Source organism: Comamonas sp. A23, from assembly GCF_004522605.1.
GTDB lineage: Bacteria > Pseudomonadota > Gammaproteobacteria > Burkholderiales > Burkholderiaceae_C > Comamonas > Comamonas thiooxydans.
Genome location: NZ_RSDT01000003.1, coordinates 338,992 through 396,096, shown reverse-complemented (window position 1 = coordinate 396,096; position 57,105 = coordinate 338,992). Strand labels below are relative to the sequence as shown.

The window sequence follows — 57,105 nt, the reverse complement described above, 5'->3', positions numbered from 1 at the left end:
AAGTCGCTTCGTCGAAGATCAGGATCGGCGGATTCTTGAGCAGGGTGCGTGCGATGGCCACACGCTGCTTTTCACCGCCCGAGAGCTTGAGGCCGCGCTCACCCACACGCGTGGCATAGCCCTGGGGCGTGCGCTCGATGAAGTCATGGATGCGCGCAGCCTTGGCCGCTGCAACCACCTGCTCCTGCGTGGCGCCCGGCTGGCCATAGGCGATGTTGTAGGCCACCGTGTCGTTGAACAGCACCGTGTCCTGCGGAACAATGCCCACGCAGTGGCGCACGCTGCTCTGGGTCACCGTGCGGATGTCCTGCCCGGCAATGCGCACATGGCCGCCCTGCACGTCATAGAAGCGAAACAGCAGACGCGCCAGCGTGCTCTTGCCCGACCCCGAGGGACCGACCACGGCCACGGTCTTGCCCGCAGGAATGGTGAAGCTCACATCATGCAGTATGGGCCGCGCGCTATCGTAGGCGAACTGCACGTTTTCAAAGCGCACTTCGGGCGGCGGATTGTCGATCTGCAAGGACTGGGCACCGGGCGCATCGGCCACCTCTCGCTCCTTGTCCATGAGCGTGAACATGCGGTTCAGGTCGGTCAGGCTCTGCTTGATCTCGCGGTAGATGACGCCCAGGAAATTCAGCGGGATATAGAGCTGAATCATGAAGGCATTGATCATGACCAGATCGCCCAGCGTCAGCCTGCCGTCGACCACGCCCTGCGTGGCACGCCACAGAATGGCCACCAACGCCGCACCGATGATGAGCTGCTGGCCGCAGTTGAGCATGGACAGCGTGGTCTGGCTCTTGAGCCGCACGCGGCGCAGGTTCTCTAGATTCTCATCGTAGCGCGCAGATTCGAACTGCTCGTTGTTGAAGTACTTGACGGTCTCGTAATTGAGCAAGGAATCAATGGCCTTGGTATGGGCCGCCGACTCCTGGGCATTGGCCTCTTTTCTGAAGCGGGTGCGCCACTCCGTCACTGTGACCGTGAAGCCGATATAGAACACCAGCGCTGCCAGCGTGATCACGGCAAACCAGATGTCGAAACGCACGGCCAGAATGCCCAGCACCAGCGCCATTTCAATCAGTGTGGGCAAGATGGAGTAGAGCGAATACGAGATCAGCGACTCGGTGCTGCGCACACCGCGCTCGATGTCGCGCGTCATGCCTCCGGTCTGGCGCTCCAGATGAAAGCGCAGGCTCAGCGCATGCAGATGCTCGAAGGTCGACAGCGCAATCGAGCGCGATGCCCCTTGCGTGGCCTTGGAAAAGACCAGATCGCGCAGCTCGGTGAACATCGTTGAGGAAAACCGCAGCAATCCATAGGCCGCCAGCAGACCCACGGGGACCACCAGCACGGCCTGGGCCTGCCCGGGCTTGATATCCAGCGCATCGACCAGATGCTTGAGCAAGATGGGCACGCCCACATTGGCCAGCTTGGCGCAGATCATGAACGCCAGCGCCGCCAGCGCATGCCATTTGTAGCGCCAGATATAGGGAAAGAGGCGACGCAGCGTGGCGCCGTCTGACTGGTTTGCCGCTACTGCGGCTTCTTCTGGGGTTGCAGGTAACTGTGAACGCATTGTGGGGCTGTGTCGCCCTGCTGGCAGTCGGAGCCGCGGTAGAGGGCGTCTATTTCTATGACGGGAATCGGGGTACCCGCGAATTCTGCCTGTCCCGTCACTTTTGCGCTCACCCAGACCAGGGTGAAGGGCTGCAGCAACTGCCTGTCATACGGGCCGGCACCGCAGGCCTTGAAGAAGCTTGCCTCGCGTGGCCAGGACAGAAAGCCCTGTTCGCTGAACTCGGCATGCAACAGAACCATGCAATCGCGCTGCTCGCCGACCGCCGCTATGGTGCGCAGCCCGCCAGCCCAGCAGACACGCGCATTCAGCGCACCTGCCTGCAAGGCCTGCCTGGGATTCATTGCAGTGAAAGGTCCGGCCAGCGCTGCCGCGCCGGTCAAGGGTTCCGGATGGCAGGAGGGCTGCACGGCCTGCACAGGCGGCTTGAGCGACCTTGCCGATGTCACATCGTCTCTGCCCGATATTGGGGCTTTTACCGGATGGCTGCTGCAGGCCGCCAGCACGACACTCAGGCATCCACAGATCCACCACAAACACCGTCCCATAGTTACCCCCTACTTACTTGCCCGAACCGTCGCTAGTGGCTTTCTCTCGCCAACATGGTAGAAACCCGATGTTGAGGGACAATTCAATCTTTCCATTCGTGTCACAGATTTCCATGCCTCCCCGTTCGCCCGACCTTCCCAGCGTTGCCCTGCCCGCCGACAAGGAACTGGTCCTCAAAGTCGTGCCCATGCCTGCCGATGTCAATGCCAATGGCGACATCTTCGGTGGCTGGGTCATGGCGCAGGTGGACCTGGCAGGCTCGGTGCTGCCTCAGCGCATCAGCCACACCCGCATGGTGACTGTGGCCGTCAACGAGTTCATCTTCAAGCAGCCCGTGCGCGTGGGCGACATTCTGTCCTTTTACGCGGGCGTGCAGCATGTGGGTCGCACCTCGGTCGCTGTGGATGTGGAAGTCTTTGCCGAGCGCTTTTCCGACCAGGGCAAATATGTGAAGGTGACCGAGGCCCGCCTGACCTATGTGGCCATTGATGCCACCGGCAAGCCCCAGTCTCTGCCTGATACCGAGCAGACACGTGCCTGGCGCGAGAAACTCCAGGCTCAGGCGGCCGCCAAGAGCTGATCCATGCATCGAGCATGAAAAAAGCGACCTCTAGCGGTCGCTTTTTTCATGGGCTGTGCGCAGAGATTCAGGCGACAGCAGCGCTACCCGTGGTTTCACTGCTGCTGGCTGCAGCCGTCGCCGTGCTGCTGCCGGCACTGCTCTTGCTCCAGGCGGAAGCGGAGGCATTGCTGGAACTGCTGGTGCCGGAACGGGTTCCCGCTTCGATCTGCCCCGTCAACTCGCCACCCTCTTCGATCACCACCTTGCCATAGCGGATCGTGCCGCTGACCTTGCCGGAGCCATAGATCACCAGCTTTTCGCGCACCGTGAGAGTGCCGTCGAACTTGCCGTGGATTTCTGCAATATCGATCTCGGCCGTACCGTGAAACGCCCCCTGCTCGGCAATCTTGATGACGCGGGAGTTCATGGTCGCCTCAACCGTTCCCTCCACGACCAAGGTATCGCAGTCCGTGATTTCCACGCCCTTGAGCTTGATGTTCGGGCCGACGGTCAGCTTGCTGCCACCGTTTTCCTCCGCAACAGGCGCGGTGGGAGCAGCAGTCGCAGCCGCACGCATGGGGCTGGATGGTGCCGTGCCAAGGCCCGCGTTACTCAGGGAGCTGGCGCCAGATGTCGCAGCGGTATTCGCTGTCGAAAGCCCGGTGACGGAACTGCGTGAAGGAAAGTTATCGTTATCGCGTTTGCCGAAGAACGGGTTTTGCACAGCCATGGCGGGAATCTCCTAGTCAGAAAGTGCCATCCTATGCAGCATAAGTAGCAACATTTACCGTCATCTCGCAATAACGGTAAGCAAAGCTTTCACAAGTTTCAGTTACTTGCATGCATTGCCTGATCTCACACAATGAAAGATTTGGCAGCATCCGGGCAAGCGTTCACTTGCCTGTCTTTGAGGCACTTTTTGCTGCCAGCCCATATTTCGCTGGCGCTTTACGCTCTCGTTTCAGAGATCGTCAAGAGACGATATAGGCCGCCGTGCCGGTAGAGAGCAGCTCACCATCCACCGACAGAAACTCCATCTGAGTATTCGCCACCCGCGAGCCTAGGCGCAGCACTCTGGCCGTGAGCAGAAATTCCTTGCCGATGCCGGGGCGCATGTAGTCCACACGCAGATCGATTGTGCCCAGCCGGGAAAAACGATGCAGTCTTTGCGCGGGCGTATCGTCCATATGCTTGGCCGCAATGGCCGCCATCACAGCCAGCCCGCCCATGGAGTCCAGGCCGGCGCTGATCACGCCGCCATGAATGCGCTGGTAGGCCGAATGCCCGATCAGATCAGGTCGCATGGCGATATGCCCCTGCACCAGCGTGGGCGTGATCTCGCCGATCTTCAGACCGATAGTCTGGTTGAAGGCCACGCGCGTTTCAAAGATCTCTCGCAAGCCGGAGATGAACTCAGGCTCGAACTGCACGGACTCGGCAATTTCCTGCGCTGAATGACGGGACGGGACGGACCTGGATGTCATAAGCAACCCTGAAAAGAGGTCAAAGAAAAATCGCCCGGCAAGGGGCGATTCTCAGATCGGCACTGGTGCAAGCTGGCGAAACTGGACTGGATTCGACACATGCCGAAATCCGGATAGCGCTTTGGGTAACACCGCCACCCATCGCTGCGCTCGTCTTGCTGCCGCAATGTCTGACTTGAGCACTGGCTGAAGTCAGGGTGGCGTTTTTGGCGAAATCACCCCCCATCGCTGCGCTCGTCTTGCTGCCGCAATGTCTGACTTCAGCACTGGCTGAAGTCAGGGTGGCGTTTTTGGCGAAATCGCCCCCCATCGCTGCGCTCGTCTTGCTGCCGCAATGTCTGACTTCAGCACTGGCTGAAGTCAGGGTGGCGTTTTTCCATGAAGGCCGTCAGTGCTTCCTTGGCCGCGGGCTCGCGCAGCATGCGGGCGAAGACCGCGCCCTCTTCCACGATACGCTCGCCCACTGCCTTGGCCTGGCCGCCCTTCATCAGGCGCTTGGTCTCGATCAGCGAGGACAGGGGTTTGCGCGCCAGCTTCCTGGCCTGGGCCTGTGCCACGGCATTGCATTCGCTGGGCGGCACCACGCGGTTGATCAGGCCCACCTCCAGCGCGGCTTCTGCCATGAAGGGCTCGCCCAGCAGCAGGGCTTCGGCGGCGCGGTGATAACCCAGCATCTGGGGCAGAAGCAGGCTGGATGCCGCTTCGGGGCATACGCCCAGGTTGATGAAGGGCAGCGAGAATGCGGCGTTATCGCCGGCATAGACCAGATCGCAGTGCAGCAGCAGCGTCGTGCCAATGCCCACGGCCGGACCACAGACGGCAGCAATCAGAGGCTTGGGGAAGGCCGAGACTTCCTGCAGAAAACGCCACACGGGCGCATCGGCCCCCATTGCACCGGGGGTTGAGGCCTGCTTCAGGAAGTCCGCAATATCGTTGCCTGCGCTGAAGATGGCGATGTCGCCCTGAAACACCACCACGCGCACGCCTGCGTCGACCTTGGCCGCGGCCAATGCATCCGCCATCTGGGTATACATGGCCTCGGTGAAGGAGTTCTTCTTCGCCGCACGGTTGAAGGTGATGGTGCACACGCCCTCTTCGGTGTGCACCAGGATGTCCTGGCTATCCTGGGTATTGCTCATGGTCTTGCCTTGTGAATGATGTGAACAGCTTGCCGGTTTCGGCGCGCTATTCCTTGTAGTAAACAATCTGGTGGCTGGTCGCCAGCATCTGACCGGACTGGCTCCACAGCTGGGCCGTCTGGTCAAAAAAGCCGTTGCGGAACTCCTGCCCTCGCGCCTGCGCCAGCAGCAGTCCGTCACCTGCTGCAGCCAGTTCCTCGCGTCCGGCATGGAAATAGACCGTGATGGACACCGTACCCGCCGGCACGCGCTTGGAGCGGCGCAGCCACGCCCGTGGAAAGAACACATCGGAGACTGCAGCCAGCGACGCGAAATCCAGCGGACGCGGCGGATTGTCCCTCACCCAGAGTCGCGTCAGACTGTCACGCTCGGCCCCGTCCTCATCACGCGGCAGGATGCCGTCCACAAATCGCATCTCATAGCGGGTCAGCCACTCGGAGGCCTTGAACAGCGGCGGCACGCGCTCCACCTCGGCGGCAGGCCGGACCTCGGGCATGGGCATATCGCTGACGCTCCAGGTCTGACGGCGTACCGCCGTCACGGCCGTGGCCGTGGTCACGATCTGCGGCTGGCCCTGGGCATCGGGCTGGGTGATCGTCAGCAGCCAGTGCTGGGTGGAGCGGTTGGTCCGCACCGGGTTCGCGTCGATCTCGAAAGCACCCGGCCCCACGGCTGCCGCATAGTTGACGGTGATGGACAGCGGATCGCCCAGACACTGAGGGTGTTGCTGAATGGCCTGCACCAGGCTGGCCGCCGTGATGCCGCCATAAGGGCCGACCATATTCCAGTAATCGGGCGAAGCCGTTCCCTGGTACTGATTGGGCACGCCCGTAGCGCTCAGCGCTACGGCACGATCAAAGGGGTGGAGGTCTGTGCTCATGATTGGCAGTGTTGCCCAAGGGCGGGAATGAAAGCCGTCAAACAGGTGACTCAAGCGGCCCGAACAAGGGTTTGCCTGGGCCACGGTCACCGTCGCGCCAGCTCTGCAGCAAGGGCAAAAGGGGCTGCCACAGTAGCTCACGCATCTCTTCCTTGAAATACCCCAGATGGCCTATGCGTCCGGACGGAGCCAGGCCCGGATCGACACGCTCCAGCGTGCTGGGCGCACTTTTGTACCAGTCCACCAAAGACTGCACGCTGGCCAGCGACATCATTTCGTCGTCCTCGAAATACAGCGCATGCAAGGGGTAGTGGGCTGCCGCATAGGCCTCGGCCGCCCAGCGCCCCTCCACCCCCATGGCGTACAGAGGATTCAGGCACCAGCGACGCCATTGCCAGATCACGCCTGCCGGCAGATCGCCCACAATGCCCAGCTTGCGCCCCGGAAACGCGCCGTACAAGGCCGTGACCAGCGGAGCGACGCCCCACCAGAACAGCCTGACCATGCGCTTGGTTGGCGCCGCGTTATCGCGCCAGTAGCCGCTGCCGCTGCCCACAGACAGCAAGCCGTTGATGGGCAGAGGGATGGAAGCCAGACCCGGCAATTGCGAGCCCACACTATGACCGATCCAGATCAACGGCTGCTCAGGAAACTGCTGCTTGAGCTGCGCTGCCACCAGCTCGCAGTCCTTGGCCCAGTCCAGCAAGTCGGCCCTGGCGTCGCGCAGCGGCACTTGCAGGGACAGGCCATGGCCACGGTAGTCGAAGGTGGTGACGCCATAGCCCTGCTCCGCCAGCCAGCGGGCAAAGGCCTGGTAATAGCTTTGCTGCACGCCCATGGCGCCAGCCACCACCACCTGCGCCAGCGGCGCTGCCGCCCTGGGCTGACACTGGCGCAGCACCAGATGGGCCGAACCCACGGAGATGGGCAAGGCCATCTCCGTCCATTGCACGGCAGCTTGCACCGGAACTTGTACGGAGGCTTGCGACTGGGCGGTCTGCATGGCAGCTGCGGCGTTCAGACGCGCTCGAAGATGCCTGCCGCGCCCTGACCCATGCCCACGCACATGGTCACCATGCCGTACTTGAGCTGTTTGCGCTGCAGCGCATGGACCACGGTGGCGGCACGGATGGCACCGGTCGCCCCCAGGGGATGGCCCAGCGCAATCGCACCGCCCATGGGGTTGACCTTGCTCTGGTCCAGACCCAGGGTGTTGATGACAGCCAGGGACTGGGCCGCAAAGGCCTCGTTGAGCTCGTACCAGTCGATATCGTCCTGCTTGAGACCCGCATAGCGCAGCGCGGCGGGAATGGCCTCGATGGGGCCAATGCCCATGATGGCGGGCGGCACGCCCTTGCTGGCATAGCTGACGAAGCGCGCCAGCGGCGTCAGACCAAAGCGCTTGACGGCATCGCCGCTGGCAAGGATCAGCGCGCCCGCACCGTCGCTGGTCTGCGAGCTATTTCCCGCCGTGACCGTGCCGCGCGCCGCAAACACGGTGCGCAGCTTGGCCAGGCCTTCGAGGCTGGTATCGGGGCGCGGGCCTTCGTCCAGACTCACTGTGCGCATGCTGGCCACGGTCTCGCCGGTGGCGATGTTCAGCGTGCGGTCGGTGACTTCGATCGGCGTGATCTCAGCAGCGAAATCGCCGGCCTGCTGCGCGGCAATCGCGCGGCGGTGCGATTCGAGTGCAAACGCATCCTGCGCCTCGCGCGAGACCTTCCACTGCTGGGCCACCTTCTCCGCCGTCAGGCCCATTCCGTAGGCAATGCCCACATCGCCGTCGCGCTCGAAAATGCTGGGCGAGAGGCTGGGCGCATTGCCCATCATGGGCACCATGCTCATGCTCTCCACGCCGGCAGCAACCATCACATCGGCTTCACCGACGCGGATACGGTCCGCCGCCATGGCCACGGCCGACAGACCGGAGGCGCAAAAACGGTTGACGGTGATGCCGCCGATGCTGGTGGGCAGTCCCGCCAGCACTGCACCGATACGCGCCACGTTCAGGCCCTGCTGGGCTTCGGGAATCGCGCAGCCGCAGACGATGTCCTCGATCGCCTTGGGGTCCAGGCCGGGCACCTGGGCCAGCGCCGCCTTGAGCGTGGTAGCCAGCAGATCGTCGGGACGGTAGTTGCGGAAAAAACCCTTGTGCGAGCGCCCGATGGGCGTGCGCGTGGCAGCAACGATATAGGCGTCTTGTACTTGTTTCATGACCAAATTCCTTGGTTGTCTCTTAGCTCTTTAACCTGTGTGCGAGGCTTCAATGACTTCGCGGCGCATACCAGCAGCCAGCGAGCAAGGGCCGCCCCGCAGCGTTGCTGGCGTCCCCCTTCCCGCAACGCGAGAGAAGGGGGAAGGCGCGCAGCGACTCAGGGGGATGCTCATATCAAATCAGTTGCGAACCGGCTTGCCGGTGTTCAACATGCCCAGGATTCGTTCATGGGTCTTGGGGTGAGCAATCAGATAGCAGAAGGCCTTGCGCTCCAGGCTCATCAGATAGGCCTCATCCACCAGCGTGCCGGCATCGACATCGCCGCCGCAGACCACATTGGCGATCAGGCCAGCAATATGCTGGTCGAACTCGCTGATGAAGCCGCCGTCGCGCATATTGACCAGCGAGCCCTTGATCGTGGCCTGGCCGCTGCGGCCCGCCACGGGGAAGCTGCGCTTGTGCGGCGCACGCCAGCCGCTGGCTGCCATGGCCTTGGCCTCGTTGATGGCGACAAACAGCACCTCGTCCTTGTGGGCCACGACGATGTCGCTGTCCAGCAGATAGCCGAGCTTGCGCGACTCCAGCGCGCTGGTCCCCACCTTGGCCATAGCTGCGGCCGTGAAGCCTTCGGTCAGGAAGGGCAGCAAATCCTTGCCGGTGCTGGTGGCGGCATTTTCGGCAGCACGGCGGGCGATATAGGTCAGGCCGCCCGCGCCGGGCACCAGGCCCACGCCGACTTCCACCAGACCGATATAGCTTTCCATATGGGCCACGCGGCGCGCCGAATACACCGCCATCTCGCAGCCGCCGCCCAGCGCCAGCCCGTGAATGGCAGACACCACGGGCACCTGTGCATAACGCAGGCGCAGCATCAGGTTCTGCAGCTCCTGCTCGATGCTCTCGATGGCGTCGGCACCACCGATCACAAAGGCAGGCATGGTGGCCTCCAGGTCGGCGCCCACGCTGAAGGGCGCATCGCCGGACCAGATGACCATGGCGTCGAAATCGCTCTCGGCCGTATCCACCGCCTCCATCAGACCCTCCATGACTTCGGGGCTGATGGCGTGCATCTTGTTCTTGATGCTGGCGATCAAGATCTTGCCGTCCAGCGTCCAGGTGCGCAGCGCCCTGGTTTCGGCAATCGTCGTGCCAGCCGTCTGCCAGTCGGGCAGATCGGTTTCACCCAGCAGCTTCTCGGGGAACAGCTGACGCTCGTACACGGGCAGCACACGGCGCGGCACGAATTGGTTCTTCGCGGGGCTCCACGAGCCATTGCCCGTGTGTACTCCGCCGGCCTCAGCCACCGGACCTTCGAAAACCCATTGAGGCAGCGGCGCCTTGCACAGCGCCTTGCCGGCGTCGATGTCCTCCTGGACCATCTTGGCCACCTCCAGCCAGCCGGCTTCCTGCCACAGCTCGAACGGGCCCTGCTTCATGCCGAAGCCCCAGCGCATGGCCTGGTCCACATCGCGTGCGCAATCGGCAATGGATTGCAGGTGCACGGCGGCGTAGTGGAAGCTGTTGCGCAAAATGGCCCAGAGGAACTGGCCCTCCTTGCCCTCGGCATTGCGCAGCAGCTTGAGGCGCTCTGCAGCGGGCTTCTTGAGCATGCGGCCGTAGACCTCGTCGGCCTTGCCGCCTGCGGGAATGTAGTCCTCGCTGTCGAGCTCGAACTGGAAGATGTCACGGCCGACCTTTTTGTAGAAGCCCTTCTTGGTCTTCTGGCCCAGGTTGCCCAGCTCGATCAGCTTGGCCAGCACGGGCGGCGTGCCGAAGCTGCCGTAGAAGGGGTCGGTCTCCAGGCTCAGATTGTCCTGCAGGGTCTTGACGACATGGGCCATGGTGTCCAGGCCCACCACGTCGGCAGTGCGGAAGGTGCCCGAGGAGGCTCGGCCCAGCTTCTTGCCCGTGAGGTCGTCCACCACGTCGAAGGACAGACCGAAGTTCTCGACCTCCTTCATCGTGGACAGCATGCCGGCGATGCCGATACGGTTGGCGATGAAGTTGGGCGTGTCATGCGCGCGCACCACACCCTTGCCCAGCGTGCTGGTGACAAAGGCTTCGAGCTGATCCAGCACCTCGGCCTGCGTGGTGGGCGTGTTGATCAGCTCCACCAGCTGCATATAGCGCGGCGGGTTGAAGAAGTGGATGCCGCAAAAGCGCGGCTTGATGGCGTCGGGCAAGGCCTCGGACAGCTTGGTGATCGACAGGCCCGAGGTATTGGACGCCAGCAGCGCGTGCTTGGCGACGAAGGGAGCGATCTTGTGATACAGGTCCAGCTTCCAGTCCATGCGCTCGGCAATGGCCTCGATCACCAGATCGCAGCCCTTGAGCAGCTTCATATGCTCTTCGTAGTTGGCCGCCTGAATCAGCTCCACATCATCGGCCACGCCGATCGGCGAAGGCTTGAGCTTCTTCAGATTGGCAATGGCACGCTCTGCAATGCCGCTCTTGGAGCCTTCCTTGGCGGGCAGGTCGAACAAAATGACCGGCACCTTGACGTTGACCAGATGGGCGGCGATCTGCGCACCCATCACGCCCGCGCCCAGCACGGCGACTTTTTTCACATTGAATCGGGACATGAGCTATGTTCCATTAAGGGCCAGCGGCCTTGCCACGGACAAAGCATGGGACTGAGGTGCTGGCTGTTTTCTGTCTTGAGATTTACTGAACGCGGATCCAGGTCTGGGTACGCCAGAAAGGACCGATGGAGCCGCGCACTTCCAGCTTCTGACCTGCATCGACGGGCGTCAGGCGCACGGTATAGGTCTTGCCGTTTTCGGGATCGAGAATCCTGCCGCCTTCCCAGACCTCCTTGCCCTCGACTTTTTTGACACCGCTGATCAGCGTCATGCCCACCACGGGCTTGTCCTTGAGCTCGTCCTTGCACTCGGTGCACAGCGCATTCGGGTCAGCGCCCTTGCGCAGCAGGGCCTCGACCTTGCCCGTGACCACGCCTCCGGCCTCGGTGATCTTCACCTGCGCCTTGGGCGTGTTTTCCTTTTCATCCATGCTGCGCCAGGTGCCTACGGGCGACATCTGCGCCCAGGCGGCCGACATGCCGCCCGCTATCAATACAAGAGCTGCTACCGCTTTGATCTTCTTCATTTCCTAGTCCTTTATATTCAAAACAAGGGATGAATAGGCGCATACAGCTACTCTTTCAATAGCATTACAGCATGCGCCTGCGGAACATCAGGCCAGGGCCGCGTCGCTGTCCATCAGCGACTGGCTGCCGGCGCGCGCGGTGCGCATCAGCGTCGCCGTCTCGGGGAACAGCTTGGCGAAGTAAAAGCGCGCGGTCTGCAGCTTGCCCTGGTAGAAGGGATCGGCATTGCCGGCTGCGATCTCGCGCAGCGCCACCTGGGCCATGCGGGCAAACAGGTAGCCGAAGACCAGATGGCCCGCCACACGCAGATAGTCCACGGCCGCAGCGCCGACTTCGTCGGGGTTTTGCATGCCCTTGAAGCCGATCTCGGTGGTGAACTTGGTCATCTGCTCGCCCAGCATGGCAATGGGTGTGATGAACTCGCTCATCTTCTCGTTGACGCCCTCTTCCTCCACCAGTTGAGCGATCAGTTTGCCGAACTTCTTGAGCGTCGCGCCCTGGTTGCCCAGGATCTTGCGGCCCAGCAGATCCAGCGCCTGGATGCCGTTCGTGCCTTCATAGATCATGTTGATGCGCGCATCGCGCACAAACTGCTCCATGCCCCATTCCTTGATGAAGCCGTGGCCGCCGAAGACCTGCTGGCTCAGCGTCGTCGCCGTCCAGCCGTTGTCGGTGATGAAGGCCTTGACGATGGGCGTCAGCAGGGCCACCAGCTCGCCGCTGTCCTTGCGCACCTTCTCGTCCGGGTGGTGCAGCTCCTTGTCCAGCAGCAGGCCGCAGAAGGTGGACAGCGCGCGGCCGCCTTCGGCATAGGCCTTGGCCGTGAGCAGCATGCGGCGCACATCGGGATGGACGATGATGGGGTCGGCCGGCTTGTCCTTGGCCTTCACGCCCGACAGGCTGCGCATCTGCAGGCGGTCCTTGGCATAGGCCAGCGCATTCTGGTAGGCCACTTCGGTCAGCCCGAGAGACTGGTTGCCCACGCCCAGACGGGCCGCGTTCATCATCACGAACATGGCTTGCAGACCCTTGTTGGGCTCGCCCACGAGGGTGCCGATGGCGCCGTCGATATTGATCTGGGCTGTGGCATTGCCGTGAATGCCCATCTTGTGCTCCAGCGCACCGCAGAAAATCGGGTTGCGCTCGCCCAGCGAACCATCGGCCTTCACCTTGAACTTGGGCACGACGAACAGGCTGATGCCCTTGGAGCCGACAGGCGCATCGGGCAGACGCGCCAGCACCAGGTGCACGATGTTGCTGGTGAAGTCATGCTCGCCGGCCGAGATGAAGATCTTGTTGCCGGTGACACGATAGCTGCCGTCCGCCAGCGGCTCGGCCTTGGTGCGCAGCAGGCCCAGGTCGGTGCCGCAGTGCGGCTCGGTCAGGCACATGGTGCCGGTCCACTCGCCGCTGGTCAGCTTGCCCAGATAGGTCTTCTTCTGCTCCGGCGTGCCGTAGGCATGCAGAGCCTCATAGGCGCCATGCGACAGGCCAGGATACATGGTCCAGGCCTGATTGGCGCTGTTGAGCATTTCATACAGCGCCGAATTGAGCACGAAGGGCAGGCCCTGGCCGCCATACTCCGGATCGCAGGACAGTGCCGGCCAGCCGCCCTCGATGAACTGCGCATACGCCTGTTTGAAGCCCTTGGGCGTGGTGACCTCGTGAGTCTCCTTGTTCAGCGTGCAGCCCTCTTCGTCGCCGGAGATATTCAAGGGAAACGTGACATTGGCCGCAAATTTGCCCGCCTCTTCGACCACCGCATTGATGGTGTCGGCATCGACCTCCGCGTACTTGGGAATCTGCTGATAGGTCTCGGTGACCTTGAAGACCTCGTGCATGAGGAATTGCATGTCACGCAGTGGCGGGTTGTAGCTGGGCATTTGTCGTCTCCTGTGATGGTTGCGCGTTGAACGGTTTGCTTTTTTTGGGGTTGGAACTGACGCAGGTTGTGAATGGCGTCAGGCGGCTGGCGGCTCGCTGGCATAGCGCGCCAGAATGTTGTTGAAGCCTGCATGAGCCCGCTCGATCGAGCCTTCGCTGTGCAGAAAGCGGGCCTCGTAATGCAGGGCAAGAATCAGTCCGTGAATTTCAAACAGCAACTGGCTGGCATCGGCATCGGCACGCAGATCGCCGCATTCCTGGCTTTGCACAATGGTGCGGCGCATGGCGGCCAGCCAGGTGCCGACGGACTCGGCCAGCGCATCGCGCACCGGGCCCGTGCGATCGTCGAACTCCACCGCTCCGCTGATATAGATGCAGCCGGAGTCGATCTCTATGGAGGTGCGCTTCATCCAGTTGCCAAACAGCGCTCGCAGACGCGGAATGCCGCGCGGCGCCTCGATGGCGGGGTAGAAGACTTCCTGCTCGAAACGGTCGTGGTACTCGTGCACCACGGAAATCTGCAATTCCTCACGCGAACCGAAATGGGCAAACACCCCTGATTTGCTCATGCCCGTGAGTTCGGCAATCGCGCCAATGGACAGGCCTTCAAGGCCGATATGGGTGGCCAGATTGAGCGCGGCCTCGACAATCGTGGCCTTGGTTTGCTGACCTTTTGCGAGCGATCGGCCCGCAGACTTGGTGGCAGCCCCTTCCACGGCCTTACTGGGGCTAACCGCAGCTTGCGCCTCGGCGTGCAGCTTGCGAGACTTTGCGCTGGTCTTCCTGCTCGCAGCCCCCCCGCGGCCAGCCGGGTGCGCCACATCCCGACCTGCGGGCGAAGTTGAAGAACGGGAAGCGGAGGACGAGGCCATGAAACTCTCAATAAAACGAACGTTCGTTCTATTTTGCACAATTTCCGGCCGGTTTTGAATCCATCAAGGGTAAATACTTAGCCTTTCCCTGTCAGGACTTTTGCCGACTCAGCTGCCTCGATGCGCAATAAAAAACGCCGCCAGTCCGGGGACTGCGGCGTTCTTGAAGGAGTGTCTGAGAAGGGGGTCAGACCACGACCATCATGGCCAGGCTGGCATCCAGATGTTCGGTGGGCAGGCGGCGGAAGCCCGAGCGGGCATAGCGCTGCAGGCGACCCAACGCAAACGAAGTCAGCACACTGGCCGCCACCGATGCTTCGGCCGTCGGCGCAGCAGAACCCATTGCGCCGGCAGCGGGACGCAAGCATTGACGCAAGGTGGACTCGATTCGGTCAAAAAACTGGTTCATGCGGGTCTGCAGACGCTCGTGCTCGAACACGATGGCGTCGCCGACCATCACGCGCACCATACCGGGATTCTTTTCACCGAACTGCAGCAGCAATGCCACCACGCGGTTGGCATTGCGCACGCCCGTGACCGGATCATGCGCAGCGTCGGGCACATCGCGGCCCACGATCTGCTGCACCAGCGTGAAGACGGACTGCTCGATGAACTCGATCAGGCCTTCGAACATCTGGGCCTTGCTGGCGAAGTGACGGTACAGAGCCGCCTCGCTCACGCTCAAATGGGCAGCCAGGGCCGCAGTGGTAATGCGGTCGGCACCCGGCTTTTCCAGCATGGAGGCCAATGCCTGCAGGATTTGCTCGCGGCGTTCACCGGGCTTGGGACGCTTGCGCGCAGGAGCCATGGCGGGAGCGGCAGGACTGTCCTCCGCGGGATTTTCAATATTGGAAACAGGCGACAGGACTTCAGACTCAGACATAGGCGACTCAGTATTTATTAGCAATTTTCTCACAGCCAGTTGCACTGTTAAGCACACGACTATCCTTACCGGTAGGTGTCAGGTGCGTCAAACCAACCTTAATACACAGCAGGCTTGCGGTCTCCACCCCAACTTTCACCCCCGCTCTCACCAACACGCAAGCGTAACCGAGAAATTAACCTTTGAGAGCTTCAGATACCTCATGACTGCCTTCTGAAACTGATTGAACCGGAATTTCAAGTCTTACTAATAAGCCTTTACCGAAACTTCCATCTGCGAAACTCAGTACACCTTGATGCAATTGCGTTATTTCGTCTGCAATTGCCAGGCCCAGACCGGTTCCTTCTTCAATCACCCCCTGGGCGCGATAGAAACGCTGGGTAATCTGGCTGCGCTCTTCCTCAGGCACGCCGGGCCCGTCATCGTCAACCTCGACAAAAGCCCATTGCTGCACACCCGCCATCTGCAGCAAGGTGGCGTCGTCCGTGCCCACGGGCCTGGGACGCAGACCGCAGCGCAAGGTCACGCTGCCGCCTCGAGGCGTGTACTTGATGGCGTTTTCCACCAGGTTGGAAACCAGCTCGCGCAGCAACCAGCTATGGCCCCAGACCGATGCCGGCTCGACCTCCAGACCGAAGTCCAGCTGTTTGATCGAGGCGCGATCGATAAAGGTCTCGAGCATGCTCTCGCAGAGTTCCTTGAGATCCACCTCCTGCAGCGGCTGCACCTCGGCATTACGCGCATCGGCACGCGACAGGGCCAGCAGCTGACGCGCCAGCTGAGAGGTGCGCCGAGTTGCATCGCGCAGTTGCTCGATCTGCTCCACCGTGAGCACGACCTGCGCCGGCTCCCCGGTCCGCTTGGCCAGGCGTCTGGCCTCCTGGCCGCTCAGGGCCCAGGCCTCCACCTGGGTCTGCAAGGCCGCCAGCGGCGTGCGCAGCTGATGGGCCGCATCGGCGACGAAACGGCGCTGGCCTTCGGCCTGGGCATTGACCAGGGAGAAGAGGCGATTGAGCGAGTGCACCAGCGGGCGGACCTCGGCTGGCGAGGTCTGCTCGTCGATCGGGCTCAGATCGCGCGGCGAGCGGCGCTCCACCGCCTGAGTCAGCTTGTGCAGCGGCTTGAAGGCCCTGCTCACCGACCAGTAAATGGCCACGGCCGCGCCCGCAATCAGCAGCAGATTGGGCAGCAGCACATGCATCAGCAACTGACGCACCCATTGCTGGCGCACATCGCTGCTGTCGGCCAGCATGACGACCATCTCGCCGGCGCCATAGGTTTCGGCCTTGAGCACGGCAACGCGATAGGTCACACCGTCGTGCTCCTGGCTGTGGAATTCCGCTGTGCCGGTCGCCGGCACATCGAAGTTGATCCAGGTATCGCCTGCCACCACATTGCCCTGCAGATCGCCCACGGCATAGCCTGCTTCATCGCCCTGATTGCGCAGAAAGTCTTCGACGCTTGGCGTCAGCGACACCAGCGGCGGCGTGCCGTCCGCAATCGAGGGCGCGAGCACCGAATCGGCCAGGGCCGGCAGCAAGCGCAACAAACGCTGGTCATGCTGGGTGGAGGCCTCATCGGCAGCGCTGTAGCTGAACCAGCCACCCATGGCCGCCAACAGCATCAGCGGCACCAAAAGTAGAACCAGCAGCCGAAAACGCAGATTGGCGGTCATTAATGTTTATTGAATGAGAAATCGGAGTATTCAATTTTCATAGCTGCAAGCGCTTCATTAATAACCGATTCAGATATATAAATAACTGAATTCCATATCAATCAATCGCAGACAGCTATCAAATAGAGAATCAAACAGATTCAGGCATCAACTCCAGCCGATAACCGAAGCCCCGAATGGAGCGCAGGGCCACGCCATGCGGCTCCAGTTTGCTGCGCAGGCGGGACACATAAACTTCCACGGCATTTGGCGTGATTTCACGGTCCCAACCGGTCAGGGCCTGCAGCAGCTTTTCCTTGCTGGCGGGCTTGGGGGCATTGAGCAAAAGATACTCCAGCACCGTCCATTCACGTGGCCCCAGATCGATGGGCAGCAGCTTGCCTTCAGTTTCGCCTTCCTGCGGCAGCTGGCGTGCGCCGGCGCGGCGGCCCGCCGTATCCAGTTCGATACAGCCAAAGTTCAGGACAGCAGAAGTTGCTGCCTGGGAGCGGCGCATCAGCGCACGCAGGCGCGCCAGCAACTCGGGCAGCTCGAAAGGCTTGACCATATAGTCGTCAGCGCCCCAGTCCAGGCCTTGCACGCGGTCCTGCAGCGCATCGCGCGCCGTGAGGATCAACACCGGCATGGCCTTGCTTTCCACATCGCTGCTGCGCAGGCGACGCGTCAGCTCCAGGCCGTTGATGCCCGGCAGGCCGATATCGATCACCGCCACATCGAACGCTTCCTGGGCCAGCACTTCCAGTGCACGCTCGGCACTTCCCACCCAGTCCACGGCATAACCGGCATCGGAAAGACCCAGCTTGATACCGCTGGCCACCATCACATCATCTTCCACCAGAAGCAAACGCATAAAGTCCTACCTCGCTCAAAAACAAAAGCCGCCCAAAGGCGGCTTGCAGCGGAGTCCTGAGCGCGACTCCACCCGGGAAAGCCCTGCGGCGATGTTAACGCCATATGTGAAAAGTCACTCGAGAAGAGCAACCACATGTCAGGGCCAGACAGGCTCATCAATGGCTGCGAATCATCGTGCCATACGCCTGGTCCGTCAAAATTTCCAGCAGCATGGAATGCGGCACGCGTCCATCGATGATGTGCACCGCATTCACACCCGCCTTGGCGGCATCCAGAGCGCCCGAAATCTTGGGCAGCATGCCACCGGAGATCGTACCGTCGGCAAACAGCGCATCAATCTCGCGCGCCGTCAGATCCGTCAGCAGATTGCCGGCCTTGTCCAGAACGCCCGGAGTGTTGGTTAAAAGCACCAGCTTTTCAGCTTGCAACACTGTTGCGAGTTTGCTTGCAACCACGTCGGCGTTGATGTTGTAACTTTCGTTCTCCTCACCAAAACCGATAGGGCTGATCACTGGAATGAAAGCATCGTCCTGCAGCGCCTTCACCACACTGGGGTCGATGGCCACGATATCGCCCACCTGACCCACATCGTGCTCGATGCTCGGATCCTTGTTATCCAGCATCTTGAGCTTCTTGGCACGAATCAAGCCACCATCTCGCCCCGTCAGGCCCACGGCCTTGCCGCCGGCCTGATGGATCAGACCCACGATGTCCTGCTGCACCTCGCCGGCCAGCACCCACTCCACCACTTCCATGGTCTCTTCATCCGTGACACGCATGCCCTGAATGAATTCACCCTTCTTGCCTAGACGACCCAGCGCCGCTTCAATCTGAGGCCCACCACCATGAACCACCACAGGGTTAATCCCCACCAGCTTGAGCAACACCACATCTTCCGCAAAGTCCGCCTGCAAGGCAGGATCGGTCATGGCATTGCCGCCATACTTGATGACCATGGTCTTGCCATGGAACTTGCGGATGTAAGGCAGTGCTTGCGCGAGGATTTCAGCTTTGTCGCGGGGGGCGATCTGGGTGGTGGGGTCAATGGTGGTCATAGATCAAGGCTCTGTCCCATGGGACAATGTTCAAGTCAGATGGGCTGCATTGTGCCGCAAATGCTCTTGGAGACGAGCAAGATGCCAACTTCCCCGAGTCAGCCTCCCACGATATAAAAAAATTCCACGTCCACTCACTCCATGAATTCGATTATTTTCTCTGTTCAAGAGTTATTCAGGTACGACGCGTTCCTTGCAGGTATGGCCTCGTTTATTACCTGCGTGTTGCTGGTTACCACCAAGAAATGGCATGGCAGTCTGTCCATGGATACAACGGACGGCTTGCAAAAATTCCATACCAACCCCACACCTCGAATTGGCGGTATTGCGATTGCCATCGGAGTATTCGTAGGCTATGCAGTATCCAGCCACGGTATGGCAGCAGCAGAAAAACGCGCCATTCTCAGTGCCATACTGCTTGCAGGCATACCAGCCTTTGTTTTCGGCCTCATGGAAGACATCACAAAAAAAGTCTCCGTCAAGGTGCGCCTGCTCGCCACCATGGCTTCCGGTGTGCTGGGCTGGGGTATTACAGGCACCTCTCTGACGCATGTGGATATTTGGGGGATAGATTGGCTTTTGAGCTTTACACTTATCTCCGTCATATTTACCGCCTTTGCCGTCGGCGGCGTTGCCAACGCCATTAATATCATCGACGGCTTCAATGGCCTAACGGCAGGTACAGCCATTATCATGCTTGCTGCCTTTGGGTTTATCGCACGTCAAGTTGGAGATATCCCACTTGCCTTCACCTGCCTCATTATTGCAGGTGCCGTCATGGGATTTTTTTTAGTGAATTGGCCAGCTGGGAAAATCTTCCTGGGTGACGGCGGAGCCTATTTTCTGGGTTTCATGCTGGCATGGATTTCAGTTCTCCTACCCGAGCGCAACACCTCTGTTTCACCCTGGACCAGTCTGTTGATCTGCTCCTACCCGATTATTGAGGTCGGATTCAGTTTTGTCAGAAAGACGATTCGAGAAGGCTACCACCCCAGCCAGCCCGATGGCGTGCATCTGCATATGCTGGCCAACAAACGCTGGGCCAAGAAAGCATTCTCCAGCTTTTCCAAACCTATCCAGAATGGCTTGACTTCACCCTTCCTCTGGATGTATGCGGCCGTGCCCTGCCTGATGGCGGTATTAACCTACCAAAACAAATGGCTGACGGCCAGTTGCTTTTTCATTAGCGTTATTTGCTATCTGGCGTTCTACAGCAAGCTGGCCTATTTCCGCTGGATTCCGCCTCGTCGCAATTAATCAAGCAACATCTGGATAAGCCGGGCATTGACCTTTTCGGCGTCGAACCGCTGCTCTGCAAGACGCCGACTTTCCTCACCCATTCTTGCGACCAGAGCAGGATCGCGGACAAGGCAAAGCATTTTCTGCGCCAGAGCCTCGGCATCCCAACGCGGAACCAGATAGCCGTTGACACCATCGACAACGGTTTCGCGGCAGCCCGGCACATCGGTGGTAATTACTGCACGCCCAACAGCCATGGCCTCCTGAGTGCTGCAGGGAACGCCTTCACGATAGGAGGGCAGTACAAAAATGCTGGCATCTGTCAGCCACTGTATTACGCTGCTCACATGGCCCGGATATTCGACGACGCCGGATGCAATCAAATCGTCCAGCTCCAGGCGTGAAAGCCCACCCGGATTTTCCTCGTCCAGACCACCCAGCACCACAAAGCGGGCCTCTGGATACAGGTTCTTCACCTTTTTCGCGGCAGCCACATATTCGTTGATACCCTTTTCCGCCAAAAGCCTGCCTACAAAGATGAAGCTTGGCGATTTTTGGGAGTCCAACGGTATATATGGATACTTTTCCAGATCCACTCCAATACCGCCCAAAATGCTGACATTCTTTGCCTTTAGGCCGTTGCGACTCAACAGGTCTGCTGAGTCATCTGGATTCAGGAAAATCAGGCGATCCAGTCCGGGGAGAGCCAGGCGATAAAGAAATACCTGTACCCAGCGCAGGATTCTCTGCTTGCGCTTCAGCCCGGTCGGTAGATCGGTGAATACATATCCCAGACCCTCAAGCATGCCGATATTGCGAGGAACCGCAGCCATTCGGGCAGCAATGGAGCCGAAGATCACCGGCTTGACAAAATAGGACAGCACCACATCGGGGGCGATCTTCTTCAGTTGCCTAAACAGCTTCCAGGTATCAACCAGATCCCTGATCGGATTGAGTCCTGCTCTGTTGAGAGAGTAGTCCACAGGTATGGCTCCAAGAGCCACAATTTTTTCTCGGGAGACATCGTCATAGTCCACACAGAGCACATGTACCGTGTGATTTCTCGCCACCAACTCCTTGATCAGGGATGTGCGGAAGTTGAAAACACTGGCAGAAACCGTACCAAGCAAGACCAATTTCACACGCGTCCTTCCCATGCATCCCGATAGGATGCCAGCATACGATCCAGACCAAAGCTGTTTGATACATGGGCTCTGGCGGCAGCCTGTCTTAGGAGCCAGGCTTCAGCCTGCGCCATGGTCGACACAGCGTCCTGAATGCCTGCAGCCAGAGCCTGCGGATTGCCCGGCGGCACCACCCAGCCCGTATCGCCTACCATCAAAGCGGCATCGCCAACATCTGTGGTCACACAAGGAGTCTCGCATGCCATGGCTTCGGCAATCACATTAGGGAAAGCCTCGGCTGAGCTGGAAAGCACATGCAGATCCAGCGCGCTCATCACGGCAGGAATATCGCTTCGCTGGCCCAGCAGGTGCACATGCTCTTGCAAGCCATTGAGCAGAAGCTTGCTTGTGACCTCCTGATTGGCGGCATCCATGCCGCGCCCCACCAGCACACATCGGAACTCTAGGCCCTGACTTCTCAAAAGAGCCAATGCCTTGATCAGATTGTCGTGATCCTTTTGCGGGTCAAAGCGACCCACCATCCCCAGCAAGGGCATGTTTTCAGGAATACCCCACTCCTGCCTCAAAAGTTTGGCGTCTGCAGGGTTCGGCGAAAATTTCTGAAGATCGTAGCCATTAGGTATGACCTTCATCTTCCTCGAAGAGAATCCTATCTCCTCGTGAATGAGCCGTGATTTTTCAGCGCAGCAGACAATAACTTCGGGAATCCAATGGGACAACACGGCATTGATCTTGGCAATCCATCGGGTCGACGCCTTGGTCTTTCCCTTTTCCAGAATGCTGTGATGAATCCCCCAGACTATGTTCTTGATGCCAGAAGTTCTAGCGACCAATCCGCCCACCAGATCGCCATGATACATCCAGGTCTGAACAGCCATATCAGTTCCGGCATGCACCTTCTTTTCATTTCGCAATAGTTGCCACAGAAGCTTCAATCCACCCGGGGTCAAACTTCCGGCTGGCATATTCAAGCACTCTACGTCGACACCAGCTTCCTTTAGCAGAACCCCATATTTACCCCCATCCATTAAAGAAATTACCTTGTGGCAGTTTTCTTTATCAGAGGTGGATAGGCGATAAAGAACAGCTTCTGCCCCGCCATCTCCAAGACCAGTAATTATGTGAATAATTAGCATTCTATAGAACTCTTAACCAAAAAAGCCACTGAAGAGTTATATAAATAACAAACATAGAGACCATGCATATCTTCCACCAGCGCTCAAAATCAAATACTGTCAAAATAAAAATAGGCAACGTGGCTGCAAGAAATCTGGTGGAGTATCCACCGTGCAAAACGTTGAATGTAACTATAGACAGAACAACATAGTTGTACTTACCAAAGAAAGACTTCATCATTTCTTTATAATTGAATATCATTGCAAAAAGCATCAACATCCCAAAAAGCGAGTACTGAAACGAGCTTCGCATATCAGGATATTCAGCTCTTCTATCCCCTAAAACAATGAGTATCCACTCTCTCAATGGTCCCAAAGCAATAGAAATTAATGCACCAAACATCAATATAAAAATCAGGTAAATCGATTTCCCCAATTTGAATTTTCGGGAAAATTCATCCATAAACAAGATGAATATATAAATAGATAGAAAAATAATAGATGCAGTATGAACCAGCATGGCCACAAGCACCACTCCAATAGCAATATATCTATTCCTATCCTTCAAGAAAAATGCCAAAATCAGAATAGAAACAGCTAAAGCAGATCTCAGTTGCGAAAATGAAAAATCAACAACCAATGGATTTATGAGAAATATCAGCATCCATGGCTTTCCATATTTCAATACCAGCATAGCCGGCATGAGCAATGAGAAGAAAGAAACACAAAAGAAAATTACCTCTAGGTCAACCCCATTATTCATCAACGAAATAACAGAATAATGCCACAGAAATTCATTAATAAAATAATCCTTGACCCCTGAGAATCTCACATAACTCAATACACTTTCTTCAAATAAAAAATAATGCGAATAAACACTTCTATCCTCATATGGAAATTGATATATTGATTCATATATAGAAACCCATGGGACAGCACACATGAATAGCATGAACAAAGCCAACGCCAGGAAACTGCCAAAACTCTTCCCAGTATTATTCATATGTAAATATCCATCAGGATGATAATATTTTGATGAATTGCATGTACTTCAGCACAGACTTCTTAACACTGAAATCCTGCGCCCTTGCAAGACCGGGGTGGCGATCAGCATCTAAAATCGACGCATCCATGGCCTCTGCCAAGGCAGCGCCATCGCCCACAGCAACCAGTCGCCCCCATTTTCCATTTTCAAGGATCTCTGCCGGCCCACTGGGACAGTCCGTGCTGACGACAGGAGCACCACATGCCATGGCTTCAATCAATACCGTCGGAAGCCCCTCCCAGCGCGAGGACATCACGAAAAGATCTGCCGACGCCATCCACGCATAAGGATTATTCACGAATCCAGGTAGAGCCACATCCTCCCCCAACTCATACTGAGCGATCTTTTGCTCAAGCATGCCACGCTCTTCACCCTCTCCCAAAATAAGCAGCTTGGCCGGCCTTTTCTTTCTCAGAATGGAGAATGCCTTCAGCAAAGTGGAGAAATCCTTAGCCGCAGCCAAACGGCCTGTTGCCAAGATAAAAGGGATTCCCTCAACCCGAGGCCATGGCCACTGTACTTCTTGAGCCGACAGCATGCTCAATTGCTCGGTCACAACAGGGTTATATGCCACAGCAATCTTGGAACGTTTGAGATTCAACTTGTTCGCCAGATCATCGGCCACACCTTGGGATACCGCCAATATCTGGTCTGCCCAAGGATAGGTCAACTTCATCAACCAAGGCAAAATACGCCCCATCCCGCGAAAATCTCCTTGGCTTGCTACAGATAATGTACTGTGTTCAGTGATGATTAATTTCGTTGAAACACCGGCCAATCTCCTTGCAACCAGATTCACTACATTGGCATAATCCAATGCAGAAATCATAACTTGAGGCTTGCTTTTCTTCAGATACCTCACCATTTCTGGCAATGCAGCCAAAGTGCGAGATTTTTTAAAATCTATCAGATTTACCTTTTCTGACAATGCAGACGCATGAGCCTTTTGCCCCATATTTACGACAAGAAAATCTACATCCAATCCTTCTTCTATCAGTCCATTTGCCAGCAGAACCATGACACGCTCTGCTCCGCCTCCGCCCAATGAGGGGACGAAGAGAGCAACTTTCTCAGACTTCTCTTGCATTCATAAATCTCCGCTGCAAATAATCCCTGCCATTCATAAAATTAACCCCCAGCAGTATCAATATATATGATAATCCACCAGATATTGCTGAGATCCAGAAAACATGTCCTGAAGTATTTTTCGCCCCCCATAAGATGGCGGAAAAGCACAAGGCAGCGAATAAGATTTTTATTGCATCCTTGTTCAGAAAAGGAATTTTTATAAATTTTCTTCCCAAGTACATGCTCAGCCCTAAAGTGATGATATAGGCCATCACGGTGGCATAGGCAGATCCCATTACTCCAAAAATAGGAATCCACCAATAATTCAAGGCGATATTGACTATCGCTGCGATGGCTACAATCACCACCTGATACTTGGTGCGCGCCTTGATCTGAAAAGCCAGATCAAAATGGTATGCGCGTATCCCAGCCAAAACAGCGGCAGCGGCAATCCATGGCGCGATCGCACGCCCCACATCCCTGAAGGCGCTGCCCAGCACCAACTCGCTCCATTGAGGTGCCAGCATGCCCAGCGCACACGCCAATGGCAAGGAAACTGCCAGCAACAGCGGACCATTGCGAGCCAACTGAATCTGGGCTCCTGCATCGCCCTGCTTTGCATACGCATTGAGCGTGAGGGGATAGACAGCCAGATTGATGACCACCATTGCCAAAGTAATCAGTTGCCAGATGAAATCAAAGCCAGCTGAATAGCTACCCGCGTCCGACTCGCTCAGCAGACTGCCAATCATCAATCTGTCAGTGCCGGCAATCACCATAGCCAAAGCAAAGGTCAAAGTGAGCGGAAGCCCGTAATGAAGATAAGAAGCCACATCCAGGCGCGATCCCGCATGAATATTCATCTTGCCACGCATGGACTGCATTCCAAAGGTCAAGGCTGCAGCGCAGGATCCCAGAGCAAGCCCGGTCAAGGGGCCGTAATAAACACCCCCCATCATGACCATCGCCACACCCACACCCAGGCTGAGCATGGAACGTGTGAAAGCCATTGCACCATAGCGCAGGGGTTCCAGCTTCACGCGCGCTATTTCCGCCGCAAGGTCGAACCAAGCCTGCGCCACCGCCAAGGCGACCACCAAAGCCAGAACCGGCCATGACTTCAATGAAGGAAGGAATACGTAGATTACCGGAGCCGCGACAATCAAAGGCAGGGTCGAAATGAAAAAGCAATAGAAAATCGTTCTAAGGAACTTATCTTCCTGATGAATATTTTCTGCATAGAATCTCAAAAGAGATAGCTGCACCCATTGAAAACAGACCAATGCCAGAAAGGTGGATGTAATCAGCGCAATGGAGTAGACGCCATAATCATGAGGCGAAAGGATTCGCGTGTAGATGGCAATTGCGGAAAAGTTGATTATTCCCGGAACTGCCTTCGAGAGAAAATACTGAAATATTTGTTTTGCTATCAATTTCAGCCTTTATATTCAATTCAGCCTATGAAGACCTTATTGCTCCTGCCATTTTTCAATGAATCTATTATTCTCCGCAGCACTCGCTAACACAACCTTATGAACTTTCATTTCATAAAATAAAAAGGAGATGCCCCATTATCGGCATCTCCTCGTTGATAGCTCAAAAAGCCACGTTCAAACAGCTAGCCTCGCCAAATCCGCCACCCGATTCATGGCCTCATGGAGCGAAGCCAGCAGCCCCAGGCGATTGGTCCTGAGAGCAGGATCTTCAGCATTGACCATGACTTGCTCGAAGAATGCATCGACCGAGGCACGCAATGCTGCCAGTGTTTGCAGGCTGGCGGTGTAATCACCTGCTGCAAACTGTTGCTGAGCTTTGGGCGCCACCTGCTGCAGCACTGCATACAGTTCCTTTTCAGCCTGCTCCACCAACAGCGCTTCGTTCACCTGGGGCTGAACGTCGGTTTCGGCCTTCTTCAGAATATTGCCCACACGCTTGTTGGCCGCAGCCAGCGCAGGAGCCTCGGGCAGGGCCGCAAAGGCGCGCACGGCTTCCAGGCGCTTTTGCACGTCAGACAGGCGCTGGGGCTGCAGGGCCAGCACGGCTTCCACTTCCTGGGCGCTATAGCCTTGTTCGCGGAACATATTGGCCAGGCGGTCGTAGATGAATTCGACCAGCTGAGGCGTGGCGTCCTGGATCTTGTCGCCAAAGGCGGGCAAGGTGCTGACCAGCAGGGTTTCCAGATCCAGCTCCAGATCCTTTTCGACCAGCATGCGGATCACGCCCAGTGCATGGCGGCGCAGGGCGAAAGGATCGCGGTCGCCGGTGGGCAGATTGCCGATGCCGAACATGCCGACCAGGGTTTCGAGCTTGTCGGCCAGGGCCACGATCACGCCCACATCGCCGCGTGGCAGTTCGTCGCCGGCAAAGCGGGGCTTGTAGTGGTCTTCGATGGCATCGGCCACGGCCACATCCAGGCCGTCGTTCTGGGCGTAGTAGCGGCCCATGATGCCTTGCAGCTCGGGGAACTCGCCCACCATGTCGGTGACCAGATCGGTCTTGGCCAGCATGGCAGCCTGGTCGGCCAGACGGCCCAGTTCGGAGTTGCCCAACTGCTGGGCAATGCTCTTGGCGATGGCGCGCACGCGGGCGATGCGCTCGCCCTGCGTGCCCAGCTTGTTGTGATAGACCACCTTGTCCAGTTGCTCAACGCGGCTGGCCAGGGTCTTTTTGCGGTCCTGGTCGAAGAAGAACTTGGCGTCGGCCAGACGCGGGCGCACCACACGTTCGTTGCCGCCAACCACGGCCGAAGCGTCCTGGGGCTGGATGTTGCTGACGATCAGGAACTGATGGGTCAGCTTGCCATTGGCGTCCAGCAGCGGGAAGTACTTCTGATTGGCCTTCATGGTCAGAATCAGGCATTCCTGGGGCACGGCCAGGAATTCCTTCTCGAATTCGCAGACCAGCACATTTGGGAGCTCGACCAGGGCCGTCACCTCGTCCAGCAGGGCCGGGTCGTCGATGGGGCGCACGTCGCCGCCAATGCGTTCGGCAGCCGCCTGCAGCTGGCGGGCGATATCGGCCCGGCGCTCGGTGAAGCTGGCGATCACGGCGCCCTCTTCACGCAGTTGCTCTGCATAGCTGTCGGCGTTCTGGATAACCACGGGGTCCACAGCGGCTTCAAAGCGGTGACCATGCGTGGCAGCGCCGGCGGTCAGGCCCAGGGCCTTCACGCCGATCAGCACCTGGGTGCCATGCATCACGACCAGGCCGTGGGCCGGGCGCACAAAGTGCACGCTGGTCCAGCCGTCCTGCAACTGGTAGCGCATGACCTTGGGGATGGGCAACTTGGCCAGGGCTTCGTCCAGCGCCTTTTGCACGCCATCGGTCAGCAGCACGCCCTTGGCCGTGGATTCGTAGAACAGGGCTTCGGCCTTGCCTTCGCCCTGGCGCTTCAGAGCGGCCACTGCGGATTCGTCGGCCCCCAGGGCCGCCAGTTTCTTGAGCAGTGCCGCCGTGGGCTTGCCCTCGGCATCCAGCGCCACGGAGACAGGCATCAGCTTTTGCGAGACTGCCTTGTCTTCGGCCTGGGGCAGCACTTCGGTGATGTGCGCGGCCAGACGGCGGGGAGAGGCGTAGGCGGTCAGGCGCGACTCGCTCGATGCCAGCAGTCCCTGGGCCTTGAGCTGCTCGAAGATGACAGCTGCAAAAGCATCGCCGAGCTTTTGCAGCGCCTTGGGAGGCAGCTCTTCGACAAACAGTTCAACCAGTAGATTCGATGCGTTCATGATGATTTTGATAGCAGCCAGCGCTTTCTAGATCAAGGCTGGCCGCTGAAATTTTGGAATATGGGTCGGTGGTAGCGTGAAAGCGGCTTAAGCAGCCTTCTTCGCTGCCTGCTCTGCGGCCTTGGCCAGCTCGGCCAACACCTCGTCGGCATGGGCCTTGGGCGCCATGGGGAAGCCCAGGCGCGCGCGGCTGTCCAGATAGCTCTTGCCCACGGCGCGGGCCAGGTTGCGGATACGGCCGATATAGGCAGCGCGCTCGGTCACCGAGATGGCGCCACGGGCGTCCAGCAGATTGAAGGTGTGGGCGGCTTTGAGCACCTGCTCATAGGCGGGCAGCGCCAGCTGGGCGTCGATCAGCTGATTGGCCGTGCCTTCGTGGGCCGCAAAGGCGCTGAACAGGAACTCGGCATTCGAATGCTCGAAGTTGTAGGTGGACTGCTCCACCTCGTTCTGGTGGAACACGTCGCCATAGGACAGGCCGTCGGTATAGACCAGGTCGTACACCGACTCCTTGCCCTGCAGATACATGGCCAGACGTTCCAGGCCGTAGGTGATCTCGCCCGTGGCGGGCTTGCAGTCGATGCCGGCGACCTGCTGGAAATAGGTGAACTGGGTCACTTCCATGCCGTTGAGCCAGACTTCCCAGCCCAGGCCCCAGGCGCCCAGCGTGGGGTTTTCCCAGTCGTCCTCGACAAAGCGGATGTCGTTCTTCTTCAGATCGAAGCCCAGGGCTTCGAGCGAGCCCAGGTAGAGCTCCAGAATATTGTCGGGAGCGGGCTTGAGCACCACCTGGAACTGGTAGTAGTGCTGCAGGCGGTTGGGGTTCTCGCCATAGCGGCCGTCCTTGGGACGACGGCTGGGCTGCACATAGGCTGCCTTCCAGGGCTCGGGACCGATGGCGCGCAGAAAGGTCGCGGTGTGCGAGGTACCGGCGCCGACTTCCATGTCATAGGGCTGGAGCAATGCACAGCCCTGTTCGGCCCAGTAGGACTGCAGTTTCAGAATGATTTGTTGGAAGGTCAGCATGACTTGTATACGTTCGCGCGCCTGCAATCACTGGCGATTGCGGGCGGCATCTTCATTAAGAGGTGTTCTGGGCGGTATCGACCGCATAAGCGGTAGATTCTAAGTCTGTGCCACTGATCACGGACGTAGTCTGTCTGCGCGGCCCCACAGCAGGCATTTTCACGAAGGGGCTCCAGCCGGTGATTTCAAAATGTGAAAAGTAAAACGCTAGCACTTATCGCCCATGAATAGACAGATGCAGCATCAATAAACCATGAAACTATTGAATAGAAAGCGCAGTGCGCTCACTTTTTAACAATTTCCGCGCAACTGCCATGCATCCCGGAACCGGCTGCCGCGGTTTGCCTCCTAGAATGATTCCTTTCCCGTCATCCTCTTTCGGAGCACGTCATGGATTTCATGAAAATCATCACCAAGCAACTGATCGAAATCATCGAATGGACCGATGATTCGCGCGACACGCTGTCGTATCGCTGGCCCGATGAAGACAAGGAAATCAAGAACGGCGCCCAGCTCATCGTGCGTGAGTCGCAGCAGGTGCAGTTCGTCTCCGAAGGCCAGTTCGCAGACCTGTTCAACCCGGGCCGCCATCTGCTGACCACACAGAACATCCCGGTTCTGTCCACGCTGCGCGGCTGGAAGTACGGCTTCAACTCCCCCTTCAAGTGCGATGTCTACTACATCAACACGCGCTTGTTCACGGGCAACAAATGGGGCACGTCCAACCCCATCATGATGCGCGACAAGGACTTTGGCGTGATCCGTCTGCGCGCCTTCGGTACCTATGACTTCCGCATCACCAACGCCGCCCTGTTCCTCAAGGAAGTGGCGGGCACGGACCAGAACTTCCGCATCGATGAGTTTGCCGACACCATGCGCTCGCGCATCGTCAGCATCTTCTCCGAGGCCCTGGCCAAGGCCCAGGTGCCGGCACTCGATGTGGCCCAGCGCTACAGCGAGCTGGGCGACGCGCTGCTGCAGCTCATCAACCCGGCCGTCAGCGAGAAATACGGCCTGGAAATCACCAGCTTCCTGCTGGAGAACGTTTCCGTGCCGCCCGAAGTGGAGCAGGCCATCGACAAGCGCTCCAGCATGGGCGCCATCGGCAACCTCAACGACTATGTGAAGTACCAGATGGGCCAGGCCATGGCCAATGGCGGCGAAGGCGCTGCGGCGGCCACCATTCCGGCCACCATGGCCATGGGCTTCGGCATGGCTCAGGAAATGATGAAGGGCATGCAAGGCGGTGGCGCTGCAGGCGCCCCGGCCGCTGCTGTGGCAGACCCCTTCTCGCCGGCCGCGGCGCAAGCCGCACAGACGCCTGCCGCCCCGGCCGCCGCCGGTCTGCAGGTGCTGACTCCCGCCCAGGCGGCCCAGGTGCTGGGCGTGGCCGAGGCCGATGTGCTGGCTGAAATCCAGGCCGGCAACCTCAAGGCCCGCCAGATCGGCAGCCAGTGGCGCATCGCCCAGGCTGCGCTGGACGAGTTCCTGCGCGGCTGATCCCCAATCCATGGCATCGGGGTGCACGTCATGAATGAACACAAACCGGTTTTCATCAGCACCACTCCGGTGCTGGCATCGCTGGACATGGCGCGCACCGTGGCTTTCTACGCCCGCGTGCTAGGCGCCAGAACCATCCACGCCCAGCCCGGCGAGTACGCCATCGTCTCGCTGGGCGGCCTGGAGCTGCATTTCTGGGCCTGCCAGGACCCGGAGATTCCCAGGCAGACCAGCTGCCGCATCCAGGTGGCGGGAATTGCCGCCCTGCATGCGCAGTGTCTGGCCGAGAATGCGGTTCACCCCAACGGCGGTCTGCGCCAGCAGCCCTGGGGCACCCAGGAATTCAGTCTTCTCGACGAGGATGGCAACTGCGTGACCTTCTACGAAACCCATCCCGCCCCCGCTGCCGCCTGAACCCGTTTTTGCCGTGGCCACACCCGCTTCCTCCGCTCGCTCTTCCGGATCTGCATTCACCCCAGTCTCCGAGACGGCTCCCCCTTCCATGGTGGGCAAGCATGTCTGCCCCGAATGCGGCGGCAATCTGGAGTGGAATGCCAAGGCCCAGTCGCTCAGATGTCCTTACTGCGGCACCGTCGTGCCCTGGAGCGAGCAGACACAGCCCGAGCCGGGACGCGCCGTGGTGGAGCAGGATCTGGCCGAGGCCTTGCGCAACCCGGCCAGCGGTCGCGGCTGGGGCTCGGACGAGCGCTACGAGGTGCAATGCCAGAACTGCCGCGCCATCTCGGTCTTTCTCGGTAAGAACGTGGCCCAGCGCTGCGACTTCTGCGGCTCGCCGGCCATCGTCGCCCATGAGGAGCGCAGCGACGCCATCACGCCGCAGAGCATCCTGCCGTTCAAGATCAGCGACGGACAGATTCGCGACAAGATCCGCCAGTGGTATGGCAGCCGCTGGTTTGCGCCCAGCAAGCTCAAGAGCGCCGCGCTGACGGACACGCTGCACGGCGTCTATCTGCCCTACTGGACCTTCGACGCCCATGCCAGCGCGCAGTGGTGGGCAGAGGCCGGCTATTACTACTACACCACCGAGTCCTATCGCGACGGCAACGGCAATCTGCAGACCCGCCAGGTCCAGCATGTGCGCTGGGAGCCGGCATCGGGCAGCCTGCAGCATTTCTTCGACGATGAACTGGTGCCGGGCACCGTGGGCGTGCATGCCCATCTGCTGCGCCAGGTGGAGCCCTTCCCGACCACCACCGACCTCAAGCCCTATAGCCCGGAGTTCGTGCGCGGCTGGACGGTGGAGCGCTATCAGGTGGACCTCTCCAAGGCCGCCAGGATCAACGAGGAAGACATGGACAGTCAGCTGCGCAGCATGTGCTCGCGCGAGGTTCCTGGAGACACTCAGCGCAATCTGCAGGTCCAGCGCCAATACTCGGGCCGCAGCTTCAAGCACACGCTGGTGCCGGTCTGGCTGGTCGGCTACACCTATGGCAGCAAGACCTACCAGATCGTGGCCAATGGCTATACCGGCCAGATTGCGGGCGAGCGGCCTTACAGCTGGGTCAAGATCCTGTTTGCCGTACTCGCCGCCATCCTGCTCGTCATGCTGATTGCGCCGCTGTTTGTGCAGCAGTGATGCTCATTTTTTGATAGCAATTTGCACTTTATAGATAAAGATTCTGAATTCATTTTCTTGAAATTCGAGAACCGACAAGCGTCAGAAGCTATTCAATCCGTAGCAGCTACCAGGCCCTCCACACCTCTTCGGCCAGGCCAAACGCCGTGCTTGCGCCCGAGCCGCTGGTCACTGCCACCACGCGTGTCGCTGCATCTGGCGCTTTGACAAAACAAGGGGCTTCGGCACTGGAGGGATAGATGCCCGTCCAGCGCTCCACAACCTGGGCCTTGTCGATATGCAGCGCTTCGTGCATATGGCGCAGCATGAGCTGGTCGACGGCTTCGCTGGCAAACGGCTGGGGCGCGCTGCCGTAGTGGTGCGAATCGCCGACCACCAGCGAACCGTCGGCGCTTTGCACGGCAATCAGGTGGATGCCGTGCTTCAGGCTTTGCGCCTCCTCGCGCTCCAGCTCGGCGCGCAATACTGCGGCTTCGGGCAGCGCGCTATAGCCTTCGTAGCGCACCAGGCTCAGATCCCCCATGACCGATCCTTCGAGCTTGAAGCCTGTTTGCGGCTTGACACGCAGCATCTGCAACTGGCACAGCTGCACTTGGTTGTCAGTCCATTCGCCTGCAAACAGCCCGCCTGGATCGGCGTTGTTGCAGACCACCACACGTTCGGCGTGATAGCGGCCACGCGAGGTGGTGACGCGCGGCGTTGCCACCTCCGTCACGCTTTCGCCAAAGCGGAAATCCACTCCCAGATCCTGCTGCAGCCACAGGGCCAGTTGCGGGATGGCGGTGCGCGACTCCACGCGCAGCTCATGCGGGCTGTAGAGCACGGATTGCAGCCCTTCGCTACGCAGCGCCGGATGGCGTGCCGCGGCCTGGGCTGGCGTCAGCATCTCGCAGCCCTCGCCCATCTCGGTTTGCATGAATGCGTCAAGCACCGCTGCCGCAGCAGGGCGGCGCGCCGTCAGCCACAGGCCGGCATGCAGGACATCGATACCGGCCTTGGGCGCAATCTCGGCCCAGACGTCGCGTGAGCGCATGGCGCGCCGCCAATGGGCACCGGCGCGCTGGCCCGTGATGGTGACAAAGCCAAAGTTGCGAATCGAGGCGCCCAGGCAGGCACCGTCGCGCTCTATCACCAGCACGGAGCGGCCGCGCGTGGCAGCGGTATAGGCATGCGCCAGGCCGACAATGCCGGCACCGACGACGATCAGATCGTAGTTTTTCATAGCGTTACAGAAAAAGCAGACAAGCCAAGTCCCTGCCGCAACGCCAAGGCGATGCAGCGAGAGACATTCAGGGGATCAAGTGATGTGGAGAAAGTCCTCAGCGCTGGCGCCAGTGCTGGGTACGCCGCTGCAACCAGGCATCCAGCAGCGCAATCAGCAGGCGACCGGCGGCTGCAGTCGCAAAGATCAGCGTGGCCATGGCGGCGGCGGGAGCGATATCGCCCGCGTCATCCATGGCCAGCACGGCCACCGAGGCCAATGTGGTTTCGGGCGAGTACAAGAAGACCACCGCCGACACCGTGGTCATGGCATTCACGAAGAAGTAGCCCGCCACCTGCATCACCGCAGGCAGGCACACGGGCAGGTGCACGCGCCACAGCAGCGTCCAGAACGGCAGGCCCATGGAATCGGCCACGCGTTCGTATTCGGCATCCAGTTGCTGCAAGGCGGTGAGCTGGGTGATGTGCGCCACCGAGAAAAAATGCGCGACCGTGCACAGCACCAGAATGCCCATGGACCCGTACAGAAAGTGCAGCGGATTGCCGCCCGCATTGAAGAACAGGATATAGCCCAGACCCAGCGCCAGCCCGGGCACCGCCATGGGCAGCGTGGCCACCGCGTGCAGCCACTGGCGCGCGCGGCCCCAGCCCGTGGGCTTGGCCACCAGATACGCGCTCAGAAAACTCAGCAGCGCGCCTGTCGCCGCCGTGGCCACGGCCATGGTCAGCGAGTTGGCGTAACTGGCCCAGCCGCCACCATCCATCAGGTCGAACTGGTAGTTCCTGAAGGTCAGCGTCAGGTTATAGGGCCAGAAGCTGACCAGGGATGCCAGCACGGCCACGCCCATCACCGCCAGCAGCGCCAAAGCCATCAGGCTGCAATACACCAGCAGCGCACGGTCGAGCGGCACACAGGGCTGCGGCACCAGAGGCACGGCCCGCACGCTCATGGCAGCGGCCTGCCGGGCACGCAAATGGCGCTCGGCCGCAAAGGCCAGGCCCGCAGGCACCAGCAGCAGCATGGCCACCACGGCACCCATGGACAGGTTCTGCTGGCCAATCACCTGCTTGTAGATATCGGTGGCCAGCATCTGCGTGTTGCCGCCAATCACCTTGGGCACGCCAAAGTCGGTGACCACCAGCACGAACACCACAATCCAGGCAATCATCAGCCCATAGCGGCTGGCTGGCAGCGTGACCTGGCAGAAGCTGCGCCAGCGCCCCGCGCCCAGCGTGGCGGCGGCCTCATACAGGCGCGCATCGCCCGAGGCCAGCGTGGTGCACAGAATCATCAGCGCATGCGGAAACGTCCACAGCACCGAGCCAAGAATGATGCCAAACGGCCCATAGGCCGAGCCGCCCAGCAGCCAGCTCTTGAGCAGACCCTGGGCGCCAAACAGATAGATCAGGCTGATGGCCATGAGCAGCGACGGCGCCAGCAGCGGCACCAGGGCGATGGCGCGAAAGAACCTGGCCAGCGGCATGCAGCTGCGCATCACGCCGTAGGCATAGCCATAGGCCAGGGCCACACACAAGGTGCTGCTGATGGCCGACAGCCACAGGCTGTTGAACAGCGACTGAGCTACGCCCGGCGTTTGCGCATAGGCGAGGTACTGGGCCAGGCCCGAGAACTTGCCATCGGCCGACACAAAGCTGCGGCCCAGCAGCGCCCCCACGGGCAGTGCAATGGCCACCAGCAGCGCGCCCAGCAGGCCCAGCACCGACAGGCCCAGCCACAGCTTTTCCCAATCGAAAAAACGCGTTTGCCGCGGCGCCGCAGGGCCGGTGCCTTGCTGCCAACGTGATTCCGCTGCAGGCGCATAGCTCCCCACGGGCAGCGCAGAAGAAGAGGCATCCATGCTTATGCCGCCTTTCGCAAAATCTCTGGCGCTGCCAGCGACTGCAGCGCGGCAGCCGGCAACTCCAGCAACACCTCGCCCTGCAGCCAGTCGGGCAAACGCGCGTCATGGCGCAGCGGCCATTGCACATCGATCTGGCATTGCAGCGTGGGGCTGAACACGCGCACCAGGACCAGCGAACCCAGGAACGAGGTCTCGACCACCCGCGCGCGAAACAGATTGGGCAGTGCTGCGGGCTGGGCCGGGTGCAGCACCGCGCTTTCGGGCCTCACACCCACCAGCAAGGCATCACCGACCTCAAAGCCGGCAGTGCTGCATTCAAGCCGCCCCTCGCCCACGCGCACCGCGTCGCCCGACTCGGCCACGGCGGGCAGCAAATTCATGCGGCCCACAAAACCGGCCGCAAAGTGGCTAACCGGCTTGGCGTAGAGCTGCTCGGGCGAGCCCTGCTGCTCGATACGGCCCTGGTGCATCAGCACCACGCGGTCGGCCATGGAGAGCGCTTCTTCCTGATCGTGCGTGACCATCACGCAGGCAATGCCCAGCTGGCGCTGCAACTGGCGGATTTCGCTGCGCAGCTCGGTGCGCACCTGGGCATCGAGCGCGGACAGCGGCTCGTCCAGCAACAGCAGACGCGGGCGCGGCGCCAGTGCGCGGGCCAGCGCAATGCGCTGCTGCTGGCCGCCCGACAATTGCGCCGGATAGCGCTGCGCCTGCGCACCCAGACCTACCAGAGCCAGCATCTCCTGCACCCGGGCCTGCACTTGCGCCGCAGGCTGGCCCCTGAGACCAAACGCCACATTCTGGGCCGCCGTCAGGTTAGGAAACAGTGCGTAGCTCTGGAACACCACGCCAAAGCCCCGGCGCGCGGCGGGCCAGCGCGTGATGTCCTCGCCCTGAAACAGAATGCGGCCCGCGTCGGCCTGCTCGATGCCGCACAGAATGCGCAGCAGCGTGGTCTTGCCGCAGCCCGAAGGGCCCAGCAGGCTGACGAACTCGCCGCCCTCCACCAACAGGCCAATGTCGCGCAGCACCGGGGTGTCTTTGTACTGCTTGGCGATATGTTCTATGCGCAGCATCTGCAATCACTTTCAACGTGCAAAAACGGACGGCCTGCTATCTCCACCAGAGCGCATACCGGTCGATACCGGCGCGCCCCAACCCAGAGACACCGCGCAAGGGCCGCCCCGCCGCGCTGGTGTCGTCCCCCTCCGGCGCGCAGCGCCAGAGAGGGGGAAGGCGCGGCGCCGCCAAGGCGAAGCGCCTCAGGGGGTGTTACTTCTTCTCCGCCTTGGCTTCGTACCGACGCGACCATTCGGCCAAGATACGATCGCGGTTAGCCGCTGCCCAGTTGAAGTCGTTCCTGGCCAGGCGCTTTTCCAGATCGGCCGGAATGAACTCGTGCTTTTCCTGGGCCTCGGGAAGGGCCAGCACGGCAAAGTTGGCGGCGTAGAGCTTGTTGGCGTCAGGCGTCACCGCCCAGTCGGCCAGGGCTTTGGCCGCGTCCTGCTTTTTGCTGGTCTTCAGAATGGCCGTGGCTTCCACATCCCAGCCCAGGCCTTCCCTGGGGAAGACGATGTCTATGGGCGCACCATCCTTCTTGGTCTTGTTGGCCCGGTATTCAAAGCTCAGGCCCACGGGGAACTCGCCCGCGCCGGCCTGGCGGCAGGGCTTGGAGCCGCTGTGCGTGTAGATGCCGATGTTCTGGTGCAGCGCATCCATATAGGCCCAGCCCTTGTCCTCGCCCATCATCTGCAGCCAGGCGGCCACCATCAGATAGCCCGTGCCGCTGGACGCCGGGTGGGGCATGGTGATCGTGCCCTTGAACTCGGGCCTGGTCAGGTCGGCCCAGCTGGCAGGCGTGGGCAGCTTGCGCTTTCCGCCTTCCACGGTGTTGAAACAGACGGCGGACGACCACAGATCCATGCCCACCCAGGTCGGCGTGGCTGCCGGATCGCGCATGGTGGAGCGCACCCTGGCCAGGTTTCTGGGCGCATAGGGCTGCAGCATGCCTTGCTTGTCCAGCAGCATCAGCGAAGTGGCGGCCACGCCCCAGATCACATCTGCCTGGGGATTGGCCTTTTCGGCCAGCAGACGGGCGGTGATGATGCCCGTGCTGTCGCGCACGAACTTCAGCTCGATGTCGGGATGGGCTTTTTCAAAAGCCGCTTTGTAGGCCTTGATCTGATCGGCCTCCAGGGCCGAATACACCAGCAGATCGGTCCTGGCGTGGGCCGCGGATGCCAGGCCCAGCAAGGCCGTGGCAACCGTGGAAAAGGCGATCAAAGTGAAGCGGCGAGTGGCGGGTGCAAAAGCGTGGCGCATGGATAACAGTCCCTTGGATTGATCGTTGCCGCCCGACCAACGCGGCCGTTTGCGACATGAGGGAACTGTAGAAATTCACTGTGAAACGCCTGTGTCACAGAACTGAAATCTGGCAAAGGCGTCATCAGCAAACTTTGTAGTCATCGCGCTGCTATTGATTCAAAAGCAACTTACGCCTTATCTGTCTCACATTTCTTTATAAAACCACCTAAAAGACATTGCTTATATACGCAAGAAGCTATTGAAATCAAAGCTGCTCATCCGCATTACCGGCTGCTGCGTTCATGTTGAAATCCGGGCACCGCTTTCTTGAAGACCTTGTCATGTTTGCCACACAGCTCAAATCCTTTTTCTGGGTTGCCCGCCTCGGCAGCATCACCCAGGCAGCGCGCCAGCTGGGGCTGAGCCAGCCCACGGTCACGGCGCAGATCAAGGCCTTGGAGGAGCAATATGAGGTCGAACTGTTCACGCGCCAGAGCGGAAGACTGGCCATCACCGATGCGGGCCTGAAGCTGCTGCCGGAAATAGAGAAGCTGCTGCTGCAGTCGGCCCAGATCGAATCGGCGCTGCGCCAGTCGGGCCATGTCAACCAGGGTCAGCTGCGCATAGGTGCAACCGCCCCCTACTATGTTCTGGACATCGTCAAGCGCTATCAGCAGCAATATGCGCTGGTGGAAGTGAGCATCGTCAACGGCAATTCGCGCCAGATGATTCAGGCGCTGGCCGAGTACCAGGTAGATCTGGCAACCTCTTCGCATCTGGACACCGACCCGCGCCTGCTGCGCCTTGAACTGGGGCGCGACCCGCTGGCCCTGGTCGTGCACCGGCAGCATGCGCTGGCCGGGCAGAAGTCCGTCGCCATCGAGGATCTGGCAAAGAACACGCTGATCCTGCGCGAGCGCGGCTCCATGACCCGGCAGCTGACCGAGCAGATGCTGGAAGCGGCCCAGGTCAGCCCGCAACGCGTGCTGGAAATTGCCAGCCGCGAGTCCATACGTGAAGCCGTGATCCGCCAGATGGGCATCAGCATTTTTGCGCGGCACGAAGCATCGGCCCACCCTGAACTCGTCGTTCTCGACCTGCAAGGCGAGGTTCCCTGTCTTCCCGAATACCTGTACTGCCTGCGCGAGCGGCGCGATGCACAGCTGATTCAGCCATTTCTGCAGCTGGCCGAATCAGACCAGACTTAATCGAACAGTTCGGCCTGCGTGAATGCAGGCTGATGCTGATCTTTTTCGGACAAGGAAAAGTCGATATCGAGCTGTGGCCAGGCAATAGCTATGTCGGGGTCATTCCAGAGCAGGCCCCGATCCGACTCCGGTGCGTAATAGGCTGTGGCCTTGTATACAAGGTCCGCCGTATCGCTGAGCACCACAAAGCCATGGGCAAAGCCCGGCGGAATCCAGAGCTGTCGGTGATTCTCGGCACTCAGCTCCGCACCCACCCATTTGCCAAAGGTGAGCGAGCTGCGGCGAATATCCACGGCCACATCAAACACCGCACCGGAGATCACACGCACCAGCTTGCCCTGGGCATGGGGCGGCAGCTGGTAGTGCAGTCCACGCAGCACGCCCTTGCTGCTGCGGCTGTGGTTGTCCTGAATGAACTCGTAGTTCGTGCCCGTGGCCTGGTTGAAGAGGTCCTGGCGAAAGCTTTCCACGAAAAGCCCTCGCCCATCCCGATGAATCGTGGGTTTGAACAGCTTGATCTCGGGGATCGCAGTCGGAACGACCTTCATCGCACTCCAGCCTCCAGACATTGCATCAGATACCGTCCGTAGCCGTTCTTAAGCAACGGCCTTGCCAGTTCGGCGAGCTGAGCGGCGTCAATCCAGCCGGCACGAAATGCGATTTCTTCCGGGCACGCCACCTTCAACCCCTGACGCTGCTCGAGGGTGGCAATGAATTGACCGGCCTCCAGCAGACTGTCATGGGTGCCAGTGTCGAGCCAGGCATAGCCTCGCCCCATCAGCTTCACATTGAGCTGACCTCTTTCCAGATAAATACGATTAATGTCTGTAATTTCCAACTCGCCTCTGCCAGAGGGCTTGAGAGTCTTTGCAATCTCGACCACTTGCGAATCGTAGAAATACAGCCCCGTCACTGCGTAATTGGATTTTGGCTCGACCGGCTTTTCCTCTACCGATAGCACCTGTCCTTGCTGGTCAAACTCCACCACCCCGTAGCGGCTGGGCTCCTGCACATGATAGGCAAACACCGTCGCTCCACCCTGGGTCTGATTGGCAACTTTGACCAAGGTCTGCAGATCATGGCCGTGGAAAATATTGTCTCCAAGCACCAGCGCGCAGGAGCCCCCTCCCAGAAAAGACTCGGCAATCAAAAAAGCCTGGGCCAAACCATCAGGGCTGGGCTGCACCTCATACTGAAGGTTCAGGCCCCACTGGCTGCCATCGCCCAGCAGTTGCTGGAAGCGCGGCGTGTCCTGCGGGGTGCTGATGATCAGAATGTCCCGGATGCCCGCCAGCATCAGCGTGCTCAGCGGGTAGTAAATCATGGGCTTGTCGTAGATCGGCAGCAGCTGTTTGCTGATGGCCAGGGTGGCGGGGTGCAGACGGGTGCCGGAGCCGCCAGCCAGAATGATGCCTTTGCGCTGTGTCGTCATGATGAATCAATGGATGGCTTCCAACGCTTTGCAGATAAGCGTTGGAAGCGAGTTATTTGAAAATTACAGAATTTCGCGCAGCATGCGCTCCACGCCTTGCTGCCATGCGGGCAGATGCAGTTGCATGGTCGCTTGCAGCTTTTGCGTATCCAGACGCGAGTTCAAGGGCCGCGCCGCCGGTGTCGGGAAGGCCGTGGTCGGCACGGCAGCAATACTTTGCACCTTCCAGTCCAGATCCGGTCGCAGGCTTTGGGCGCGCTCGATCACATGACTGGCATAGGCATGCCAGTTGGTTTCTCCTGCCGCAACCAGATGGTAGAGACCGCCATCGCCTTCATGAGCGCTCACATGGCGCACGGCATGGGCCGTGACATCGGCGATCAGATCGGCACCGGTGGGTGCCCCCCATTGATCGTTGATCACGCTGAGCGCTTCACGCTCCTGCGCCAGACGCAACATGGTCTTGGCAAAGTTGCCGCCACGCGCTGCATAGACCCAGCTGGTGCGAAAAATCAGATGACGGCAATGCGTGGCCGCAATCCGCTGCTCGCCCTCCAGCTTGGTGCGACCGTAGACCGATAGCGGCCCGGTTGCATCACCCTCCTTGCGTGCCGCACTGCCGGAGCCGTCGAAGACATAGTCGGTGCTGTAGTGCACCAGCAGGGCGCCCAGGCTTTTGGCTTCCAGCGCCATGACTTCAGGGGCTTCGGCGTTCAGGCGCAAGGCCAGATCCGGCTCGCTCTCGGCCTTGTCCACTGCCGTATGCGCTGCGGCATTGACGATCACATCCGGGCGCACGCTGCGAATGGTCTGCGCCAGTGTCTGCAGATCGCCGACATCACCGCACAGGCCATTCCCATCCACATTCACGCTCTGGCGATCCAGCGCAATCACCTCGCCCAAAGGCGCGAGACTACGCTGCAGCTCCCAGCCGACCTGCCCGTTCCTGCCCAGCAGCAGCAGCTTCATGCCGAAGCCTCGCCGGTGTACTGCTTTTGCACCCAGTCACGGTAGGCACCCGACTGCACATGGGCCACCCACTCGGGGTTGGCCAGATACCACTGCACGGTCTTGCGAATGCCGGTCTCGAAGGTCTCGGCCGGCTTCCAGCCCAGCTCGCGTTCCAGCTTGCGCGCATCGATCGCATAGCGGCGATCATGGCCGGGACGGTCGGTCACATAGGTGATCTGCTCGGCATAGGCCTTGCCATCGGCACGCGGGCGCAGCTCGTCGAGCAAGCTGCACACGGTCTTGACGATATCGATATTGGCCTTCTCGTTCCAGCCGCCCACGTTATAGGTCTCGCCCAGTCGGCCAGCCTCCAACACGCGGCGGATAGCGCTGCAATGGTCGCGCACATACAGCCAGTCACGCACCTGCATGCCGTCGCCGTAGATGGGCAGCGGCTTGCCGGCCAGCGCATTGACAATGACCAGCGGGATCAGCTTTTCCGGGAAATGCAGCGGGCCGTAGTTGTTACTGCAGTTCGTCGTCAGCACCGGCAGGCCGTAGGTGTGATGCCAGGCCCGTACCAGATGGTCCGAAGCCGCCTTGCTGGCCGAGTACGGGCTGTTGGGCTCGTAATTGTGCTCTTCGGTAAATGCAGGATCAGTCGGCGCAAGCGTCCCATAGACCTCGTCGGTGGAGACATGCAAAAAGCGAAAACCGGACTTGGCCTCGCCTTCCAGGCCATTCCAATAGGCGCGCACCGCCTCCAGCAGGCGGAAAGTGCCCACCACATTGGTCTGTATGAAATCCTCGGGGCCATGAATGGAGCGGTCCACATGCGACTCGGCCGCAAAGTTCACCACGGCGCGAGGCTGTTGCTGCGCCAACAATTGCGCCAGCTGTGCACTGTCGCCGATATCGGCCTGCACAAACACATGACGGGCATCGCCCTTCAAGCTGGCCAGATTCTCCAGATTGCCCGCATAGGTCAGCTTGTCGATATTGACCACGGGCTCATTCACATGTGCCAGCCAATCGAGAACAAAGTTGGCGCCGATAAAGCCTGCACCGCCGGTTACGAAAATCATAGAGAGCTGCCTCTAAATTTCAGTGATAGCGATAGAAAAGCCCAACCCACGGCCATCAAGCCAGCACACTCAGCCCCAGCGCTTTTCAGCCATCACCAGCAGGCCATCAAAAATCAGGTTGTTGATCAGCTCAAAAGGCCTGGTCATGCTGGGAGACATTTTCCAGCCGGCACCGCCCGCCATGATGCACATCGGCTCTGCACCGCAGTGCTCTGCCAGATGCTGATACATGCGCTCCACCGCACCTGCGATGGCATAGGTGCCGCCGCTGGTCAGCGCATCGCTGGTGTTCTTGGGAAAGCATCTGACTTCACCCGTCGGCACATGCAGGCCCGCAGTACCGCCTTCCAGGGCCCTGAGCATGATGCCATGCCCGGGAATGATCAGGCCGCCCAGAAATCGGCCTTGCGCATCCATGGCATCGACCGTCACTGCCGTGCCCACCATAACCGTGATCAAGGGCCGGGTCTCGCCCAATTGCAACATGTGGTGACGTGCACCAATCATGGCCACCCATCGGTCCGCACCCAGCCTGGAAGGATGGTCATAGCCATTGGTCACCCCTGCTTCTGCGATGGAGGGGACTACCCACTGAGGCTCGAGATTCCATCCCAGCATGAGCTCGATCTGCTCGTGCACCCTGCGCCTTGCCGTCTCACCGGCAACCACGCAGCCCAGCATGCGCTCGGGAGCCGGCAGCCCGGCCCAGGCACCTTCTGCCAGGCGCTCTATATGCTCCAGGAACTCCGCTCCATGGGCCAGCAAGGCAGCACCAGGGCGATGATCTTCATACATGGCCCACTTCAAACGGGTGTTGCCAATGTCTATGGCCAAAAATGTCATGCGGCGGATTATCAGCACTTTTCTCTGTGACAGACAGCCGCTTGTCACATTCATTACAAGTGCGCAGGAAATTGTCAAAGAAAGCGCTCAGTCCATCTCCTGCAAGAAATCATTTCGATTTACCGTTAAAGTGAACCGCTTTCTTCCACTACTTTTGAGGAGTCGAAACCATGGGTCTGTTCAGTTTCATCAAGGAAGCCGGAGAAAAACTGTTTGGCGGCAGCGACGCACATGCGGCCGCACCGGCCGAAGACTTGAATGTCAAGGCGGCTCAGGCGATCGCCAGCTATATCAATACCCAGAATCTGGGCGTATCCGATCTGCAGGTTCAATTCGATGCTTCTCAAGGCAAGGTAACAGTCAATGGCACGGCACCCACTCAGGCCATCAAGGAAAAAGTGACACTGTGCTGCGGCAATGTGGCCAATGTCCAGTCCGTGGACAACCTGATGGCGGTCACCAACCCCGAGCCAGAAGCCCAATACCACGATGTGGTACGCGGTGACACCCTGTCGGCCATCTCCAAGAAGTACTATGGTGATGCCAACAAGTACAACGTGATTTTTGAAGCCAACAAGCCCATGCTCAGCAACCCGGACAGGATTTATCCTGGCCAGAAGCTGCGCATTCCGGCGCTCTGAATCTGGCTCTGTAAATTCAGCCGCAAAAAGCGCTCGCATGAGCGCTTTTTTCATTTGACTCGAAGTTAGACTGCAGCTTATGAAAACTCTGCTCACAGGCGGTGCCGGCTATATCGGCAGCCATACAGCCATCGAACTGATCAGCCACGGTCATGAAGTCGTGATTTTCGACAACTTCAGCAACAGCCATCCTGAAGCAATCCGCCGCGTGGAGCAAATCACTGGACGCACTATTGCCGTGATCAATGGCGATGTCCGCAATCAAGCTGCGCTTGAGCAGGCCCTGCAGGAGCATGGCATTGACAGTGTCGTGCACTTTGCCGGCAAAAAAGCAGTGGGCGAGTCCGTTGCCCAGCCTGTGGACTACTACGACAACAACGTCAATGGCACCCTGGTGCTGCTGCGCGCCATGAAAAAGCACAATGTGCGCAATCTGGTGTTCAGCTCTTCGGCAACAGTCTATGGCTCGCCACAATATTTGCCTCTCAATGAGGTGCACCCTACTTCGGTCACCAATCCCTACGGCCGAAGCAAACTGATGGTGGAAGAGATTCTGTCGGACCTCTACCACTCCGACTCCCAATGGTCGCTGGCCGTGCTGCGCTACTTCAATCCCATTGGTGCCCATGCCAGCGGCCTGATTGGTGAAGACCCTTCGGACATTCCCAACAACCTGCTGCCTTTTGTGGCACAGGTCGCCGTGGGCCGTCGTGAAAAGCTGCAGATCTTTGGCGGCGACTACGACACCGTGGACGGCACCGGTGTGCGTGACTACATCCATGTCGTCGACCTGGCCCGAGGTCATGTCAAGGCTCTCGAGAAGCTGGCCGGCCTGGCCAAGCCCGAGTTGCTGACCATCAACCTGGGCACAGGCAATGGCTACAGCGTGCTCGAAGTGCTGCATGCCTTCGAAAAAGCCTGCGGCAAGACCCTTCCCTATACGATTACAGACCGCCGCCCCGGGGATGTGGCCAGTTGCTACGCAGACCCTGATCACGCCCTGAAAACCCTGGGCTGGCAAGCCGAGCATGATCTGGACACCATGTGCGCCGACACATGGCGCTGGCAAAGCCAGAACCCCAACGGCTATCGCTCGGTCTAGAAGCTGCAGGCCAGGCCCTGCGCATTACTGATGCCAGGGCAGGCCGCGCTTGCGCCAGCCACCCAACTGGCCTCGTTGGCCGTTGGCGTCAACGTCGCCTTCGAAACCTTCAAGAATGTTGTAGGCCTCGATTCCCAGGCCCGCAGCACGCTGGGCAGCCGCAACAGAGCGCACACCGCTGCGGCATAGCAGCACCACTTTCTTGCCCTCGGGTACCGCTGCTCGCAGCTCGGCGTCAAAGTTCTGGTTGGCTGCCATGCCGGGCCACTGCTTCCAGGCCACAGCAACGGCGCCTGGCACCTTGCCCACCCACTCGCGCTCGGCATCGGTGCGCACATCGACCAGAACCGCTTCACCAGCCTGCAGCCATTGCCAGGCCAGCTCCGCCGGCACATCGCCGGCATAGCCGGCAGCGGGTTGGATTTGGGTTGTATTGCTCATTTCATTCCTAGTCTCGATCATTGCCGCTATTCCCAAACGGGCAGAGGCCTGTCTCTCAATGCTCTGCGCAAGTGCTTCCAGTCGGGCAGCACCTGGGCCACCACGGCCCAGAACTGCGGGCTGTGATCCATATGATGCAGATGGGCGAGCTCATGCACCACCACATAGTCGATGATTTGCGGGCTGTGCTGCATCAACCGCCAGTTCAGACGAATGATCCCGCTGCTGTTGGCACTGCCCCAGCGCGTGCTGGCACTTGTCAGGCGCAGCGCATTCCAGCGCACGCCCATGAGGGCGGCAAAGTGCAGCATGCGAGCCGTGAAATAGCTGCGCGCCTCCCGCAGTATCCAGGCCTGAACGGCTGCGCGCACCTGGGCAGGCAGTGCCCCTGTCGGCAAGGGCAGATGCAGGCTTTGCGAGCCATCGCCCCCCTGCTCTCTATGCGTCTGGCGGGTACGCAGCAGTTGTGACGCATCCCCGGTCAGCCGCAAACTCATGGGCTGTCCCAGATAGTCCAGCACGCCTCCATCCTGCCAGAGAATGCGCGCTTCCTGCTTGATCTGCTGTCGCTGTCCGGCTTCCTGCAGCTTGCGCACAATCCAGCCGGCCTTGGTCTGCAGCGCTGATTCGATCTCGCGCATGGCCACCCATTGCGGAGCGGTGACTTCAAGCCCTTGCAGCCCTACGCTGAAGCCTATGCTGCGGCGCGCCGAACGGCGCAGCAGATAAGCCACCTCGCGCCCTTGCAAGCGGGCGCTGTGGCTGGCTTCCGGATGCACCAGAAGTGTGGGCTCTGCAGGCAGCTCATTCTCTTCAGAATCAATAGCACCCACCGAGATATTGACGGGCGCTACAAGCTGACTATTCTCAAATTCCAGCTCGGATTGATCCAAACGCTGTTCAATGGCTTCAGGGCCGCTGCGCCGGCGCTTGCGCGGCATCAACCCGCCCCGACCATCCCCCACCACAGGCGGCACCAGCCATTGCCAAGCTTGCTGCAAGCTATCGCCTGTGGACATGGGCAGTTTTGCCTTATTTTCGGTAGGCCTCTGGGTCCAGGCGCTGCATTTCGGACTCGATCCATGCCTCGACCTCGACCATCAGCTCGTCATGCTTGCGGCCCACCGAAGAAATGGGCTTGCCAATGGAAACATCCACCACGCCGGGCTTTTTGATGAAGGCCTTGCGCGGCCAGCACTTGGCCGAGGTAACAGCGATGGGTACCACGGGCGCACCCGTCATGATGGCCAGACGAGTGGCGCCGGTCTTGTACTCGCCCACCTCTCCACGATTCACACGTGTACCTTCGGGAAACATGATGACCCAGATGCCTTGATCGAGCAGGCGCTTGCCTTGCTCCACCACCTTGTGAAAGGCGCGCGAGCGCTGGGCCCGGTCGATGTGGATCATGTCCAGTGCACCGATGGACCAACCGAAAAATGGCACCTTCAGCAGCTCCTTCTTGAACACATAGGCCAGCGGGCGCGGCATGATGGCAGGCATGAGAAAGGTCTCGTAAGTGGACTGGTGCTTGACCAGCAGCACCACCCCCTGATTCGGGTCCGCAGGCAGGTTCTCCATGCCCTGCACCTGATACCGGACCCCCATGATCACGCGGGCGCTGTCCACCGAGAGCTTGAGCCAGGCGCGGGCAGCGCTGTATGCCTTGGCCGACGAACCGCTGGTCCACTTGGCCAGCAGCACCGCGAAAGTGTAGGGAATGACGGTAATAGCCATCCACAACATGTGGAGGACGGAGCGAATCAGGGACATGACAGCAATCGAATGACGTGAGCACAGACCTGAAGTCTGGCCCATTGATTTGGCACGGTTATCAACAAGAAACATAGCAGCTTGCGCTGCTCTTTCAAGCAGTTGAGTCTATTTTGACCTGAAACCCGAGCTCAATGCGGGGCAGGCGCCGAATCCAGGGGTTGAGCATCCTCATCGCCTCCCAGCGGCAACAGCATATTCACCACGGCCTCCAGATCCGGATAGCGCTCGCTGCCTTCAGGCAGGTCGGCATCGCTGCTGCACTCGGGCCTGGCGGTGGACTCCACGAACACCAGATGGGCGCCCAGAGCCTTGCCCGCCTGCAAATGTTCGACGCCGCTGCCAATGGCCCAGATTTCATGGCCTTCCGCACCGTAGCGATCGGCAATCTGCTCGAACAGCGCTACGCCTGGTTTACGGCACTGGCAGTCTTCATCGGGAGCGTGCGGACAAAAAAACACGGCCTCCACCCGCGCGCCGACGGCTGCCATCTCCCGGTGCATCTTGGCGTGCACGGCGTTGAGCTCGATCACATCGAACAGCCCGCGACCCAGCCCAGGTTGATTGGTGGCGACCACCACATGCCAGCCGGCACGGTTCAGGCGCGAAACCGCCTCCAGCGCACTGGGGACTGCAACCCACTCATCGGGCCGGCCAATGAAACCTTGAGCTCCCCATTGGTTCAGGGTGCCATCACGGTCAAGAATTGCGATCTTCATGGGGGAGACAGTAGTCGACGACAGAAAAAAGCCCGCTTACCTCAAGGCCAAGCGGGCTCGCGATCCAAGACTCCGGCGCTTACTGCCCTTCCCAGCGCTTGAGCACCAGGGAGGCATTGGTGCCGCCAAAGCCAAAGCTGTTGGACAGCACGGTCTTGAGTTCGGCATCGCGGGTCTGGGTGACCAGAGGCATATCGCCCAGCAGCGGATCGGGCGTCTCCACGTTCACGGACCCTGCGATGAAGCCCTTGTTCAGCATGATCAGGCAGTAAATAGCCTCCTGCACACCGGTCGCGCCCAGCGAGTGGCCGGTCAGCGACTTGGTGGACGAGAACGGAGGCACCTGGTCACCGAACAGCTCGCGCATGGCTCGCACTTCCTGCATATCGCCCACAGGGGTCGATGTGCCGTGGGTGTTGATGTAGTCGATGGGCGCATCCACGGTTTCCATGGCCTGCTTCATGCAGGCGATGGCGCCGTCACCCGAAGGAGCGACCATGTCCTCACCGTCGCTGGTAGCGCCAAAGCCCACCACTTCGGCCAGGATGTTGGCACCGCGTGCCAGCGCATGGTCCAGGCTTTCCAGCACCACGGCACCGCCGCCGCCAGCGATCACAAAGCCGTCACGGTTGGCATCGTAGGCACGCGAAGCCTTCTCTGGCGTCTCGTTGTACTTGCTGGACATGGCTCCCATGCCGTCGAACAGCAGAGACATGCCCCAGGACAGCTCTTCGCCGCCGCCGGCAAACATCACATCCTGCATGCCCCAGGCGATCTGCTGGGCCGCAGCACCGATGCAGTGGGCCGAGGTGGAGCAGGCCGAGGTGATGGAGTAGTTGATGCCCTTGACCTTGAAATTGGTTGCCAGGCAGGCCGACACCGTGGAGCTCATGCAGCGTGTGACCTGGTAAGGGCCGACGCGGCGGATGCCTTTTTCACGCAGCGTATCCGCTGCCTCGATCTGGTTGGCGGGCGATCCGCCGCCCGAGCCCATGATCAGACCGGTGCGCGGGCTGCTCACCTGCTCGGGCGTGAGGCCCGCTTGCTTGATCGCGTCTTCGAGGGCGATCTGCGAATAAGCCGCAGCATCGCCCATGAAGCGCAACTGCTTGCGGTCTATGCGCGCTTCGATATCGATCTCGGGAATGCCTGCCACCTGCGAGCGCATGCCCAGTTCCGTGAACTGGGGCATGGCCTTGATGCCGCTCTTGCCCTCGCGCAGCGAGGCCTCCACGGTTGCCAGGTCATTGCCGATGCACGAGACAATGCCCGCGCCGGTGATCACTACCCGCTTCTTGCTCATGCTGCCGTTCCCTTGGCATCACCTTCACGCAGGAACAGACCCACGCGCAGGTCATTGGCCACGTAAATTTCCTTGCCGTCGGCCAGCAGGCGTGCGTCGCCGATGGCCATGTTCAGCTTGCGCTTGATTACTCGCTTGATATCAATTTCATATGTCACGAGTTTGACATCAGGACCTACTTCACCTGTAAACTTGACTTCGCCTGCACCCAGGGCACGACCGCGACCCGGCAAACGCAGCCAGGTCAGGTAAAAGCCGATCAGCTGCCACATGGCGTCCAGGCCCAGGCAACCGGGCATGACGGGATCGCCCTGGAAGTGGCAATCAAAGAACCACAGGTCGGGCTTGACGTCCAGTTCCGCAACAATCTTGCCCAGACCGTGGGCACCGCCGTCCTCGGAGATATGTGTGATGCGATCGAACATCAACATGGGAGGCAGGGGCAGACGTCCGCTATCGGCACCAAACAGCTTGCCTTCGCCGGACGCGATCAGTTGTTCGTAGGAAAAAGATTCAGCCATTCTCTCAATTGCTCCGCGGCAGCCTGTGCAAGCTACCTGTTACTCTGTATTTTGGGTGACGGGACCCGCGCCCGCTGCGCGCGCCCACTGCGGGCGGTACAACCAGGGATTATCAAGGCTCGCGCCCCTACCCGGGACACAATACCCGTTTTCAGGCCCAAGACTCTGCCACAAATGCCACAGCCGCTGATGCCGAGGTGGCTTATTCCGTGCGGGACACTACGCCTTCCTCGATCTTTCTCAAGGAGATCCAGGCCAGCGCGCAGAACACGAGGCACAACAGAGTCAGAGGCAACAGACCCAGAGCATGTACCCAGCGCGCATAAGGCGTCAGCCCGTCGCGCCCCTGAACCCGGCCCTGCAGCACCGCGCGCTCGAAAGGCGCCAGTGCTTTCACCACTTGCCCTTTGTGATCGATCACCACCGTGGCTCCGGTGTTCGTTGCGCGCAACATGGGGCGCTCGAACTCCAGCGCGCGCATGCGGCTGATGGACAGATGCTGATCGATGGCCACGGAGTCGCCAAACCAGCCAATGTTACTCAGATTGACCAGCACCGTGGGAGCCGTCGCCGCATTGCCGAAATGGGCCGCAAGCTCTTCGCCGAACAGGTCTTCGTAGCAGATATTGGGCGACAGGCGCTCACCCGCCCAACTCATGGAAGGCTGGCCCAGTGCGCCGCGATTGAAGTCGCCCAGCGGAATCTTCATGAGTTCGGTGAACCAGCGGAACATGGGCGGAATGAACTCACCAAACGGCACCAGATGGTGCTTATCGTACTGATAAGCCTGGGTCTGCCCCGGCAGCCAGCCTTCGACCGTATTGGTGAAGCCCTTGTCCCAGTTCCCCAGCGGAAGGCCCACCAGAGCCGCGCGGCTGGATTCCTTGGCGACAAAAGGTGCGCGCACAAAGTCCAGATAGCCTTCGGGAAGCTGCTGGGGCAGCAGTGGAATGGCTGTCTCGGGGGCCACGACCAACTGGGCCCTGGCGTCATGCAGCTGCTGGGCATACCAGCGCAGAGCCACCACCACGCCCGAACCCATTTCAAACTTTTCATCCTGCGGAATATTGCCCTGCAGCAGCTCCACGCTCATGCCGGGCTGCTGACCAGGTGCTTCAATGGCGGCATCACGCGACCACCACAGCCCGCCCCAGACCAGGCCCAGGGCCACAGCAGATGCCAGGGCCGGCCTGAATTTCAGCAACGCCGATCTGGTCTGCATGCGCCAGACCAGCAGCGCCAGCCAGGCTGCAGCCCAGGCCGCCACAAACCCCGTGCCGTAGACGCCAATCCAGCGCGGCAGCACGGCCAGCGGGCCTTCCACATGGGCATAGCCGCCTGCGCCCCAGGGAAAACCGGTCCAGAGCCAGCCACGCGCCAGCTCGGCCAGCGTCCAGAGTGCAGCAAAGACCATCGCTAACAATGCATCCGGCGCCTTTGCCAAACGCTTGAAGCACCATGCAGCCACGGCGTAATAACCGCCCAGAAAGCCCGCCAGCGCCAACACGGCTGCCACCGCCAATGGCGCCGCCAATCCGCCATAGGTGTGCATGGAGATGAAGAGCCACCAGAAGGTGGCCGCCAGCCAGGCCGTGCCGAACAGCCAGGCCCGGCCTGCCGCCTGAGCGGCGGTACGGGCAGCCAGCAGCGCATGAACCAGCACCGCCAGCGACAGAATCTGCAGCCACCACAGCGGACGGCCATAACCTCCGGCCAAGCTCAGCCAGCCGTCACCCTGGCCGCGAGCCCAGGGCCAGGCCAGAGAGAAGGCCTGCAGCCCGCCTGCAATCAGCATCAAAAGCCAGCTCATCCAGCCTTTGGGCCTGGCAGCAGCGGTCTGAACGGTAGAGGCAGTGGTGGTCATAGGAATCAGCAGGCACTAACAAAACACCCAACCGGGCGGTTGGGTGAATTCAAGCATACGAGGTATCGCCAAGATTTGTGCATACCAAGAGGCACAACCAGTATTTCCATCGGCATCACACCGGGCCTGACCCGGATTTGCGCAAGTCGCGATCAGTTGCGAACCAAGCTGTCTGGCGAAGGATCGCGCACCACCTTGAACCAGCGCACCGCGCCGCCCTTGGTGTGGAGCACGGTGAACTCCAGCCCGCCCAGATGAATCTGCTCGCCACGCTTGGGCACATGGCCGATTTCATGGGCAATCAATCCACCAATGGTATCGAACTCGGCATCGGGGTCGCTGGCATGCAGCGAAGTCTCGAACTCCTCGCTCACATGCTCGATGCTGGCATCGCCCGCCACGCGGTAGCTGTTGTCGGCCAGAGCAAAGATATCGCCCTCGTCCTCGGGGATGTCAAACTCGTCCTCGATCTCGCCAACGATTTCTTCCAGCACATCTTCAATCGTCACCAGGCCGGCCACACGGCCGAACTCGTCGATGACGACGGCCAGATGATTGCGATTGGCGCGGAACTCACGCAGCAGGTCGTTCAGGCCCTTGCTCTCGGGCACGAAGACGGCCGGGCGCACCAGAGCACGAATATTCAGGGTGGGAGAGCGCTGCAGCTTGAGCAAATCCTTGGCCATGAGAATGCCAATGATGTTCTCGCGCTCGCCCTGGTAGACCGGAAAGCGCGAATGCGCCGTGGTCAGAACCTGGTGCAGGATTTCTTCATACGGAGCATCGATATTGATGAGATCCATGCGTGGCGCGGCCACCATGACTTCTCCGGCGCTCATGTCGGCCATGCGAATCACGCGCTCCAGCATGACGCGCGACTCGGTGCCGATGACCTGGTTGTCTTCGGCTTCGGCCAGGGTTTCGATCAGTTCATCGGGAGACTCCGGTGCCGGATGGATGAACTCAGCCACCTTTTGCAGGAAGCTTCGCTTGTCTTCCTTCTCGGGAAGTCGCGCAGGATGGGGGTCAGACACTGTCTTGGAGTGCAGGACGTGCGGTAGTCGAACAAGTCCCCAAGAATAACGGATTGTGTTGACAGACGGCTTGCTAGCTCACAAAAGCCATGAACGACTGTCACCGAGCGCACTCAGTCAAAGCTATTTTGATATCTGCTTGCGCTTGTCTTTATTGGGCTGCAGCCTTGCCGGCTTCACAAGACGATTTACTCGCCTGATTTATGGCGGCCTTCCTGCACGCCCTTGCGCACTTCCTGCACGCCGGCCAGGAAAGCCCAGAAATTGACGGCCTGCTTCTTGAGCTGGTAGTCCATCTCGCCCAGTTGCTCCGTCACCAGCTCGCTGACATGGGTCTCGAAGTCGGCAGGCGGCAGCTCCAGATAGGCTTCGGATTCCGAACCTTCTCGCTTGACCGTGGCACCCGCGTTGCGCGCAATCTTGAGCATGGCCGTGTTCTCGGACAGCGCATGGATGAACATCATGCTCACGTTCTTGCTGCGCGCATGCAGCACTGCACGTGCAAACAGACGTGCCCCCAGCCCCTTGCCGCGTGCACTCTTGAGCACGGAGACGCCGAATTCCGCGCATTTCTCATGCTCGGGGTGGCCGGCAAAGGCCAGATGCGCCATGGAGATCAATTCCAGGCGGCGGTTGAAGATGCCGAAGATATCGTCGCGCTCGAAATCGAGCTGCTCGACATAGCGGCGCACCTGCTCGTCGTTGGCTGCATAGCCAAAGCGCAGATAGCGATCACGCGCATCCAGCTTGAGCAGATGCTTGATGATGCGGTCGCGATGGCGCGGACTCAGCGAACGGATGGGGACCAAGGACGGCGAGCGACGCTCGGCGCCATGGGACTTGCCCATGTCTCGCAGCCAGCCTGAGCCGGCCTGCCAGGGCGATGTCAACCAGTCTTTGGGGAGGTTCATAGCCTGAAATATAGGTAAAAACCCGAGGTTTCACAAGCCGCATATTGCATTGCAACAATCCTGTAAGGATTTTCCGCTAATTCAACACCTTAGCTTCTGTTTCCGGCTAGGTCATGGTCCATATGAAGGACCTCTACGAAGGCTTAGAGCGGCACGGCCGTCGTGACCTTGACCCGGTCCATGACAAAGCTGGTTTTGCAATCCTGAACACTGGGGTGTTTGAGCAGCGTGTCCATGATGAAACGACTGTAATGCTGCATGTCCGCCACCACCACCCGCAGCAGATAGTCCATCTCGCCAGTGAGGGAGACGCACTCCACCACCTCGGGCCAGGTCTGCACGCTGGCACGGAACACATCCATGGGATTGCGCTTGCTGGTTTCGGTGTATTTTTCCAGACGCACATTGATATAGGCCGTCAGCCCCAGGCCCACGGTCTCGGGCTGCACCAAAGCCACATAGCGATCGATGACACCGTTTTCCTCCAGCCGCTTGACACGGCGCAGCACGGCGCTGGGCGACAGGCCAACCTGCTCCCCGATGACGTCATAAGTTTCTCGGCCATTGGCCTGCAATCGGCGCAAAATTGCCTTATCCAGTTTGTCGATGGTGTGCATGGAACTCATGGCGGCAGATTATAAAAAAAGCGCAGTTTTTATTAATGGTTAACCCTTGATAACCATTTAAATTGCATGAAATCAATTTTCCATGCAATTTTCATGCATTGAGCTGTTTGCAGCCAAGGCATTTTTGCATGAAGCTTGTCCGCGCCCTGTCCTACAGTGCATCCATCGTCGACACCTGTTCTTCATGTGTTGCGCCCCTACCCGATGGAGACCTCTGCCATGAACGCCCCGTTGACCCAAAGCAATGCCAGCCAGTTCCAGACCTGGGACAACCCCATGGGCACGGACGGCTTCGAGTTCGTCGAATACGCGGCCCCCGATCCCGTGGCCATGGGTCAGCTGTTCGAGCGCATGGGCTTTCAGGCCATTGCCAAGCACCGCCGCAAGAACGTGACCCTGTATCGCCAGGGCGAGATCAACTTCATCATCAATGCCGAACCCGACAGCTTTGCCCAGCGTTTCGCGCGTCTGCACGGCCCCAGCGTCTGCGCCATCGCCATCCGCGTCAACGACGCCAAGTACGCCTATGAGCGCGCCACCTCGCTGGGTGCCTGGGGCTATGCCCAGCAGGCCGCCCCCGGCGAACTGAGCATTCCCGCCATCAAGGGCATTGGCGACTCCCTGATCTATTTCATCGACAAATGGCGCGGCAAGAATGGCGCCAAGGACGGTGATCTCGGCAATATCAGCTTCTTCGACGTGGACTTCGAGCCTCTGTCCGGTGCCGATCTGCATCCCGAGGGCCTGGGCCTGACCTATATCGACCACCTGACCAACAACGTCTACCGCGGCCGCATGGCCGAGCTGGCCGAGTTCTACGAGCGCATCTTCAACTTCCGCGAGATCCGCTACTTCGACATCGAAGGCCAGGCCACAGGCGTCAAGAGCAAGGCCATGACCAGCCCCTGCGGCAAGATCCGCATTCCCATCAACGAGGAAGGCAACGACAAGGCCGGCCAGATTCAGGAGTATCTGGACATGTACCACGGCGAAGGCATACAGCACATCGCGCTGGGATCGACCAATCTCTACGACACCGTGGACGGTCTGCAGATGAACGGCATCAAGCTGCTGAACACCAGCGAGACCTATTACGAGCTGCTGCCCAAGCGCATCCCGGACCTGCAGGAACCCATTCCCGAGCTGCTGGCGCGCAACATCCTTGTGGACGGCCAGCCCGGCGAGCTGCTGCTGCAGATCTTCAGCGAAAACCAGCTGGGTCCCATCTTCTTCGAGTTCATCCAGCGCAAGGGCAATAGCGGCTTTGGCGAGGGCAATTTCAAGGCCTTGTTCGAGACCATGGAACTCGACCAGATGCGCCGCGGCGTGCTCAAGACCTGAGCCAGATCAACGGAGTCTGCCATGCGCCACCTCGGCCTGCACCCGCCTCGTCTGCTCGCTTGCAGCATGGCCGGCGTGGACTCCGTCGCTACGCAATACATCAAAAAGATACCAATGGTTACCACTCCATCAAACGGACCATGTGGCGACCGATTTCCGTCCCTATACTTCCCGCCATGCTGCACTGCCGCATCCACGCCTGGCGTGAGGCGTTGCCGCCAGCTTCAACGCCCGGAAGGATCCAGTGTCGCGACCACATCAGCCACCCGCTACAGCCCCAGAGGACTGCAGATCACCGGGGATGGACGCGCCTGCCGACACTTGGCGCCTTTCCCGCCGCCAGGCCATGTCGCTGGCGGTGGCTTCGGCGACATCCCTGATCGCGGACAGCGCGCATGCTGCCAGGGATGCGAGCGCCCTGCCGTCGAATTCCAGCCGCAGCCGCAACGAACTCTCGCTGGTCGTTCCCTATGCGGCGGGCGGGCCGCTGGATCGGGCAGCGCGCAAGCTGACCCAGGAAACCACGGCCCTGGGCAATATCAATGTACTCAATGTCGCAGGCGACGGTGGCGCCACGGGTGCAGCCATGGTGGCCAGAGCAGGAGCGCGCGAGCCCATGCTGCTGATGGGTGCCGTGGCCACACATGCCATCCTTCCCTGGCTCAACCCCCAGTTGCCCTACGATCCGCTGCGCGACTTTCAGCCGCTGACACTCGTGGCCCGCATGCCTCATGTACTGGTCATGCGCAGCGAACTGGCCATGCAGTGGCGCATCTACACACCCGAGGATTTGCTGCGCTTCATGTCCAAGCACCGGCAGCCCCTGCGCTATGCCTCGGCGGGCAACGGCAGCATCGGCCATATCGCGGGCCAGTGGTTCCAGTCGCTGACCCAGGTTCCGCTCCAGCACCTGCCGTTTGGCGGGGCCAGACCGGCTCTGTCGGCTCTGCTCGAGGGCACGGCCGATCTGATGTTCGACAACATCGCCTCGGCTCTGCCTCATCTGCGGGCCGGCAGACTCAAGGCCATTGGCGTGACCTGGCGCTCGCCGCTGCCGGCTCTGCCGGAAGTGCCCAGCCTGGACGACAGCATCAAGGGCATGAATCTGACCACCTGGTTCGGCATCTTTGCCACTGCCGGCATCACGGACAGCCAGGCCAAACGCTGGTCGGAGGCTTTTGCCCAGACGCTGCAAAGACCCGATATACAGCAGTACTTCGACGCCATGGGCGTGGTGCGCGACGACCTGCGTCTGCAGGACTTTGCCCGCCTGGTGCAGGCCGAGCATGCACGCTACGGACAGCTCGTCAAGCGCGCCCAGATACAGATGCACTGAGCCAGCTTTCGGCTCGCTTCTCCTTTTCCCTGCTGCGCCCCGGCCACGAGCTCTGGTCGCAGCCTTCGCGACCCCTCATCTCAGGGAGTGCCTTATGAACAGCATCCAGAACAACGCCACCATGACCGGCGGCATCGGCGCGGCCCCCGTCGTCTATGGCCAGTCCGACCGCCCGCCACGCGGCGACTACACGCGTGCCCATGCCGACTACACCTGCACGCAGGACTATGCCGCCTATACCGAGGCCGAGCACGACACCTACCACCGCCTCTACGAGCGCCAATCCGCGCTGCTTCCGGGCCGCGCCAGCCAGCATTTCATCGACGCCCTGCCGTCGCTGGGCGCCAAGGAGCGCATTCCACGCTTCGAGGAAATCAACGAGCGAC

53 protein-coding genes (2 of these 53 cut by a window edge) are annotated in these 57,105 nt (G+C 59.9%); 11 read left to right on the top strand and 42 right to left on the bottom strand.

Going from position 1 to position 57,105, the window contains the following annotated elements; all coding sequences use genetic code 11:
- Together EIC84_RS10110 and EIC84_RS26175 are read right to left on the bottom strand one after the other, a co-directional pair.
- On the bottom strand, positions 1-1,582 hold the 5' portion of the coding sequence (locus EIC84_RS10110; RefSeq protein ID WP_003068071.1) for an ABC transporter ATP-binding protein/permease. Its footprint begins 248 nt before the window's first position; 1,582 of the gene's 1,830 nt are visible here — the first part of the coding sequence; its start codon is at positions 1,580-1,582; the stop codon falls past the left edge of the window.
- Positions 1,540-2,031, bottom strand: coding sequence for a hypothetical protein (locus EIC84_RS26175; protein ID WP_003068069.1), 492 nt, complete (start codon positions 2,029-2,031; stop codon positions 1,540-1,542). The genes EIC84_RS10110 and EIC84_RS26175 overlap by 43 nt, the downstream gene beginning before the upstream one ends.
- 212 nt (positions 2,032-2,243) lie before the next feature.
- Here EIC84_RS26175 and EIC84_RS10100 point away from each other — a divergent pair, with 212 nt between their 5' ends.
- Complete coding sequence (locus tag EIC84_RS10100; protein ID WP_003068067.1) at positions 2,244-2,711, top strand: acyl-CoA thioesterase; 468 nt, start codon at positions 2,244-2,246, stop codon at positions 2,709-2,711.
- A 67-nt stretch (positions 2,712-2,778) separates the two neighbouring features.
- On the opposite strand, the gene EIC84_RS10095 is transcribed toward EIC84_RS10100, so the two are convergent.
- From EIC84_RS10095 to argB, 14 genes are all read right to left on the bottom strand, one after another.
- Positions 2,779-3,423, bottom strand: a complete 645-nt coding sequence (locus EIC84_RS10095) for a polymer-forming cytoskeletal protein (RefSeq protein ID WP_034362797.1) — start codon at positions 3,421-3,423, stop codon at positions 2,779-2,781.
- 241 nt (positions 3,424-3,664) lie between these two features.
- Positions 3,665-4,177 carry a thioesterase family protein gene (locus EIC84_RS10090; RefSeq protein WP_050788993.1) on the bottom strand — a complete coding sequence of 171 codons (513 nt, stop codon included), beginning with the start codon at positions 4,175-4,177 and terminating at the stop codon, positions 3,665-3,667.
- 344 nt (positions 4,178-4,521) lie between these two features.
- Positions 4,522-5,316: an enoyl-CoA hydratase gene (locus tag EIC84_RS10085; RefSeq protein ID WP_003068064.1), complete on the bottom strand. Its 795-nt coding sequence runs from the start codon at positions 5,314-5,316 to the stop codon at positions 4,522-4,524.
- A 46-nt stretch (positions 5,317-5,362) separates the two neighbouring features.
- On the bottom strand, positions 5,363-6,196 hold the full coding sequence (locus tag EIC84_RS10080; protein WP_003068063.1) for an acyl-CoA thioesterase II: 834 nt from the start codon (positions 6,194-6,196) through the stop codon (positions 5,363-5,365).
- Positions 6,197-6,233: 37 nt separating this feature from the next.
- Positions 6,234-7,199, bottom strand: coding sequence for an alpha/beta fold hydrolase (locus EIC84_RS10075; RefSeq protein ID WP_003068062.1), 966 nt, complete (start codon positions 7,197-7,199; stop codon positions 6,234-6,236).
- A gap of 14 nt (positions 7,200-7,213) precedes the next feature.
- Positions 7,214-8,410: an acetyl-CoA C-acyltransferase gene (locus tag EIC84_RS10070; protein WP_003068061.1), complete on the bottom strand. Its 1,197-nt coding sequence runs from the start codon at positions 8,408-8,410 to the stop codon at positions 7,214-7,216.
- Positions 8,411-8,590: 180 nt separating this feature from the next.
- A complete protein-coding gene (locus EIC84_RS10065; protein ID WP_003068060.1) occupies positions 8,591-10,993 on the bottom strand; it encodes a 3-hydroxyacyl-CoA dehydrogenase/enoyl-CoA hydratase family protein in 2,403 nt (800 codons plus the stop codon).
- Between the two features lie 82 nt (positions 10,994-11,075).
- Positions 11,076-11,519 carry a DUF2147 domain-containing protein gene (locus EIC84_RS10060; RefSeq protein ID WP_003068059.1) on the bottom strand — a complete coding sequence of 148 codons (444 nt, stop codon included), beginning with the start codon at positions 11,517-11,519 and terminating at the stop codon, positions 11,076-11,078.
- 87 nt (positions 11,520-11,606) lie between these two features.
- Complete coding sequence (locus tag EIC84_RS10055) at positions 11,607-13,403, bottom strand: acyl-CoA dehydrogenase C-terminal domain-containing protein (RefSeq protein WP_003068058.1); 1,797 nt, start codon at positions 13,401-13,403, stop codon at positions 11,607-11,609.
- 78 nt (positions 13,404-13,481) lie between these two features.
- Positions 13,482-14,276, bottom strand: coding sequence for a TetR/AcrR family transcriptional regulator (locus EIC84_RS10050; protein ID WP_174447024.1), 795 nt, complete (start codon positions 14,274-14,276; stop codon positions 13,482-13,484).
- A 187-nt stretch (positions 14,277-14,463) separates the two neighbouring features.
- Entirely contained in the window at positions 14,464-15,159 is a 696-nt protein-coding gene (gene slmA / locus EIC84_RS10045) for a nucleoid occlusion factor SlmA (RefSeq protein ID WP_034362795.1), read from the bottom strand.
- A gap of 175 nt (positions 15,160-15,334) precedes the next feature.
- Complete coding sequence (locus EIC84_RS10040; RefSeq protein ID WP_003068055.1) at positions 15,335-16,834, bottom strand: sensor histidine kinase; 1,500 nt, start codon at positions 16,832-16,834, stop codon at positions 15,335-15,337.
- Positions 16,835-16,964: 130 nt separating this feature from the next.
- Complete coding sequence (locus EIC84_RS10035; protein ID WP_003068054.1) at positions 16,965-17,684, bottom strand: response regulator transcription factor; 720 nt, start codon at positions 17,682-17,684, stop codon at positions 16,965-16,967.
- A gap of 157 nt (positions 17,685-17,841) precedes the next feature.
- Complete coding sequence (gene argB / locus EIC84_RS10030; RefSeq protein ID WP_003068053.1) at positions 17,842-18,741, bottom strand: acetylglutamate kinase; 900 nt, start codon at positions 18,739-18,741, stop codon at positions 17,842-17,844.
- A gap of 141 nt (positions 18,742-18,882) precedes the next feature.
- On the opposite strand from argB, the gene EIC84_RS10025 reads away from it, so the two are divergent.
- Positions 18,883-19,998, top strand: coding sequence for a glycosyltransferase (locus EIC84_RS10025; protein ID WP_003068052.1), 1,116 nt, complete (start codon positions 18,883-18,885; stop codon positions 19,996-19,998).
- Here the strand turns inward: EIC84_RS10025 and EIC84_RS10020 are convergent.
- From EIC84_RS10020 to glyQ, 7 genes are all read right to left on the bottom strand, one after another.
- Positions 19,995-21,122 carry a glycosyltransferase family 4 protein gene (locus EIC84_RS10020; protein ID WP_034362793.1) on the bottom strand — a complete coding sequence of 376 codons (1,128 nt, stop codon included), beginning with the start codon at positions 21,120-21,122 and terminating at the stop codon, positions 19,995-19,997. The genes EIC84_RS10025 and EIC84_RS10020 overlap by 4 nt on opposite strands.
- The gene (locus EIC84_RS10015) at positions 21,119-22,261 is read right to left on the bottom strand and encodes a glycosyltransferase (protein WP_034362791.1); all 1,143 of its coding nucleotides are present in this window, start codon (positions 22,259-22,261) and stop codon (positions 21,119-21,121) included. The genes EIC84_RS10020 and EIC84_RS10015 overlap by 4 nt, the downstream gene beginning before the upstream one ends.
- 1 nt (position 22,262) lies before the next feature.
- Positions 22,263-23,243: a hypothetical protein gene (locus EIC84_RS10010; RefSeq protein WP_003068048.1), complete on the bottom strand. Its 981-nt coding sequence runs from the start codon at positions 23,241-23,243 to the stop codon at positions 22,263-22,265.
- A gap of 13 nt (positions 23,244-23,256) precedes the next feature.
- On the bottom strand, positions 23,257-24,372 hold the full coding sequence (locus EIC84_RS10005) for a glycosyltransferase (protein WP_034362789.1): 1,116 nt from the start codon (positions 24,370-24,372) through the stop codon (positions 23,257-23,259).
- The gene (locus EIC84_RS10000) at positions 24,356-25,786 is read right to left on the bottom strand and encodes a lipopolysaccharide biosynthesis protein (RefSeq protein WP_003068045.1); all 1,431 of its coding nucleotides are present in this window, start codon (positions 25,784-25,786) and stop codon (positions 24,356-24,358) included. Before EIC84_RS10000 ends, EIC84_RS10005 begins: the two co-directional genes overlap by 17 nt.
- Positions 25,787-25,963: 177 nt before the next feature.
- The gene (gene glyS / locus EIC84_RS09995) at positions 25,964-28,078 is read right to left on the bottom strand and encodes a glycine--tRNA ligase subunit beta (RefSeq protein ID WP_003068043.1); all 2,115 of its coding nucleotides are present in this window, start codon (positions 28,076-28,078) and stop codon (positions 25,964-25,966) included.
- 87 nt (positions 28,079-28,165) lie between these two features.
- Complete coding sequence (gene glyQ, locus EIC84_RS09990) at positions 28,166-29,104, bottom strand: glycine--tRNA ligase subunit alpha (protein WP_003068041.1); 939 nt, start codon at positions 29,102-29,104, stop codon at positions 28,166-28,168.
- Positions 29,105-29,494: 390 nt separating this feature from the next.
- On the opposite strand from glyQ, the gene EIC84_RS09985 reads away from it, so the two are divergent.
- The 3 genes from EIC84_RS09985 to EIC84_RS09975 all read left to right on the top strand — a co-directional run bounded on the left by EIC84_RS09985 (position 29,495) and on the right by EIC84_RS09975 (position 32,201).
- The gene (locus tag EIC84_RS09985; protein ID WP_003068040.1) at positions 29,495-30,604 is read left to right on the top strand and encodes an SPFH and helix-turn-helix domain-containing protein; all 1,110 of its coding nucleotides are present in this window, start codon (positions 29,495-29,497) and stop codon (positions 30,602-30,604) included.
- Between the two features lie 30 nt (positions 30,605-30,634).
- Complete coding sequence (locus EIC84_RS09980; protein WP_003068039.1) at positions 30,635-31,018, top strand: VOC family protein; 384 nt, start codon at positions 30,635-30,637, stop codon at positions 31,016-31,018.
- Positions 31,019-31,106: 88 nt separating this feature from the next.
- Entirely contained in the window at positions 31,107-32,201 is a 1,095-nt protein-coding gene (locus tag EIC84_RS09975) for a TFIIB-type zinc ribbon-containing protein (protein ID WP_003068038.1), read from the top strand.
- A gap of 106 nt (positions 32,202-32,307) precedes the next feature.
- On the opposite strand, the gene EIC84_RS09970 is transcribed toward EIC84_RS09975, so the two are convergent.
- The 4 genes from EIC84_RS09970 to EIC84_RS09955 all read right to left on the bottom strand — a co-directional run bounded on the left by EIC84_RS09970 (position 32,308) and on the right by EIC84_RS09955 (position 37,606).
- Positions 32,308-33,423: a TIGR03364 family FAD-dependent oxidoreductase gene (locus tag EIC84_RS09970; RefSeq protein ID WP_003068037.1), complete on the bottom strand. Its 1,116-nt coding sequence runs from the start codon at positions 33,421-33,423 to the stop codon at positions 32,308-32,310.
- A gap of 97 nt (positions 33,424-33,520) precedes the next feature.
- Positions 33,521-35,281, bottom strand: coding sequence for a putative 2-aminoethylphosphonate ABC transporter permease subunit (locus EIC84_RS09965; protein ID WP_003068036.1), 1,761 nt, complete (start codon positions 35,279-35,281; stop codon positions 33,521-33,523).
- Positions 35,282-35,283: 2 nt separating this feature from the next.
- Complete coding sequence (locus EIC84_RS09960) at positions 35,284-36,360, bottom strand: ABC transporter ATP-binding protein (protein WP_003068035.1); 1,077 nt, start codon at positions 36,358-36,360, stop codon at positions 35,284-35,286.
- Positions 36,361-36,556: 196 nt separating this feature from the next.
- Positions 36,557-37,606 carry a putative 2-aminoethylphosphonate ABC transporter substrate-binding protein gene (locus EIC84_RS09955; RefSeq protein ID WP_003068034.1) on the bottom strand — a complete coding sequence of 350 codons (1,050 nt, stop codon included), beginning with the start codon at positions 37,604-37,606 and terminating at the stop codon, positions 36,557-36,559.
- A gap of 323 nt (positions 37,607-37,929) precedes the next feature.
- On the opposite strand from EIC84_RS09955, the gene EIC84_RS09950 reads away from it, so the two are divergent.
- Positions 37,930-38,796 (top strand): LysR substrate-binding domain-containing protein, encoded by an 867-nt coding sequence (locus EIC84_RS09950; RefSeq protein WP_003068032.1) that lies wholly within the window; start codon positions 37,930-37,932, stop codon positions 38,794-38,796.
- Here EIC84_RS09950 and rfbC read toward each other — a convergent pair.
- From rfbC to EIC84_RS09925, 5 genes are all read right to left on the bottom strand, one after another.
- A complete protein-coding gene (gene rfbC / locus EIC84_RS09945) occupies positions 38,793-39,344 on the bottom strand; it encodes a dTDP-4-dehydrorhamnose 3,5-epimerase (protein WP_003068031.1) in 552 nt (183 codons plus the stop codon). The genes EIC84_RS09950 and rfbC overlap by 4 nt on opposite strands.
- Entirely contained in the window at positions 39,341-40,228 is an 888-nt protein-coding gene (rfbA, locus tag EIC84_RS09940) for a glucose-1-phosphate thymidylyltransferase RfbA (RefSeq protein ID WP_003068030.1), read from the bottom strand. The genes rfbC and rfbA overlap by 4 nt, the downstream gene beginning before the upstream one ends.
- 63 nt (positions 40,229-40,291) lie before the next feature.
- A complete protein-coding gene (gene rfbD, locus EIC84_RS09935; protein WP_003068029.1) occupies positions 40,292-41,197 on the bottom strand; it encodes a dTDP-4-dehydrorhamnose reductase in 906 nt (301 codons plus the stop codon).
- Positions 41,194-42,264 carry a dTDP-glucose 4,6-dehydratase gene (rfbB, locus tag EIC84_RS09930; protein ID WP_003068028.1) on the bottom strand — a complete coding sequence of 357 codons (1,071 nt, stop codon included), beginning with the start codon at positions 42,262-42,264 and terminating at the stop codon, positions 41,194-41,196. The genes rfbD and rfbB overlap by 4 nt, the downstream gene beginning before the upstream one ends.
- A 69-nt stretch (positions 42,265-42,333) precedes the next feature.
- Entirely contained in the window at positions 42,334-43,107 is a 774-nt protein-coding gene (locus EIC84_RS09925) for a type III pantothenate kinase (RefSeq protein WP_003068027.1), read from the bottom strand.
- Between the two features lie 170 nt (positions 43,108-43,277).
- On the opposite strand from EIC84_RS09925, the gene lysM reads away from it, so the two are divergent.
- Both lysM and galE read left to right on the top strand, forming a co-directional pair.
- Complete coding sequence (gene lysM / locus EIC84_RS09920) at positions 43,278-43,748, top strand: peptidoglycan-binding protein LysM (RefSeq protein WP_003068026.1); 471 nt, start codon at positions 43,278-43,280, stop codon at positions 43,746-43,748.
- Between the two features lie 79 nt (positions 43,749-43,827).
- Positions 43,828-44,850, top strand: coding sequence for a UDP-glucose 4-epimerase GalE (gene galE, locus EIC84_RS09915; protein ID WP_003068024.1), 1,023 nt, complete (start codon positions 43,828-43,830; stop codon positions 44,848-44,850).
- Between the two features lie 24 nt (positions 44,851-44,874).
- On the opposite strand, the gene EIC84_RS09910 is transcribed toward galE, so the two are convergent.
- From EIC84_RS09910 to EIC84_RS09865, 10 genes are all read right to left on the bottom strand, one after another.
- On the bottom strand, positions 44,875-45,291 hold the full coding sequence (locus EIC84_RS09910; protein ID WP_003068022.1) for a rhodanese-like domain-containing protein: 417 nt from the start codon (positions 45,289-45,291) through the stop codon (positions 44,875-44,877).
- A 26-nt stretch (positions 45,292-45,317) separates the two neighbouring features.
- A complete protein-coding gene (locus tag EIC84_RS09905; protein ID WP_003068021.1) occupies positions 45,318-46,310 on the bottom strand; it encodes a M48 family metallopeptidase in 993 nt (330 codons plus the stop codon).
- Between the two features lie 13 nt (positions 46,311-46,323).
- Complete coding sequence (locus EIC84_RS09900) at positions 46,324-47,064, bottom strand: 1-acyl-sn-glycerol-3-phosphate acyltransferase (protein ID WP_003068020.1); 741 nt, start codon at positions 47,062-47,064, stop codon at positions 46,324-46,326.
- 131 nt (positions 47,065-47,195) lie between these two features.
- On the bottom strand, positions 47,196-47,783 hold the full coding sequence (locus tag EIC84_RS09895; RefSeq protein WP_003068019.1) for an HAD-IIIA family hydrolase: 588 nt from the start codon (positions 47,781-47,783) through the stop codon (positions 47,196-47,198).
- Between the two features lie 79 nt (positions 47,784-47,862).
- Positions 47,863-49,086: a beta-ketoacyl-ACP synthase I gene (fabB, locus tag EIC84_RS09890; RefSeq protein ID WP_003068018.1), complete on the bottom strand. Its 1,224-nt coding sequence runs from the start codon at positions 49,084-49,086 to the stop codon at positions 47,863-47,865.
- Entirely contained in the window at positions 49,083-49,607 is a 525-nt protein-coding gene (gene fabA / locus EIC84_RS09885; protein WP_003068017.1) for a bifunctional 3-hydroxydecanoyl-ACP dehydratase/trans-2-decenoyl-ACP isomerase, read from the bottom strand. The genes fabB and fabA overlap by 4 nt, the downstream gene beginning before the upstream one ends.
- A 202-nt stretch (positions 49,608-49,809) precedes the next feature.
- Complete coding sequence (gene lnt / locus EIC84_RS09880) at positions 49,810-51,471, bottom strand: apolipoprotein N-acyltransferase (protein ID WP_003068016.1); 1,662 nt, start codon at positions 51,469-51,471, stop codon at positions 49,810-49,812.
- Between the two features lie 152 nt (positions 51,472-51,623).
- Positions 51,624-52,505, bottom strand: a complete 882-nt coding sequence (locus EIC84_RS09875) for an HlyC/CorC family transporter (RefSeq protein ID WP_003068015.1) — start codon at positions 52,503-52,505, stop codon at positions 51,624-51,626.
- Between the two features lie 188 nt (positions 52,506-52,693).
- Complete coding sequence (locus EIC84_RS09870) at positions 52,694-53,416, bottom strand: GNAT family N-acetyltransferase (protein WP_003068014.1); 723 nt, start codon at positions 53,414-53,416, stop codon at positions 52,694-52,696.
- Between the two features lie 143 nt (positions 53,417-53,559).
- Complete coding sequence (locus EIC84_RS09865; RefSeq protein WP_034354614.1) at positions 53,560-54,042, bottom strand: Lrp/AsnC family transcriptional regulator; 483 nt, start codon at positions 54,040-54,042, stop codon at positions 53,560-53,562.
- Between the two features lie 219 nt (positions 54,043-54,261).
- On the opposite strand from EIC84_RS09865, the gene hppD reads away from it, so the two are divergent.
- From hppD to phhA, 3 genes are all read left to right on the top strand, one after another.
- Positions 54,262-55,383 carry a 4-hydroxyphenylpyruvate dioxygenase gene (gene hppD, locus EIC84_RS09860; RefSeq protein ID WP_003068010.1) on the top strand — a complete coding sequence of 374 codons (1,122 nt, stop codon included), beginning with the start codon at positions 54,262-54,264 and terminating at the stop codon, positions 55,381-55,383.
- Between the two features lie 301 nt (positions 55,384-55,684).
- On the top strand, positions 55,685-56,719 hold the full coding sequence (locus tag EIC84_RS09855) for a tripartite tricarboxylate transporter substrate binding protein (RefSeq protein WP_003068008.1): 1,035 nt from the start codon (positions 55,685-55,687) through the stop codon (positions 56,717-56,719).
- A gap of 94 nt (positions 56,720-56,813) precedes the next feature.
- Positions 56,814-57,105 carry the beginning of a phenylalanine 4-monooxygenase gene (phhA, locus tag EIC84_RS09850; RefSeq protein WP_003068006.1) on the top strand. It continues 593 nt past the right edge of the window, so only the first 292 of its 885 coding nucleotides appear in the window; the start codon lies at positions 56,814-56,816; its stop codon lies off the right edge, out of view.

What these genes read in the sequence shown, in the direction of transcription:
- EIC84_RS10040 (WP_003068055.1), bottom strand. Translation starts at nt 16,834, where the DNA reads ATGACCGCCAATCTGCGTTTTCGGCTGCTGGTTCTACTTTTGGTGCCG.
- rfbC (WP_003068031.1), bottom strand. Translation starts at nt 39,344, where the DNA reads ATGAAGGTCGTTCCGACTGCGATCCCCGAGATCAAGCTGTTCAAACCC.
- EIC84_RS09865 (WP_034354614.1), bottom strand. Translation starts at nt 54,042, where the DNA reads ATGAGTTCCATGCACACCATCGACAAACTGGATAAGGCAATTTTGCGC.
- EIC84_RS10085 (WP_003068064.1), bottom strand. Translation starts at nt 5,316, where the DNA reads ATGAGCAATACCCAGGATAGCCAGGACATCCTGGTGCACACCGAAGAG.
- EIC84_RS09870 (WP_003068014.1), bottom strand. Translation starts at nt 53,416, where the DNA reads ATGAACCTCCCCAAAGACTGGTTGACATCGCCCTGGCAGGCCGGCTCA.
- EIC84_RS09955 (WP_003068034.1), bottom strand. Translation starts at nt 37,606, where the DNA reads ATGCGCCACGCTTTTGCACCCGCCACTCGCCGCTTCACTTTGATCGCC.
- EIC84_RS10080 (WP_003068063.1), bottom strand. Translation starts at nt 6,196, where the DNA reads ATGAGCACAGACCTCCACCCCTTTGATCGTGCCGTAGCGCTGAGCGCT.
- lnt (WP_003068016.1), bottom strand. Translation starts at nt 51,471, where the DNA reads ATGACCACCACTGCCTCTACCGTTCAGACCGCTGCTGCCAGGCCCAAA.
- EIC84_RS10090 (WP_050788993.1), bottom strand. Translation starts at nt 4,177, where the DNA reads ATGACATCCAGGTCCGTCCCGTCCCGTCATTCAGCGCAGGAAATTGCC.
- EIC84_RS09910 (WP_003068022.1), bottom strand. Translation starts at nt 45,291, where the DNA reads ATGAGCAATACAACCCAAATCCAACCCGCTGCCGGCTATGCCGGCGAT.
- EIC84_RS10060 (WP_003068059.1), bottom strand. Translation starts at nt 11,519, where the DNA reads ATGAAGAAGATCAAAGCGGTAGCAGCTCTTGTATTGATAGCGGGCGGC.
- EIC84_RS10070 (WP_003068061.1), bottom strand. Translation starts at nt 8,410, where the DNA reads ATGAAACAAGTACAAGACGCCTATATCGTTGCTGCCACGCGCACGCCC.
- EIC84_RS10050 (WP_174447024.1), bottom strand. Translation starts at nt 14,276, where the DNA reads ATGGCCTCGTCCTCCGCTTCCCGTTCTTCAACTTCGCCCGCAGGTCGG.
- EIC84_RS09855 (WP_003068008.1), top strand. Translation starts at nt 55,685, where the DNA reads ATGGACGCGCCTGCCGACACTTGGCGCCTTTCCCGCCGCCAGGCCATG.
- EIC84_RS09925 (WP_003068027.1), bottom strand. Translation starts at nt 43,107, where the DNA reads ATGACATTTTTGGCCATAGACATTGGCAACACCCGTTTGAAGTGGGCC.
- EIC84_RS10095 (WP_034362797.1), bottom strand. Translation starts at nt 3,423, where the DNA reads ATGGCTGTGCAAAACCCGTTCTTCGGCAAACGCGATAACGATAACTTT.
- rfbD (WP_003068029.1), bottom strand. Translation starts at nt 41,197, where the DNA reads ATGAAGCTGCTGCTGCTGGGCAGGAACGGGCAGGTCGGCTGGGAGCTG.
- EIC84_RS09900 (WP_003068020.1), bottom strand. Translation starts at nt 47,064, where the DNA reads ATGTCCCTGATTCGCTCCGTCCTCCACATGTTGTGGATGGCTATTACC.
- EIC84_RS09960 (WP_003068035.1), bottom strand. Translation starts at nt 36,360, where the DNA reads ATGCTGCGCATAGAACATATCGCCAAGCAGTACAAAGACACCCCGGTG.
- EIC84_RS10010 (WP_003068048.1), bottom strand. Translation starts at nt 23,243, where the DNA reads ATGAATAATACTGGGAAGAGTTTTGGCAGTTTCCTGGCGTTGGCTTTG.
- lysM (WP_003068026.1), top strand. Translation starts at nt 43,278, where the DNA reads ATGGGTCTGTTCAGTTTCATCAAGGAAGCCGGAGAAAAACTGTTTGGC.
- EIC84_RS10100 (WP_003068067.1), top strand. Translation starts at nt 2,244, where the DNA reads ATGCCTCCCCGTTCGCCCGACCTTCCCAGCGTTGCCCTGCCCGCCGAC.
- fabB (WP_003068018.1), bottom strand. Translation starts at nt 49,086, where the DNA reads ATGAGCAAGAAGCGGGTAGTGATCACCGGCGCGGGCATTGTCTCGTGC.
- EIC84_RS10005 (WP_034362789.1), bottom strand. Translation starts at nt 24,372, where the DNA reads ATGCAAGAGAAGTCTGAGAAAGTTGCTCTCTTCGTCCCCTCATTGGGC.
- galE (WP_003068024.1), top strand. Translation starts at nt 43,828, where the DNA reads ATGAAAACTCTGCTCACAGGCGGTGCCGGCTATATCGGCAGCCATACA.
- EIC84_RS10055 (WP_003068058.1), bottom strand. Translation starts at nt 13,403, where the DNA reads ATGCCCAGCTACAACCCGCCACTGCGTGACATGCAATTCCTCATGCAC.
- slmA (WP_034362795.1), bottom strand. Translation starts at nt 15,159, where the DNA reads ATGTCTGAGTCTGAAGTCCTGTCGCCTGTTTCCAATATTGAAAATCCC.
- glyS (WP_003068043.1), bottom strand. Translation starts at nt 28,078, where the DNA reads ATGAACGCATCGAATCTACTGGTTGAACTGTTTGTCGAAGAGCTGCCT.
- hppD (WP_003068010.1), top strand. Translation starts at nt 54,262, where the DNA reads ATGAACGCCCCGTTGACCCAAAGCAATGCCAGCCAGTTCCAGACCTGG.
- EIC84_RS10075 (WP_003068062.1), bottom strand. Translation starts at nt 7,199, where the DNA reads ATGCAGACCGCCCAGTCGCAAGCCTCCGTACAAGTTCCGGTGCAAGCT.
- EIC84_RS09895 (WP_003068019.1), bottom strand. Translation starts at nt 47,783, where the DNA reads ATGAAGATCGCAATTCTTGACCGTGATGGCACCCTGAACCAATGGGGA.
- EIC84_RS09970 (WP_003068037.1), bottom strand. Translation starts at nt 33,423, where the DNA reads ATGAAAAACTACGATCTGATCGTCGTCGGTGCCGGCATTGTCGGCCTG.
- argB (WP_003068053.1), bottom strand. Translation starts at nt 18,741, where the DNA reads ATGACCACCATTGACCCCACCACCCAGATCGCCCCCCGCGACAAAGCT.
- EIC84_RS09905 (WP_003068021.1), bottom strand. Translation starts at nt 46,310, where the DNA reads ATGTCCACAGGCGATAGCTTGCAGCAAGCTTGGCAATGGCTGGTGCCG.
- EIC84_RS09975 (WP_003068038.1), top strand. Translation starts at nt 31,107, where the DNA reads ATGGTGGGCAAGCATGTCTGCCCCGAATGCGGCGGCAATCTGGAGTGG.
- EIC84_RS10015 (WP_034362791.1), bottom strand. Translation starts at nt 22,261, where the DNA reads ATGCTAATTATTCACATAATTACTGGTCTTGGAGATGGCGGGGCAGAA.
- glyQ (WP_003068041.1), bottom strand. Translation starts at nt 29,104, where the DNA reads ATGCTGACCTTCCAACAAATCATTCTGAAACTGCAGTCCTACTGGGCC.
- EIC84_RS10025 (WP_003068052.1), top strand. Translation starts at nt 18,883, where the DNA reads ATGAATTCGATTATTTTCTCTGTTCAAGAGTTATTCAGGTACGACGCG.
- EIC84_RS09965 (WP_003068036.1), bottom strand. Translation starts at nt 35,281, where the DNA reads ATGGATGCCTCTTCTTCTGCGCTGCCCGTGGGGAGCTATGCGCCTGCA.
- rfbB (WP_003068028.1), bottom strand. Translation starts at nt 42,264, where the DNA reads ATGATTTTCGTAACCGGCGGTGCAGGCTTTATCGGCGCCAACTTTGTT.
- fabA (WP_003068017.1), bottom strand. Translation starts at nt 49,607, where the DNA reads ATGGCTGAATCTTTTTCCTACGAACAACTGATCGCGTCCGGCGAAGGC.
- EIC84_RS10065 (WP_003068060.1), bottom strand. Translation starts at nt 10,993, where the DNA reads ATGTCCCGATTCAATGTGAAAAAAGTCGCCGTGCTGGGCGCGGGCGTG.
- EIC84_RS09985 (WP_003068040.1), top strand. Translation starts at nt 29,495, where the DNA reads ATGGATTTCATGAAAATCATCACCAAGCAACTGATCGAAATCATCGAA.
- EIC84_RS09980 (WP_003068039.1), top strand. Translation starts at nt 30,635, where the DNA reads ATGAATGAACACAAACCGGTTTTCATCAGCACCACTCCGGTGCTGGCA.
- EIC84_RS09950 (WP_003068032.1), top strand. Translation starts at nt 37,930, where the DNA reads ATGTTTGCCACACAGCTCAAATCCTTTTTCTGGGTTGCCCGCCTCGGC.
- EIC84_RS10035 (WP_003068054.1), bottom strand. Translation starts at nt 17,684, where the DNA reads ATGCGTTTGCTTCTGGTGGAAGATGATGTGATGGTGGCCAGCGGTATC.
- rfbA (WP_003068030.1), bottom strand. Translation starts at nt 40,228, where the DNA reads ATGACGACACAGCGCAAAGGCATCATTCTGGCTGGCGGCTCCGGCACC.